The 56,005-nt window shown below is 66.5% G+C and carries 56 protein-coding genes and 1 riboswitch (2 of these 57 only partly in view); of the genes, 21 read left to right on the forward strand and 35 right to left on the reverse strand.

Annotated elements, in window-relative coordinates; genetic code table 11:
• The 5 genes from P7L68_RS16865 to P7L68_RS16885 all read right to left on the reverse strand — a co-directional run.
• A protein-coding gene (locus P7L68_RS16865; RefSeq protein WP_372006772.1) for a beta-ketoacyl-ACP synthase III crosses the window boundary here: on the reverse strand, positions 1 to 584 show its 5' portion. It extends 394 nt beyond the left edge of the window; 584 of the gene's 978 nt are visible here — the first part of the coding sequence; the start codon lies at positions 582 to 584; its stop codon lies beyond the left edge, outside the window.
• Positions 581 to 1,639 carry a phosphate acyltransferase PlsX gene (gene plsX / locus P7L68_RS16870; RefSeq protein WP_372006773.1) on the reverse strand — a complete coding sequence of 353 codons (1,059 nt, stop codon included), beginning with the start codon at positions 1,637 to 1,639 and terminating at the stop codon, positions 581 to 583. The genes P7L68_RS16865 and plsX overlap by 4 nt, the downstream gene beginning before the upstream one ends.
• An 80-nt stretch (positions 1,640 to 1,719) precedes the next feature.
• Positions 1,720 to 1,905 carry a 50S ribosomal protein L32 gene (gene rpmF, locus P7L68_RS16875; RefSeq protein WP_014745329.1) on the reverse strand — a complete coding sequence of 62 codons (186 nt, stop codon included), beginning with the start codon at positions 1,903 to 1,905 and terminating at the stop codon, positions 1,720 to 1,722.
• Between the two features lie 113 nt (positions 1,906 to 2,018).
• Entirely contained in the window at positions 2,019 to 2,636 is a 618-nt protein-coding gene (locus P7L68_RS16880) for a hypothetical protein (protein WP_372006774.1), read from the reverse strand.
• Positions 2,637 to 2,755: 119 nt separating this feature from the next.
• Positions 2,756 to 3,361, reverse strand: coding sequence for a ubiquinol-cytochrome C chaperone family protein (locus tag P7L68_RS16885; protein WP_372006775.1), 606 nt, complete (start codon positions 3,359 to 3,361; stop codon positions 2,756 to 2,758).
• A gap of 171 nt (positions 3,362 to 3,532) precedes the next feature.
• Between P7L68_RS16885 and P7L68_RS16890 the strand changes: the two genes are divergently transcribed.
• Positions 3,533 to 4,144: an outer membrane protein assembly factor BamE gene (locus P7L68_RS16890; protein ID WP_372006776.1), complete on the forward strand. Its 612-nt coding sequence runs from the start codon at positions 3,533 to 3,535 to the stop codon at positions 4,142 to 4,144.
• Positions 4,145 to 4,253: 109 nt separating this feature from the next.
• On the opposite strand, the gene P7L68_RS16895 is transcribed toward P7L68_RS16890, so the two are convergent.
• From P7L68_RS16895 to rpiB, 11 genes are all read right to left on the reverse strand, one after another.
• A complete protein-coding gene (locus tag P7L68_RS16895; RefSeq protein ID WP_372006777.1) occupies positions 4,254 to 4,700 on the reverse strand; it encodes a hypothetical protein in 447 nt (148 codons plus the stop codon).
• A gap of 56 nt (positions 4,701 to 4,756) precedes the next feature.
• Positions 4,757 to 5,326, reverse strand: a complete 570-nt coding sequence (locus P7L68_RS16900; protein WP_372006778.1) for a DUF4865 family protein — start codon at positions 5,324 to 5,326, stop codon at positions 4,757 to 4,759.
• Positions 5,327 to 5,508: 182 nt separating this feature from the next.
• Positions 5,509 to 6,549, reverse strand: coding sequence for a thiamine-phosphate kinase (thiL, locus tag P7L68_RS16905; RefSeq protein ID WP_372006779.1), 1,041 nt, complete (start codon positions 6,547 to 6,549; stop codon positions 5,509 to 5,511).
• A complete protein-coding gene (nusB, locus tag P7L68_RS16910) occupies positions 6,546 to 7,022 on the reverse strand; it encodes a transcription antitermination factor NusB (RefSeq protein ID WP_372006866.1) in 477 nt (158 codons plus the stop codon). Before nusB ends, thiL begins: the two co-directional genes overlap by 4 nt.
• Before the next feature lie 136 nt (positions 7,023 to 7,158).
• Complete coding sequence (locus P7L68_RS16915; protein ID WP_014745337.1) at positions 7,159 to 7,608, reverse strand: 6,7-dimethyl-8-ribityllumazine synthase; 450 nt, start codon at positions 7,606 to 7,608, stop codon at positions 7,159 to 7,161.
• Between the two features lie 7 nt (positions 7,609 to 7,615).
• Entirely contained in the window at positions 7,616 to 8,767 is a 1,152-nt protein-coding gene (ribB, locus tag P7L68_RS16920; protein ID WP_372006780.1) for a 3,4-dihydroxy-2-butanone-4-phosphate synthase, read from the reverse strand.
• Positions 8,768 to 8,815: 48 nt separating this feature from the next.
• Entirely contained in the window at positions 8,816 to 9,448 is a 633-nt protein-coding gene (locus tag P7L68_RS16925) for a riboflavin synthase (protein WP_372006781.1), read from the reverse strand.
• A gap of 67 nt (positions 9,449 to 9,515) precedes the next feature.
• Positions 9,516 to 10,667 (reverse strand): bifunctional diaminohydroxyphosphoribosylaminopyrimidine deaminase/5-amino-6-(5-phosphoribosylamino)uracil reductase RibD, encoded by a 1,152-nt coding sequence (gene ribD / locus P7L68_RS16930; RefSeq protein ID WP_372006782.1) that lies wholly within the window; start codon positions 10,665 to 10,667, stop codon positions 9,516 to 9,518.
• Positions 10,660 to 11,136 (reverse strand): transcriptional regulator NrdR, encoded by a 477-nt coding sequence (gene nrdR / locus P7L68_RS16935; protein ID WP_372006783.1) that lies wholly within the window; start codon positions 11,134 to 11,136, stop codon positions 10,660 to 10,662. Before nrdR ends, ribD begins: the two co-directional genes overlap by 8 nt.
• A 92-nt stretch (positions 11,137 to 11,228) precedes the next feature.
• A complete protein-coding gene (gene glyA, locus P7L68_RS16940; RefSeq protein WP_372006784.1) occupies positions 11,229 to 12,527 on the reverse strand; it encodes a serine hydroxymethyltransferase in 1,299 nt (432 codons plus the stop codon).
• A 153-nt stretch (positions 12,528 to 12,680) separates the two neighbouring features.
• A complete protein-coding gene (gene rpiB, locus P7L68_RS16945; protein WP_372006785.1) occupies positions 12,681 to 13,124 on the reverse strand; it encodes a ribose 5-phosphate isomerase B in 444 nt (147 codons plus the stop codon).
• A 495-nt stretch (positions 13,125 to 13,619) separates the two neighbouring features.
• Here rpiB and P7L68_RS16950 point away from each other — a divergent pair, with 495 nt between their 5' ends.
• Complete coding sequence (locus P7L68_RS16950) at positions 13,620 to 14,093, forward strand: MucR family transcriptional regulator (RefSeq protein ID WP_062765152.1); 474 nt, start codon at positions 13,620 to 13,622, stop codon at positions 14,091 to 14,093.
• Between the two features lie 131 nt (positions 14,094 to 14,224).
• On the opposite strand, the gene P7L68_RS16955 is transcribed toward P7L68_RS16950, so the two are convergent.
• The 5 genes from P7L68_RS16955 to aspS form a co-directional block, all read right to left on the reverse strand.
• Entirely contained in the window at positions 14,225 to 14,884 is a 660-nt protein-coding gene (locus tag P7L68_RS16955) for a hypothetical protein (protein WP_372006786.1), read from the reverse strand.
• 455 nt (positions 14,885 to 15,339) lie between these two features.
• Complete coding sequence (locus P7L68_RS16960; protein WP_372006787.1) at positions 15,340 to 16,278, reverse strand: hypothetical protein; 939 nt, start codon at positions 16,276 to 16,278, stop codon at positions 15,340 to 15,342.
• A 3-nt stretch (positions 16,279 to 16,281) separates the two neighbouring features.
• A complete protein-coding gene (locus P7L68_RS16965) occupies positions 16,282 to 16,575 on the reverse strand; it encodes a hypothetical protein (RefSeq protein ID WP_372006788.1) in 294 nt (97 codons plus the stop codon).
• Positions 16,576 to 16,621: 46 nt separating this feature from the next.
• Complete coding sequence (locus P7L68_RS16970; RefSeq protein WP_372006789.1) at positions 16,622 to 16,894, reverse strand: NHLP leader peptide family RiPP precursor; 273 nt, start codon at positions 16,892 to 16,894, stop codon at positions 16,622 to 16,624.
• 227 nt (positions 16,895 to 17,121) lie between these two features.
• Positions 17,122 to 18,948, reverse strand: coding sequence for an aspartate--tRNA ligase (aspS, locus tag P7L68_RS16975; protein ID WP_372006790.1), 1,827 nt, complete (start codon positions 18,946 to 18,948; stop codon positions 17,122 to 17,124).
• Between the two features lie 257 nt (positions 18,949 to 19,205).
• Here aspS and rnd point away from each other — a divergent pair, with 257 nt between their 5' ends.
• Entirely contained in the window at positions 19,206 to 20,474 is a 1,269-nt protein-coding gene (gene rnd / locus P7L68_RS16980) for a ribonuclease D (protein ID WP_372000097.1), read from the forward strand.
• Here the strand turns inward: rnd and P7L68_RS16985 are convergent, their stop codons facing one another.
• The 5 genes from P7L68_RS16985 to P7L68_RS17005 are packed head-to-tail and all read right to left on the reverse strand — an operon-like array spanning position 20,475 to position 25,021.
• A complete protein-coding gene (locus tag P7L68_RS16985; RefSeq protein ID WP_372000098.1) occupies positions 20,475 to 21,239 on the reverse strand; it encodes a VOC family protein in 765 nt (254 codons plus the stop codon). It abuts the gene before it with no gap.
• Positions 21,236 to 21,964 carry a DNA replication protein gene (locus P7L68_RS16990; RefSeq protein WP_372000100.1) on the reverse strand — a complete coding sequence of 243 codons (729 nt, stop codon included), beginning with the start codon at positions 21,962 to 21,964 and terminating at the stop codon, positions 21,236 to 21,238. Before P7L68_RS16990 ends, P7L68_RS16985 begins: the two co-directional genes overlap by 4 nt.
• Entirely contained in the window at positions 21,961 to 23,100 is a 1,140-nt protein-coding gene (locus P7L68_RS16995) for an AI-2E family transporter (protein ID WP_372000101.1), read from the reverse strand. The genes P7L68_RS16990 and P7L68_RS16995 overlap by 4 nt, the downstream gene beginning before the upstream one ends.
• A gap of 19 nt (positions 23,101 to 23,119) precedes the next feature.
• Positions 23,120 to 23,737 (reverse strand): CDP-alcohol phosphatidyltransferase family protein, encoded by a 618-nt coding sequence (locus P7L68_RS17000; protein ID WP_372000103.1) that lies wholly within the window; start codon positions 23,735 to 23,737, stop codon positions 23,120 to 23,122.
• Positions 23,738 to 23,743: 6 nt separating this feature from the next.
• Positions 23,744 to 25,021, reverse strand: coding sequence for a DUF2066 domain-containing protein (locus tag P7L68_RS17005; RefSeq protein ID WP_372000105.1), 1,278 nt, complete (start codon positions 25,019 to 25,021; stop codon positions 23,744 to 23,746).
• A 275-nt stretch (positions 25,022 to 25,296) separates the two neighbouring features.
• Here P7L68_RS17005 and purM point away from each other — a divergent pair, with 275 nt between their 5' ends.
• Positions 25,297 to 26,421 carry a phosphoribosylformylglycinamidine cyclo-ligase gene (purM, locus tag P7L68_RS17010; RefSeq protein ID WP_372000107.1) on the forward strand — a complete coding sequence of 375 codons (1,125 nt, stop codon included), beginning with the start codon at positions 25,297 to 25,299 and terminating at the stop codon, positions 26,419 to 26,421.
• Positions 26,394 to 27,059: a phosphoribosylglycinamide formyltransferase gene (purN, locus tag P7L68_RS17015; protein WP_372000109.1), complete on the forward strand. Its 666-nt coding sequence runs from the start codon at positions 26,394 to 26,396 to the stop codon at positions 27,057 to 27,059. Before purM ends, purN begins: the two co-directional genes overlap by 28 nt.
• A 79-nt stretch (positions 27,060 to 27,138) precedes the next feature.
• Here the strand turns inward: purN and ndk are convergent, their stop codons facing one another.
• On the reverse strand, positions 27,139 to 27,561 hold the full coding sequence (gene ndk, locus P7L68_RS17020; RefSeq protein WP_014745359.1) for a nucleoside-diphosphate kinase: 423 nt from the start codon (positions 27,559 to 27,561) through the stop codon (positions 27,139 to 27,141).
• A gap of 243 nt (positions 27,562 to 27,804) precedes the next feature.
• Here ndk and P7L68_RS17025 point away from each other — a divergent pair, with 243 nt between their 5' ends.
• From P7L68_RS17025 to P7L68_RS17035, 3 genes are all read left to right on the forward strand, one after another.
• Entirely contained in the window at positions 27,805 to 29,718 is a 1,914-nt protein-coding gene (locus P7L68_RS17025) for an ABC-F family ATP-binding cassette domain-containing protein (protein ID WP_372000111.1), read from the forward strand.
• Between the two features lie 420 nt (positions 29,719 to 30,138).
• A complete protein-coding gene (locus tag P7L68_RS17030; RefSeq protein WP_372000113.1) occupies positions 30,139 to 30,402 on the forward strand; it encodes an usg protein in 264 nt (87 codons plus the stop codon).
• 39 nt (positions 30,403 to 30,441) lie between these two features.
• Positions 30,442 to 32,673 carry a PAS domain S-box protein gene (locus P7L68_RS17035; protein WP_372000114.1) on the forward strand — a complete coding sequence of 744 codons (2,232 nt, stop codon included), beginning with the start codon at positions 30,442 to 30,444 and terminating at the stop codon, positions 32,671 to 32,673.
• A 10-nt stretch (positions 32,674 to 32,683) separates the two neighbouring features.
• Here the strand turns inward: P7L68_RS17035 and P7L68_RS17040 are convergent, their stop codons facing one another.
• Together P7L68_RS17040 and P7L68_RS17045 are read right to left on the reverse strand one after the other, a co-directional pair.
• Positions 32,684 to 33,166, reverse strand: a complete 483-nt coding sequence (locus P7L68_RS17040) for a DNA polymerase III subunit chi (RefSeq protein ID WP_372000116.1) — start codon at positions 33,164 to 33,166, stop codon at positions 32,684 to 32,686.
• Positions 33,167 to 33,183: 17 nt separating this feature from the next.
• Positions 33,184 to 34,668: a leucyl aminopeptidase gene (locus P7L68_RS17045; protein ID WP_372000118.1), complete on the reverse strand. Its 1,485-nt coding sequence runs from the start codon at positions 34,666 to 34,668 to the stop codon at positions 33,184 to 33,186.
• Between the two features lie 320 nt (positions 34,669 to 34,988).
• Here P7L68_RS17045 and lptF point away from each other — a divergent pair, with 320 nt between their 5' ends.
• The 7 genes from lptF (at position 34,989) to P7L68_RS17080 (ending at position 43,822) form a co-directional block, all read left to right on the forward strand.
• Positions 34,989 to 36,128, forward strand: a complete 1,140-nt coding sequence (gene lptF / locus P7L68_RS17050) for an LPS export ABC transporter permease LptF (protein WP_372000119.1) — start codon at positions 34,989 to 34,991, stop codon at positions 36,126 to 36,128.
• Positions 36,125 to 37,279, forward strand: coding sequence for an LPS export ABC transporter permease LptG (gene lptG, locus P7L68_RS17055; RefSeq protein ID WP_372000121.1), 1,155 nt, complete (start codon positions 36,125 to 36,127; stop codon positions 37,277 to 37,279). The genes lptF and lptG overlap by 4 nt, the downstream gene beginning before the upstream one ends.
• A gap of 2 nt (positions 37,280 to 37,281) precedes the next feature.
• A complete protein-coding gene (locus P7L68_RS17060) occupies positions 37,282 to 39,477 on the forward strand; it encodes an LPS-assembly protein LptD (protein ID WP_372000123.1) in 2,196 nt (731 codons plus the stop codon).
• Between the two features lie 31 nt (positions 39,478 to 39,508).
• Entirely contained in the window at positions 39,509 to 40,789 is a 1,281-nt protein-coding gene (locus tag P7L68_RS17065; RefSeq protein WP_372000124.1) for a peptidylprolyl isomerase, read from the forward strand.
• Complete coding sequence (gene pdxA, locus P7L68_RS17070; protein WP_372000126.1) at positions 40,776 to 41,810, forward strand: 4-hydroxythreonine-4-phosphate dehydrogenase PdxA; 1,035 nt, start codon at positions 40,776 to 40,778, stop codon at positions 41,808 to 41,810. The genes P7L68_RS17065 and pdxA overlap by 14 nt, the downstream gene beginning before the upstream one ends.
• A gap of 13 nt (positions 41,811 to 41,823) precedes the next feature.
• The gene (rsmA, locus tag P7L68_RS17075) at positions 41,824 to 42,732 is read left to right on the forward strand and encodes a 16S rRNA (adenine(1518)-N(6)/adenine(1519)-N(6))-dimethyltransferase RsmA (RefSeq protein WP_372000128.1); all 909 of its coding nucleotides are present in this window, start codon (positions 41,824 to 41,826) and stop codon (positions 42,730 to 42,732) included.
• A gap of 100 nt (positions 42,733 to 42,832) precedes the next feature.
• Positions 42,833 to 43,822, forward strand: a complete 990-nt coding sequence (locus tag P7L68_RS17080) for a calcium/sodium antiporter (protein ID WP_372000129.1) — start codon at positions 42,833 to 42,835, stop codon at positions 43,820 to 43,822.
• Between the two features lie 27 nt (positions 43,823 to 43,849).
• On the opposite strand, the gene gmk is transcribed toward P7L68_RS17080, so the two are convergent.
• Both gmk and P7L68_RS17090 read right to left on the reverse strand, forming a co-directional pair.
• Entirely contained in the window at positions 43,850 to 44,524 is a 675-nt protein-coding gene (gmk, locus tag P7L68_RS17085; protein ID WP_372000131.1) for a guanylate kinase, read from the reverse strand.
• 28 nt (positions 44,525 to 44,552) lie between these two features.
• Complete coding sequence (locus tag P7L68_RS17090) at positions 44,553 to 45,443, reverse strand: YicC/YloC family endoribonuclease (protein WP_372000133.1); 891 nt, start codon at positions 45,441 to 45,443, stop codon at positions 44,553 to 44,555.
• 159 nt (positions 45,444 to 45,602) lie between these two features.
• Here P7L68_RS17090 and P7L68_RS17095 point away from each other — a divergent pair, with 159 nt between their 5' ends.
• The 6 genes from P7L68_RS17095 to P7L68_RS17120 all read left to right on the forward strand — a co-directional run bounded on the left by P7L68_RS17095 (position 45,603) and on the right by P7L68_RS17120 (position 52,472).
• On the forward strand, positions 45,603 to 46,376 hold the full coding sequence (locus P7L68_RS17095; protein WP_372000135.1) for an SDR family NAD(P)-dependent oxidoreductase: 774 nt from the start codon (positions 45,603 to 45,605) through the stop codon (positions 46,374 to 46,376).
• A 45-nt stretch (positions 46,377 to 46,421) separates the two neighbouring features.
• Positions 46,422 to 46,639, forward strand: a riboswitch (cobalamin riboswitch).
• A gap of 337 nt (positions 46,640 to 46,976) precedes the next feature.
• Positions 46,977 to 48,749, forward strand: coding sequence for a TonB-dependent receptor plug domain-containing protein (locus P7L68_RS17100; RefSeq protein WP_372000137.1), 1,773 nt, complete (start codon positions 46,977 to 46,979; stop codon positions 48,747 to 48,749).
• A 100-nt stretch (positions 48,750 to 48,849) separates the two neighbouring features.
• On the forward strand, positions 48,850 to 49,632 hold the full coding sequence (locus P7L68_RS17105) for an ABC transporter substrate-binding protein (protein ID WP_372000139.1): 783 nt from the start codon (positions 48,850 to 48,852) through the stop codon (positions 49,630 to 49,632).
• The gene (locus P7L68_RS17110; RefSeq protein ID WP_372000140.1) at positions 49,629 to 50,624 is read left to right on the forward strand and encodes a FecCD family ABC transporter permease; all 996 of its coding nucleotides are present in this window, start codon (positions 49,629 to 49,631) and stop codon (positions 50,622 to 50,624) included. Before P7L68_RS17105 ends, P7L68_RS17110 begins: the two co-directional genes overlap by 4 nt.
• A 4-nt stretch (positions 50,625 to 50,628) precedes the next feature.
• Positions 50,629 to 51,438 carry an ABC transporter ATP-binding protein gene (locus tag P7L68_RS17115; protein ID WP_372000141.1) on the forward strand — a complete coding sequence of 270 codons (810 nt, stop codon included), beginning with the start codon at positions 50,629 to 50,631 and terminating at the stop codon, positions 51,436 to 51,438.
• Positions 51,429 to 52,472, forward strand: a complete 1,044-nt coding sequence (locus tag P7L68_RS17120; protein WP_372000142.1) for a hypothetical protein — start codon at positions 51,429 to 51,431, stop codon at positions 52,470 to 52,472. The genes P7L68_RS17115 and P7L68_RS17120 overlap by 10 nt, the downstream gene beginning before the upstream one ends.
• A 4-nt stretch (positions 52,473 to 52,476) precedes the next feature.
• Here P7L68_RS17120 and mltG read toward each other — a convergent pair whose 3' ends face one another.
• The 4 genes from mltG to fabG all read right to left on the reverse strand — a co-directional run.
• Positions 52,477 to 53,499, reverse strand: coding sequence for an endolytic transglycosylase MltG (gene mltG, locus P7L68_RS17125; protein WP_372000144.1), 1,023 nt, complete (start codon positions 53,497 to 53,499; stop codon positions 52,477 to 52,479).
• 50 nt (positions 53,500 to 53,549) lie between these two features.
• A complete protein-coding gene (gene fabF, locus P7L68_RS17130) occupies positions 53,550 to 54,809 on the reverse strand; it encodes a beta-ketoacyl-ACP synthase II (protein ID WP_372000146.1) in 1,260 nt (419 codons plus the stop codon).
• Positions 54,810 to 55,094: 285 nt separating this feature from the next.
• Positions 55,095 to 55,331 carry an acyl carrier protein gene (locus P7L68_RS17135; protein WP_014745381.1) on the reverse strand — a complete coding sequence of 79 codons (237 nt, stop codon included), beginning with the start codon at positions 55,329 to 55,331 and terminating at the stop codon, positions 55,095 to 55,097.
• A gap of 199 nt (positions 55,332 to 55,530) precedes the next feature.
• Positions 55,531 to 56,005, reverse strand: the 3' portion of a protein-coding gene (gene fabG, locus P7L68_RS17140; protein WP_372000148.1) for a 3-oxoacyl-[acyl-carrier-protein] reductase. Its footprint extends 263 nt past the window's final position; only the last 475 of its 738 coding nucleotides appear in the window; its start codon lies beyond the right edge, outside the window; the stop codon is at positions 55,531 to 55,533.

Raw genomic sequence — 56,005 nt, forward strand, 5'->3', positions numbered from 1 at the left:
TGATGCCGGCCGTCGGAGAAGAGATGAGTGGAAAGCACACCGCGGTCATCGCTCGTGCCCTCGCCTTCCGCGGCCTGGAGCACCACTGCGCCTGCGCCGTCGCCGAACAGCACGCAGGTCCCGCGGTCGTTCCAGTCCAGGATGCGCGAGAAGGTCTCGGCACCGATCACCAGCGCGGTACGGAACTGGCCGGCCTTCAGGAAGTTGTCGGCGGTCGACAGCGCGAAGATGAAACCCGCGCAGACGGCCTGGACATCGAAAGCGGCCCCGCGGGTGATGCCCAGTCCGGCCTGGATCTTGGTCGCGGTCGCCGGAAAGGTCTCGTCCGGCGTCGAGGTCGCGACCACGATCAGGTCAACTTCATCGGCGCCGATGCCGGCATTGGCGAGTGCTGCGCGCGCCGCATGCAGGCCCAGGGTCGAGGTCAGCTCCTCCGGCGCCGCGATGCGACGCTCGCGGATGCCCGTCCGCTCCCGGATCCACTCGTCGGAGGTGTCGACCATTTTCGACAGGTCGTCATTGGTCAACACCCGGGCGGGCAGGTAGCCGCCGACGCCGAGCACGCGTGCGCGCAATACCGTCATGCCGTTGCCGCCTTCTGCTGGTCGGGCGCACCGTCGATCCGGTCCACCGCGATCCGTTTGAATTCGCCGATGATACGTTCGTTGAAACCATGAGCCACCAGGTCATAGGCGACACCGATGGCATTGGCAAAACCGAGGGCATCGGTACCGCCATGGCTCTTGACCGCGATACCGCCCAGGCCCAGGAACATAGCGCCGTTGTGGTGACGCGGATCGGTCTGTTTCTGGATCGCCTTCAGACTCGACCGCGCAAAGAGATACCCGATCCGGGCCAGCAACGAGCGGCCGAAAGCGGAGCGGAGATAATGGCTGTAGAGCTTTGCCGTGCCCTCGGCCGTCTTCAACGCGATATTGCCGGTAAATCCGTCGGTCACGACGACGTCGACCGTACCCTTGGCGATATCGTCACCTTCGACGAAGCCATGGAAGCGGATGCTCTCGGCTGCCTTAAGCCTCGCCGCCGCCTCTCGAACGGTCTCCAGACCCTTGACCTCTTCCTCACCGACGTTGAGCAGGCCCACCGAGGGGTTCTGATACCCCAGCACGATGCGCGCAAACAGCTCCCCCATCACGGCAAACTGGATGAGGTTGCTCACGTCACATTCGGTATTCGCGCCGAGATCGAGCACGACGCTCTCGCCACGCAATGTCGGCATGGTTGCCGCGATCGCCGGACGATCGATGCCCGGGAGCATGCCGAGCATCATCCGCGCCATCGCCATCAGCGCACCGGTATTCCCGGCCGAGACGGCAGCGCTGGCACGGTTTTCCCGCACCGCCCGAAGGGCCAGGCCCATGCTCGACTTGCGCCCCTGCCTGAGCGCGACCGAGGGGCGCATGGTGCCCGGAACCACTTCGTCGGTGTGCAGGAATTCGGTCGCGGCGAGCAGCTTTTTGCGTCGCTTCATCAGCGCCCGCAGCCGCGGCTCGTCACCGACCATCAGGAACCGGAGGCCCGGATGTCGCTTGAGTGCGATGGCGGCACCCTTGACCACCATCTTGGGAGCCTGATCGCCGCCCATCGCATCGAGTGCGATGGTAACTTCACCGGACAAGGCCACCTCACCTCCGCGCCCTTCGTCGGGCCAGGCAGGCCCGACGTCTTCCTCCGATCACCTGGAGCCGGCAGGCCGGATCAACCGGCCGCCGCCTCGGTCGCGACGTCACGGCCGTCATAGAAGCCGCACGAGCCGCAGACATGGTGCGAGAGCTTCAGCTCACCGCAGTTCGGGCACTCCTGCGCGTTGGTCGCGGTCAGAGCGTGATGGGCACGACGCATGTCGCGCCGCGACTTGGAGACCTTTTTCTTAGGGACGGCCATAGTCTTCGCCTTTCGGGATGGTAACGGTCACGAGCCGAATAGCGCGCTTAGTTAGCGAAAAACCGGCTCGATGGCAAGGCTTCTCCCGGATCTCATATCCGGTGTCATGCCGGTCAGGATGCGTCACCCCCTTCGGGCGTGTCCGTATCCATGCGCTGCTTCAAGGCCGCAAGCTTCGCGAAGGGATGTTCGCGGCCCTTTCCCTCAGGGGCGCTGCCCCCCCTGAGCATGAAGACTTCACGCTCGACCGGCTCCGCTGGCGCCTCAGGGCTCCGCGGATAGGGGTCGATCGCGAGAGAAAAATACTCCGTCGCAAGTTCGCCGACATCCACCCTGCCGTCGATCAGCTGTTCAGGCGGTTCCTGGTCGTCCTCGGGCTCCGCCGCATCGAGGGTTGCCAGCCGCCGGCCGTATTCCGGTTCGGCAAGCGCATCCACGTCGATGGTTTCGGACACCGAGGCTTCAAACCTTAGATTGGTAACGACGCAGGTCTGAATCAACCGTCCCGAGAGATCGAACACCAGATGGGCACCGCCGCGGATCCGTGTCACCGTGACACCGGCCTCCAGGGACAGGATCTGCTCCTGGCCGAGACGTCGGGCAAGTGCGGCGCACTCAGCAGGCGTTGCCGTATAGGAAAAGGTACGCGGCTCCCCAGGCTCGATCGCCTCGATCTCGATGATGCGCGAGAATTCGGGGGTCGGAGCGCTGGTGGTATCGGTGCCGGTCATGAGCGTCGGTCGTCCTTGGAACACGAAGTGCCGGGCCCAGCCGGGCCTGTGGCGGCGCACCCTACTCCATTGGCCGGGGTTTCGCCAGCCCCGGCAATGTGTTGGGTCATGTGCAGGGATCAATCCCCTCCGGCGCCGGACGCATCGTCAGGCTCGACAGACAGTGCGGGCAGTGCCGCATAGACGGCGCGGCCGTCCAGAAGATCCGCGGCCGGCTCACCATCCAGCGCCCGGATACTGGCAAGCACGTAAGACGCCAGCGCGCCGAGCACCGCATCGGACGGCCGCGCGGCGCCTTCGCCATCCACACCGAACACATTGCGGGCAATGGCATCCGCAAGCTCCACGCCACCATCCGCCGACGACGCATCGACGGCGGCATCATAGCTTTTGACCCGGCCATAGAAGGCTTCGCCCATGCGCTTGACATGCTTGCCGACACTCAGATCGCCGACGCCCATCTCGCGCAGCGACCGGTCCATGTCATCGAACATGCGGTCGAACAGAGCCTGCCCGGTCCGCCGGCCGGCCTCCCCCTCGCGCTTCAGACGATGCAGGATCATGAAGACATGCAGCACCAGCATGTCGAACCGGCCGTCCACCGTATCCGGCACACCGAAGTCACGATAAAAGGTGACCGACCGCGCCTGGGCCACCGCCGTATCATAAAGCGCTTCGGCTGCAGCACGCGACCCCGTGCGACCGAACAACCTGTCGAGAAACATCGGGCCTGGACCTCCTCTTTCGACCATCTGCTGGCCGGTTGCACCTGACCGGCCGCCCGTCCGATTGACACCCCGCATCGCTGGATGCAATCTTGGGCCGCCCGCCAGCAGACGGGCCGTCGCATCCCCGCCGCCCTGTACTTTCCGATACCCTGCACTCTCCGACGCCCGATGACAGGCGTCCTGCTGCGCAGATGCCGGTTCGTGCAGGTGGTTATGGAGGCGACGCCCCACAGCGTCAACGGTGACATCGCCAAGATGATCCGGTCAGCGCCCCGGCGCCGCCCCATTTTCCCGTCCGTCACCCGCACCGCGCCCATGGTCGCGGTGGTTCTTGCCGGCCTCGCCCTCGGCGCCTGCCAGCCGGTGATCCGCACCCACGGCTTCATGCCGTCGAAGGACGAGATCGCCCAGCTGCAGCCCGGCGTTCAGACCCGCGAGGATGTCCGCGCCATTCTGGGTGCGCCGGCCACGACGGGCACGTTTGAAACCGATACCTGGTACTACATCCAGCGTCGGACCAGTACCGTCGCCTTCTATTCGGCCGATGTTACGGAACAGGACGTCCTGGGCCTGCGTTTCGGCACGGATGGCCGGCTGGCCGATGTGCTGCGCTTCGGCCTGGATGACGCACGCCAGGTGAGCTATGTCGACCGGATCACGCCGACCTCCGGCAACGAGTTGACCGTGCTGGAGCAGTTCATCGGCAATATCGGTCGGTTCAATTCGGACCCATCGGCCACCAACCCGGGCAACCCTTCGGGTATGGGCCGGCCGCGCTGACGCGCCCCTACAGCGCATTGCAGACAAAAAGAACGGGGTCGATCGCTCGACCCCTTCTTCATGTCCAGCCGGCGCCTGCCCGTCGGATCCGCAATTCCCTGGCCAGCCGTCAATTGATCTTCTGTGCCGCCACGTCGCTGGTCCGTTGGATCAGGACGTCTGCGACGATCTCCCGTCTGAACCAGTCATTGGCCGCATCGGCAAGGCCGATTTTGATCTCGTCCAGGGTCGGCTCACGACCAAGACGATCTGCCGTGGTTGAAATCTGCTGTGCGGCACCGGTCAGTACCGGGCGCAGGCGCTCGATGCCGGCCGACACTTCGTCCTCGTCCGCACCGGGTACGAGTTCGAGCACCAGGTCCAGCATGAGATAGCGATAGACCACACCGTGCCGGATCATGGGCACGCCCACACCGGTGAGGCCGACAAATATCGGCACCGGCGTCGTGGCCGATCCCCGCAGATGGCGATCAAAAATGCCGAACGGGTCCCCCCTGTAAATCAACCATCCACCACCGCCCGCAACCACGAGCAGTACAGAGACGATGAAGATCAACAGGACTCTCATCTGGCGTACCGTCCGGATGGGGCGCGATGGCGCCGGGCGTCCGGTCAGCCACGACCCCCCGGCTCTGAGAAGTGCAGCACTTCGTAGGTATTCACGCAATCGGATTGCGCACCCACTGCCGCATTCCGCGAGGCGGCCTCGTCACACCACAGGCTGTAGCGGACAAGTTCCCATCGATCCGCGTCGAGGGCGATCGAATGGGCATAGAGTCCAGGCTTGGTCAGCATCTGCGCTTGCAACGCCGCCTCGCGCTCGCGCACGGCTTCAAGCGGCGTCTCGGGTGCGATGACATCTACTTCACGCACGGCAAAGCGCGGCTGATCGGTGCACGCGCCATGGCCGAAACCGAGCACGAACCACGTCCGCACCCGCGGCCGGCCAAAAGCCTGGGCGAGATTGGCAAACAGGTCCCCGAAGACGAACTGCTTCCAGTCCTCTTCAGAGCGCCAGATATAGAACGGTGCGTAGGCCTGATCCTCCTCATTCAGGAGGAAGGACTTCATCACCAGTCCCGGGTGATGGTCGTAGAGCGATCCGCGTTCGGCCACGCGGCGGCGGATCATATCCGCGTCCACGTCGGCCTTCAGACGGACTGTGTATTGCAGCGCCAGCATCGTCTGCGTTCGTCCCCCCGCGATCGATGGGCCCCCGCCGTCGCGCAGATGCACGCGATTGACGGGTCAGATATCTCCGGGCGCACGCGGCCCTGCGTGCTTCGAAGGTGTATCCGCGGACGTTACGCCATCGTTGCCGTCGCGAGAACGGTCATTCACGCATGACGCCCATGCAAGCTGCGTCAGAAATGCACATGTCCGGGCCTGTCGGCCGCAATGATACGCCCGTCTGCGTTGATCAGCACCGTCCGACCCCTGTCTCCGGCCCTCGGAACAATCCGGCCGACACGGCTGACATGAATGCCTTCGCGTGCGGACAGTGCCTTGATCGCATGGGCCGCGGCAGATGGTGCCGTAAAGACCAGTTCATAATCGTCGCCGCCCGTCCAGACGATCGGCGCAAGATCAGGACGGGCTGCCACGACACGGGCGGCCGCAGCCGAGCGGGGCACCAGATCGATTCTGAGTTCGGCATCGACACCGGACGTCTCGGCGATATGACCGAGATCAGCTGGCAAACCGTCGGAGACGTCCGCACAGGCCGTGGCCAGCCCGACCAGGATCCGCCCCAGCGCCAGTCGCGGCTCCGGCAGCTGCCGGCGCAGCTCCAGCCCGGCGGTTTCTCCGGCAGTGAGGCCGATGGCTGCCGGGTCGAAACGGCCATACCCCGCCTCGACCGAGAGCGCCGCATCGCCGATGGTACCTGAAACCCAGACATCGTCTCCCGGCCGGGCACCGCCACGGGTGAGCAGTGCCGATGGCGATGCGGCATGACCGAGCAGCGTCAGGCTGGCCATGGCGGGACCATCGGTGCCCACAGTATCGCCCCCCAGAACCGCCACGCCGTAGCGCCCCTGATCGGCCGCAAGCCCCTGGGTGAAGCGCCGGATCCAGGCCCCGGCATCGGCGCCCGGAACCGCCAGTGCCAGAAGATAGGCGACCGGCGTTGCACCCATCGCCGCCAGATCCGAGAGGTTCACCCGCAGCAGCTTGCGTGCCACAATCTCGGGCGGCTCACCCGGAAACCAATGCCGTCCTTCAACCATCGCATCCTTGGCGGCAACCAGGATGCGCCCTGGCGGCAGGGCGAGCCAGCCGGCATCATCGGTCAGGTCCATCGCGCCGGGCAGCGGCCGGGCCAGCGGACGCAGCCAGCGTTCGATGGCGCCGAACTCTCCGAGCGGCACCTCTGTGGCGGCGTCGTCCGGCGCCTGCCCGGTCACTTGCGGGCAGCCCCGCCTGCCGGCTTGCCGCCACGATGATCGGCGCGCAGATGCCCGGCCAGCCGGTCCAGAATACCGTTCACGAAACCCGGCTCCGAGCCGGAGAAGAAGGCATGGGCGACATTGACGTATTCGTTGATGATCACCGCCGTCGGCACGTCGGTGCGCGCGGTCAGCTCATAGGCGCCCGCACGCAGAATGGCCCGGAGAGTCTGCTCCACCCGTTCCAGTCGCCAGCCTTCGGCCAGCGAGGATTCCAGCATCGGGTCGATCTCGGCCTGCGCCGCGGCGACACCGGTCACGATGTCGCGGAAATGGTCGCGGTCGGCATCCAGCTCCAGCCCGTCGTCGATCACCTTGCCGATGCGGTGGTTCAGGAATTCGGCAATGACCGCCTCGGCCCGGGCGGCATTGAAGTCGATCTGATAGAGCGCCTGGACGGCAGCAAGGCGCGCCGCCGTCCGGCGGGCCATGCCGGCCTCGCGGCCGGGGCGCGGGGCGCCGCTGCGCTTGCCCGCCCGTGCAGCAGCGGGTTTCGCATCCGTCTTGGCACCCGGTTTCACCGGGGCGGCGTCACGCGGCTTATCGGTCATGGCGATTCCTGGTCCTTCAGCCCTGCTGGAACTGGCGCTTGATCTCGATCATGCGCAGGCAGGCGTTGGCCACGTCGGCGCCCTTATTGGCCCGGTCAGCGCGGGCGCGGGCCCAGGCCTGCTCGCGGTTCTCGACGGTCAGGATGCCATAGCCGATGCAAGCCTTGCGATCGATCGCAAGCTGGTTGAGCCCGCGGGCGCTTTCGCCGCAGACGTAATCGTAATGGGTGGTGTCGCCGCGGATCACGCAGCCCAGCGCCACGAAGCCGTCATAACGGCCGCTGTCGAGCGCGAAGCGGATCGCCGCAGGAATCTCGAAGGCACCCGGCACGGCCAGGCGCTCGACCTGGGCGCCGGCGGCTTCCAGCACGCCCATGGCGCCATCGACAAGCGCATCGGCGATGTCCTCGTAGAAGCGCGCCTCGACGATCAGGATACGCAGATCGGAAGTGGTGACCGTGGCCATGGGTGTCTCAGACCTTCTCGATGATCAGCGGGGCATGCCCGGTGATGTGCAGGCCGTAGCCGTCCAGCCCCACCACCGTCTGCCGCGAATTGCTCAGCAGGATCATGTTGCGCACGCCCAGGTCCAGCAGGATCTGGGCGCCGGTGCCGTAGTCGCGCAGGGTCGATGCGGCCTGCGGGCTTTCAAGCCGGGCCCGTGCCAGATCCGAAAGACCCGTGGGCCGCGGCTCGCGCAACAGGACCAGTACGCCGCGACCGGCCCGGTCGATCTGCTCCATGGCGGCGCGCACCGCACCGGCACGGCCGCTGCTGCGGTCGCCCAGAAGATCGTCGAAGGCGTTGACCACATGCATGCGCACCAACACCGACTGGTCGCCGACAGCCGCCAGATCGCCCTTCACCAGCGCCATATGCTCGGAACCGTCGATCTTGCTGGCATAGACGATCATCCGCCACTCGCCGCCAAAATGGCTGCGGAACAGGCCGTCGGTCAGACGCTCGACCAGTTTCTCGGTGCGCCGGCGATAGGCGATCAGATCGGCGATCGTGCCGATCTTCAGCCCGTGCAGCTGGGCGAAGGGCACCAGATCGGGCATGCGGGCCATGGTGCCGTCGTCGTTCATGATCTCGCAGATCACGCCCGACGGGTTCATGCCGGCCAGCCGTGCGATGTCCACCGCCGCCTCGGTGTGCCCGGCACGGACCAGCACGCCGCCGTCACGGGCACGAAGCGGAAAGATGTGGCCCGGAGTCACCACGTCGCGGGCGCCTTTGGCCGGATCGATCGCGACCTGCACGGTATGGGCGCGGTCGGCGGCCGAGATCCCGGTGGTCACACCATCCCGGGCCTCGATCGAGAGGGTGAAGTTGGTGTGATGGCGCGAGGCGTTGCGCTGGGTCATCAGCGGCAGGTTCAATTCCTCGACCCGTTCGCCGGTCAGGGTCAGGCAGATCAACCCGCGGCCATATTTGGCCATGAAGTTGATCACCTCGGGCGTCACCATTTCGGCCGGGATGACCAGGTCGCCTTCGTTCTCGCGATCCTCGTCATCGACCAGCACCACCATGCGGCCGTTGCGGGCGTCCTCGATCACCTCTTCGATGCTCGAGATATAGCCACGGACGTCGTCGGCGCCGCCCTCGTCCTTGATCACCGTCATGGTCTTCCTCTCCTCTGGGCCGCCTTCGATCGGACGGCCTCCCGCTGCTCAGCCGCGGATGCCCGCCTGCCACTCGTTCAACCGCGCCACATAGCGCGCAAGCACGTCGATCTCAAGGTTAATCGCATCGCCAGGCTTGCGGTCGCACAGCGTGGTGTGGATCCAGGTGTGGGGGATGATGTTGACGCCAAACCGGGTGCCGTCGACCTCGTTCACCGTCAGCGAAATGCCGTCGATGGTGACCGAGCCCTTGGGTGCAATGAAGCCGGCAAGCTCTGCCGGCGCCTCGAACACTAGGCGGTGGGAGCCGCCTTCAGGCGTGATCGATACCAGGCGGCCCAGCCCGTCGACATGGCCGAGGACGACATGACCGCCCAGCTCGTCGCCGACCTTCGCCGCCCGCTCAAGATTGATCCGCCGGCCGGCATCCCAGCTGCCGAGCGTGGTCCGGGAGAGCGTTTCGCCCGAGGCCTCGACCAGGAACCAGCCCTGCCCTGCCCCGTCGCGGCCGCGCTCGATCACCGTCAGACAGCAGCCCGAACAGGCGATGGAGGCACCGATATCGATACCGTCGGGGTCATAGGACGTCCGGATCGTCAGTCGGCGGTCCTCCGCCGCCCCGGCTTCCGGGGCCTGAACGGAGACGATCTCGCCGATGTCGGTGATGATGCCGGTGAACATGGGACACGACCTTCTGCCGGGGGAGCGCGGCCGGAACACGCGCGGGGAATTCGGGAGGATGAAAGGCTCAGCCGCCGGGCGTGACCACGGCGGTACCCGCATAGACCTCATAAAGGTCGGGGCCGAGCTGCCGGCTGTCCAGCCGGACAAAGGCCGCCATGTCCACCAGCTCGCGCACGCCGTAAGATCGCGCAGCCGGTACACCGTCGCCACCCATCACCGCCGGCGCCCGGAACCAGTGGATACGATCGACCAGCCGGTCGCGTAGCAGCGAGGCGGCCAGTTCTCCACCCCCCTCGACCAGCACCCGCGTGATGCCGCGATCGCCCAGCGCCTCGGTCAGCCGCAACGGATCGGGCCGGCCATCGACGCCATGGGGCACCTCGATCACGGTGATGCCGGCTGCGACCAGTGCATCGTGGCGACTGCGCTCGCAGTCGGCGCGGGTGATGACCCAGACGGGCGGATGACCACCCTCGCACGCCTCGCGCACCAGGGTGTGCGTCAGCGGCAGCCGCAGGCGGCTGTCGATCACCACCCTGACGGGGGAGCGTTCCTCAAGCCCGGGTATCCTCACATTGAGGCGCGGATTGTCGGCAAGGGCCGTGCCGACGCCGACCATGATCGCGTCATGGTTCGCCCGCAACATATGGCCCATCGCCCGAGCCTCGGGCCCGGTGATCCACTGGCTCTCACCCGCTGCGGTCGCAATCCTGCCGTCGAGCGTCGTCGCAACCTTCCAGGCGACCAGCGGTCGCCCCTTCAGGATCCGGGAGAAGAAGCCGGCATTGAGTGCACCCGCCTCGGCCGCCATCAGCCCCAGATCGACCGTCATGCCCGCTGCTGCCATCCGGTCCAGCCCCCGGCCACTGACCCGCGGATCGGGATCGCCGGTCGCCACCACCGCCCGGGCCACGCCGGCCGCAACCAGTGCATCGGCACAGGGTGGCGTCTTGCCCCAATGGGCGCAGGGCTCCAGGCTGACATAGGCCGTAGCCCCGCGAGCGGCCGCGCCTGCCTCTGCAAGAGCCATGGCCTCGCCATGAGGCCGGCCACCGGGCTGGGTCCAGCCACGGCCGACGACCCGGCCATCGACCGACACCAGAACACAGCCCACGGCGGGGTTCGGCCAGACCCGACCCAGGCCGCGCCGGGCCAGGGTCAAGGCGTGAGCCATATGGTGGCGGTCGGCCTCGCTCCAGATCACCGGCTCAGCCATCGCCGCCCCGCCCCGGATCACCGCCGCCAAGGCTGCCGATCAACGCCTGGAAGTCGTCGACCTCGCGGAAATCCTTGTAGACCGAGGCAAAGCGGACATAGGCGATCTTGTCGACGCCGATCAGCGCCTCCATCACCGCCTCGCCGATCCGGCCGGTCTCGATCTCGGTCTCACCCAGCCCTTCAAGCCGCCGGTGAATGGCGCTCACCATCCGCTCGACCTGCTCGGCCTCCACCGGGCGCTTGCGCACCGCGATGCGGATCGAACGGGCAAGCTTCTCACGGTCGAAGGGTTCGCGCGTGCCGTCCTTCTTGACCACCACCAGTTCGCGGAGCTGGACGCGCTCGAAGGTGGTGAAGCGGGCGCCACAGGCAGCACAATGCCGGCGCCGCCGGATGGCAGAGCCTTCCTCCGCCGGCCGGCTGTCCTTCACCTGGGTCTCTTCGTTGCCACAGAACGGGCAGCGCATTTCACCTCCGCAAACCGGGCGTCATGAAGATCAGGCGCCATGAACCGGGGGGCGCAGGCCCGCCCCCCGGTCTTGGGAGGCGGGCCTGCGGATCAAAGAGCCGGATAGATCGGGAAGCGGTCGCAGAGCGCCTTGACCTCGGCGCGAACCGCAGCCTCCACCTCGGCATCACCTTCAGGCTTCGCCGCCAGCGCATCAAGCACGCGCACGATCATCTCGCCCACCTGGCGGAATTCGGCCTCGCCGAAGCCGCGGGTGGTGGCCGCCGGGGTCCCGAGACGGATGCCCGAGGTCACCATCGGCTTTTCAGGGTCGAAGGGGATCGCGTTCTTGTTGCAGGTCATGCCCGTGCGCTCAAGCGCATGCTCGGTGGCATTTCCCTTCAGGCCCTTGGGCCGAAGGTCGACCAGCATCAGATGGTTGTCGGTGCCGCCGGTGACGATATCAAGACCGCCGGCCACCAGCGTCTCGGCCAGGACCTGGGCATTGGCCACCACCTGGCGGGCATAGGCCTTGAATTCGGGCCGCAGCGCCTCCCCGAAGGCCACCGCCTTGCCGGCGATGACATGCATCAGCGGGCCGCCCTGCAGGCCGGGGAACACGGCCGAGTTGATCTTCTTGGCAATCGCTTCGTCATTCGTCAGCACCATGCCGCCACGCGGACCGCGCAGGGTCTTATGGGTGGTGGTGGTGACCACATGGGCATGCGGCAGCGGCGACGGATGGGCGCCGGCAGCCACCAGGCCGGCGAAGTGGGCCATATCGACCATCAGATACGCACCGACCTCGTCCGCGATCGCACGGAAGCGGGCAAAGTCGAAGACGCGGCTATAGGCCGAACCACCGGCAATGATCAGCTTCGGCTTGCTCTCCTTCGCCAGCCGCTCGACCTCGTCCATGTCGATCCGGCCGTCTTCCGGACGGACGCCGTACTGGACGGCGTGGAACCACTTACCCGACTGGTTCGGTGCCGCACCGTGGGTCAGATGGCCGCCGGCCGCCAGCGACAGGCCCAGAATGGTGTCGCCCGGCTGCAACAGTGCCTGGAACACCGCCTGATTGGCCTGGGCGCCGGAATGGGGCTGGACGTTGGCAAAGGCGCAGCCGAACAGGGCGCAGGCCCTCTCGATCGCCAGCTTCTCGGCGACGTCGACATACTCGCAGCCGCCGTAATAGCGCTTGCCCGGATAGCCCTCGGCATACTTGTTGGTCAGCACCGTGCCCTGGGCGGCGATCACCGCCGGGCTTGCGATGTTTTCGGAAGCGATCAGCTCAATCTGGTCACGCTGCCGGACAAGTTCGTCGTTGATCGAGCGCATCAGCTCGGTGTCATCGGCGAGAGCGGCGCGGAAGAAGGCCGCGGCACTGTAGCTGGGGGTCTGATCGGTCATCGGTCGGCACTTTCTGACGGGGTCGCGCTCATGCGGGACAAGACGCTGGGACCGGGACGGCCCTAAGGACCGGTGCGGTCGGATACTGGAACGGCGGCGGCGGCACCCCGCACACACCGGAGCACCGCCGCCGTCACGAACGGATCTGTGCGGTCAGCCGAGCTTGTCGACCCGCCGCTGATGACGACCGCCTTCGAAGGGCGTATCCAGGAACACCCGGAGCGCATCCCGCGCGGTCTCGACACCGGTCACGCGCGCCCCGAAGGCCACGACATTGGCGTCGTTATGCTCGCGGCAGAGCCGGGCGGTGAGCGCATCATGGACCAGAGCGGCCCGGATATGGGGATGACGGTTGGCGGCGATCGAGATGCCGATGCCGGATCCGCAGATCAGCACGCCGCGCGCCGCACGACCCTCGGCCAGGGCGGCAGCCAGCGCATTGGCGAAATCGGGATAGTCCACCGAAGCGGAACCGTCGGTCCCGAGGTCCAGGACATCCAGACCTCGCGCGGCGAGGTCTTCCTTCAGGACCGTTTTGAGGTCGACGCCGCCGTGATCACAGGCGATCGCCACGATACGGGTGCTGTCCTCGGACATTCCGGCCCCTTCCATCGCATCGAGACCCAGGCGACCGGCCCGATGGCCAGGGTTCCGATGCCGGTTGTCCGGCGTCGGAGCCCGGTTCGGGAAGCCCGGTCGCGGCGCCCCTCTCCCTTAACACAACCCGTCTGCCGCGCCAACTGCGGTACACACATGCCCCGTCGCCGGCGCATGCATGGTCACCGGCCGCCGCCGACCGACGTACCGGTAGCACCCTCATTCTCCCAAATCCATCGCGGTCGATTCTGGCCCAATACTGATAAAGCCATCACCTCCTGCCATATTTCTGTTGTGATATCTGTGGGTGCAAGTCATCATGCGGCGAGTGATATTTGCAGGACGCCTGTGCACCGGAACCAGACCAAGTTCCGGACGTGGTTCAAAGCCGAGCGACGCCGGTTCGATATGATCTGGAAGACGTGCGGACTGTCCTGCGGCAACACATTGTGCGGCGACTACAACGGCTGCCAGCCATCGGAAAGCGAGCGCTCCATGTCGGATAGTTCCGAGAACCCCACCATCGCCCATGACAAGCTGCTGAGCATGGCCGCGCAGATCGTCGCGGCCTATGTCAGCCACAACAGCCTGCCGGCCCAGCAACTCCCCGAGATCATCCAGACGGTCTACGGCGCGCTGAACGACCAGCAGAACGGTACGGCGACCGCACAGGAAGTCGTGCGCGAAGAAGCGCAGAAGCCTGCGGTCCCGGTCCGGAAGTCGATCACGCCGGACTACATCGTCTGCCTGGAAGACGGTAAGAAACTGAAGATGCTGAAGCGGCATCTGCGCGCCAACTATGGCATGACCCCCGAGGAATACCGTGCCAAATGGGGCCTGGCGCCGGACTATCCGATGGTGGCACCGAATTATGCACGCCAGCGGTCGGACTTCGCCAAGAAGATCGGCCTGGGTCGTGCGACCAATGCACCGCGGGCGCGTGGCGGCCGGCGGGCAGCGCAGGCCTGAAAGCCAGCCCCGCATTCGCGCAGGACGGCCTCGAAGGTCGCCAGACGGGCTGAACCGAATGGGGCGCCGCAAGATCTGCGGCGCCCCATTCGTATTTGCGGGCAAGTTTTCACAAATTTAAATAAAATGCATTATTTAGCGTCGTCGTCCCTGCCGGCCGCAATGCCGTGCCACAGCCGGGCCCCGAGATAGATCTTGGCTGCAGGGCCCGCCGCCGTCGGCAGCAGCTTGGCATGGCTGATCCCGACCAGAAGCGCCGCAGCAGGGATTCGGGCAAAGAGACGATGGCGCCCCACGGCCCGCAACACCCGCTCAATCAGTTGCGGATGGGCCGCCTGCGCTTCGCACATCACCCCGAGCAACCGCGGCCAATTGCCCGGGCGCCCCATATGGAAGCGGGTATCCCCGTTGATCTCGATCCCGACCCGCGGTGATATCCCCATCGCCGTCAGATCGATCGACAGCGCCAGCTCTCCCCCTGCGACCCGAAGCTGGCCCGCGAGCGGCAGGATGGACACGAGCGCCCCATCCAGCGCCTCCGGCTCCATCTCCCCGGCGAGCAAGGACGGGATCGCTTCGGGCCTGAGACGACGGATCACAACCCGCAAGGCTTCAGTGCCGCCGGCCCTGCCAATCATGCGACCGGCCTGAAAAACCTCGGCCCAAGGAGGCAACCGGTCCAGCAGGCGTCGGAAGGTTGCGCGGATGCCGGGCCCGATATCTCCCGACAGGCTGCACAGCGGGGCAAAGCCGACAGACGGGTCGGCATGAAAGCGGTTGGTCGGCGACATTTCGGGGATCTCATCCGCAAGATCGACAGGGGCCGTGAACACCCCCGCATCTCTGGCATCCGGTGTGCCGGTATCGAATTCCAGAAGCAGATCCCGCAGCTGGGGCAGCGCGCCCGTCCGCCAGTCCTCGATCGTCCGAATCACCCGATCCCAGGCATCATCGGACCAAAGCCCCCGCCAGGCGCCGTCGGGGGCGACACAGGCAGGGTCCCCCGCCTCCTGACGGGTCATCGCAACACAAAGATCGACAGGCCCGCCGTCGGGCACGTCAGCGCGCAGTTCGAAACCGAAAGAGTTGCGCGCCAGGGCAGCCGGCACCGCGGCAGCGACCTCCATGATCCGTCGGCGATCCGCCACAGGGACCAGATCCCGGCCCGTCACACCAAGCAGTGCCTGTATGGCCGGCGCCATTCCCCGGCCATGACGCAGATGAGTTTCCCCCTGATCGCAGGCCATCATATGCCATCCCCGCACCCGCATGCGCGCGCCAGGGCCGCCAATGTCAGCGCCGTTGCAAGCGCATCTGAATGATAGCGACAACCCGGTGGCGCTGGTGGCGTTATGCCCAGATAGATGGTGTCTGAACGAGAGCGGCCATGTTCCATAACCTCCCGGACCAGGCGCGCAACAGCCTGATCCCTGAGCGCGAACGGCACGGTGCCGAGGCTGTCGGCAACCTCAAGAGCCTGCGCCAGACGGAAGGGCGTCGCTGCCGCATCTTCCAGCACCTCAGTCGCGATCCGGGAGACGCCCGACAACGCCGGCCGCAGCACCTCTGCGCCCCGGCGGACGGCACGGGCGACGGCCTGGGCCAGATCGACCGGATGGTCATAGAATATCAGCGCCGCCGATGCGGGCCCGGAACAGGCTGCGATCACGAAATCGGCAGCGCCCCTGCAATCGGTATGCTCGCCAAGCCAGGCGATCATGTTGGCATTGACCACGGCATCAATATCCAGATCGGCTCTCGGCCCCGCCATCCAGGTCCGGAAGCGGCCATCCGGCACTCGTGCCGCGAGCCCCAGGCCACGATTACGCCCGAATGCAATCCAGGGATGGGCGCCCGACAGCGCCATCGAAGCACAGGCGGTGTCGTCACAATCCGGCACAAATCCGTCGAGATAGGCCCAGATCCCGGGAGACCGCATGGTGCGCACAAGAAAACCGCGCGAACGGTCGATCAGCATCGCGAGTTCGGGGCTGTCCGGCCTCGAAATCCCCTCCAGCGCAAGAAGGCCGACCGCCGCCACAAAGGGCGTGCGTTCCTCGATCGCAGGGCCGGGCGACTCATCGGCCAGGACCGGCACACGCTGCGAGGGCCAGCAACCATCGGGCCCGACAACGTTGCCCAGCCAGTCGCAGGCCATGGTGAGGGCCAGGTCGATCTCGCCCATTCGTCACCGCATATTGCCGGGAATCGGAGACTGCGGTGCGTTGAGCCAAGGCGTCAGATCGAGATTGGACCGCGACGCAATGACCTGCGCAAGGAGCTGCTGGATCTCTGCATCCGTGAACCCACCCGTCCCACCAGCGACGCCGTCCAGAGCCTCATCCTCCAATGCACCATCCCCCGCAGAATACTGCGCCCTGAAGATCTGCATCACCGCAGACTTCGGATCACTCTCCAGAAGAGCTGCCAGTTCCGGCTTTTCCCGTACTGCCGCCGCAATACGGGTCATGATCTCGTCCATGCTCAGCAACATATCTCTGCCCCGGTCCGTCGCCTGCGAACCGGCCTTACATCGGGAAATGGAGGTTGTTCCAGTCGACATTACCGCCTGAAACCGCTTCCAGCGACGCATCGTCCAGCGCATCGCCCGCCGGCGGCAGCACGATATGCAGGCGGGACGGCGTCTCCTCATGCACCACCACGTCCAGAGCTGCGGGCAGTTCAATGCCAAGCAGCATCGAAATCGCGGCCTTGGGGTCGCGGAGCATGGTCGCGCGAAACTCGGGATCGGCATCCACGCGTTCCAGGATGCGGGTCAGGGCGTCATCACGAGAGAGCATGCGGTCTTGCCTTTCAGGGATCATGCACGGCAACGATCCGCCCCGGGGCGGTCTTTTCGCTACGGCGATCATCCGTCGCCGCGTCCGCTCGGGCAATCTGCACCTGCGGACATGTCAACCGGCATTGAACCATGTCCCGCTATGGCGCCCGAAATGAAAAGGCCGGCCCTACCCGATGGTTATCGGGCGGGGCCGGCCTTGTTCCGGCGTGGTCGATGGTGCTTCGCTCAGGCCTCGGCAGCCGGTGCGGCATCGCCGGCAGGCTTTTCGGCCTTCACCACCTTGGGCGGCAGCACCACACGCAGGTGCAGCTCTTTCAACTGCTCCGGCGTCGCCTCGTGCGGCGCGTTCATCATCGGATCCTGGGCCTGCTGGTTCATCGGGAAGGCCACCACCTCGCGGATATTCGGCTGATCGGCCAGCAGCATCACGATACGGTCGACACCCGGAGCAATGCCACCATGCGGCGGGGCGCCGAAGCGGAAGGCGTTCAGCATGCCGCCGAACTTGTCCTCAACCACTTCGGGTCCATAGCCGGCGATCTCGAAGGCGCGGTACATGATCTCGGGCTTGTGGTTACGAATCGCCCCCGACGAGAGTTCAACGCCATTACAGACGATGTCGTACTGATAGGCGTTGATCTCAAGCGGATCCTTGGTGTTGAGCGCGTCAAGCCCACCCTGCGGCATCGAGAACGGGTTGTGGCTGAACACGATCTGGTTCAGCTTCTCGTCGAACTCGTACATCGGGAAATCGACGATCCAGCACAGCCGGAAGACGTCAGGCTCGATCAGGTCGAGTTCCGCGCCCAGCTTGAGACGGGCGGCACCGGCAAGCTTCGCAGCCTTCTCGGCCACATCAGTGGCGAAGAACACGCCGTCGCCATCGCCCAGGCCCAACTGCGCCTTCATTTCGGCCAGACGCTCATCGCCAAGATTCTTGGCGATCGGCCCCTTGCCGCCGCCATTCTCGAAAGCGATCCAGCCCATCCCCGGAGCCCCCTGCTCGCGGGCCCAGTCGTTCATCTTGTCGAAGAAGCTGCGCGGCCGGTCGGCAACGTTCTTCACCGGCACCGCACGCACCACCTTTCCGGCCTCGACCGCTTTGGCGAAAACGCCGAAGCCCGAACCGCGGAAGATATCCGACACATCCGCAATCTCGATCGGGATGCGCAGATCCGGCTTGTCGGAGCCGTATTTCAGCATGGCCTCGGCGAAGGGAATACGCGGGAACGGTCCGGCTGGCACATGGCGGCTGCCGCCGAATTCCTCAAACACCCCACGCAGCACCGGCTCGATCGCCTGGAAGACGTCTTCCTGGGTCACGAACGACATCTCAATATCGAGCTGATAGAATTCACCGGGGCTACGATCGGCGCGGGCATCCTCGTCGCGGAAGCAGGGAGCGATCTGGAAGTAGCGATCGAAACCGGCCACCATCAGCAGCTGCTTGAACTGCTGCGGTGCCTGCGGCAGGGCGTAGAACTTGCCCGGATGGATGCGGCTCGGCACCAGGAAGTCGCGCGCGCCCTCGGGGCTCGACGCGGTCAGGATCGGGGTCTGGAATTCCATGAAGCCCTGATCAGTCATCCGCCGGCGCAGCGACGAGATCACCTGTGAGCGCAACACGATGTTCTTGTGCACATGCTCGCGGCGCAGGTCCAGATAGCGATAGCGCAGCCGGGTGTCTTCCGGATAGTCACGGTCGCTGTTGACCTGGAGCGGCAGCGGGTCGGCCGCCGACTGCAGCGAAAGCTCCTCGACCCGGACTTCGATCTCGCCGGTAGACATGCCGGCGTTCACCGTCTCGGGGCTGCGGGCCACGACCCGGCCGGTGGCGGTGATCACGCTCTCGTTCTTCAGCTCTTCCGCCAGCTTGAAGGCGGCGCTGTCGACGTCGACCACGATCTGGGTCAGGCCGTAATGGTCGCGCAGGTCGATGAACAGCAGATTGCCGTGATCGCGCTTGCGATGCACCCAGCCCGAAAGCCGGACGGTCTGGCCCTCATGGGCGAGCGTCAGTTCATTGCAGGTATGCGAGCGATAGGCATGCATCGGTTCGGGCCTGTTCGTCAGCGGGCGGGTCGAGAGTGGGTGCGGCAACCGGATGCGGCAGCGCACGCGAAGGCCCCGCGACGAAAGACTTTCCGCGCGGGACCGGTTCGGAACAACGCACGGATGCCGCCGGATTGTCAAGCCATGCCGCCGTGCATCCCTCGCGCGGGCGCCATGAGTGTCCCGGAAGGTGACGTGACGTGCGTCGCCCGTGGCGGCGGGGCGGGCAATCATGCTATAGACGGAACATGACAGAGATGATCACCGATACCCAGTCGCTGCGGCAGTTGGTCGACGAATTGAAGGCGGAGCCCTTCGTCACCGTCGACACCGAGTTCATGCGCGAAAAGACCTACTGGCCCAAGCTGTGCCTTGTCCAGCTGGCCGGTTCGAAGCGGGCCGCGGCTGTCGATCCGCTGGCGGACGGTATCGATCTCGCGCCGCTCGGTGAACTGCTCGCCGATCCGTCGGTCCTGAAGGTGTTTCACGCCGCCCGACAGGATGTCGAAATCTTTCTGCTGTTGTTCGGCAGCGTACCGCGGCCGATGTTCGATACTCAGGTCGCGGCCATGGTCTGCGGCTTCGGGGAAAGTGTCGGCTACGAGACGCTGGTCAACAAGCTGGCCAAGGCCTCGATCGACAAGTCGTCACGCTTCACCGACTGGTCTCGCCGGCCGCTGACGCCCAAGCAGGTCGCCTATGCTCTGGCCGACGTCACCCATCTGCGCACCGTCTATCTGAAACTTGCAAAGCTGCTGGAAGACAGCGGCCGCGAGGAGTGGCTGGACGAGGAAATGGCGACGCTCAACGCGCCCGAGACCTATGAAAACCGGCCCGAGGCAGCCTGGGAGCGGATCCGCACCCGAAGCCTGGACCGCCGTTTCCTTGGGCTGGTGCGCGAGCTTGCCGCCTGGCGCGAGCGTCAGGCCCAGTCCCGCAATGTGCCGCGGACCTTCATCTCCAAGGACGAAACCCTGCTGGAAATGGCATCCAGCCAGCCCCGCAACGCCGAGGATCTGAAGCGGGTTCGCGGCCTGCCCAAATGGGCGACCGAGGGGGCCGGGGGTGACGAGGTTCTGGCCGCCATCGAGCGGGCGCTGGCCGAGAACCGCAACGCCCTGCCCGACCGTGAGCCACCGCGCGAGCTGCCGCGCGGCCTGGGCCCGCTGATCGAGCTGCTCAAGGTCCTGCTCAAGATGAAGAGCGAGGAACACGGCGTCGCCCGGACCCTCATTGCCTCGCAGGAGGATCTGGAGACCCTGGCGCTTGATGGTGCCTCGGCGCAGATCGCTGCCCTGAAAGGGTGGCGACGCGAGGTTTTCGGTGAAGACGCCCTGCGTCTTCTGGCAGGTGACGTCGCTCTTGGTGCCCGCGGCCGCTCCATCGCCGTGCTGTCCCTCTCTGGCGACGAAACGGTATTGCAGGCAACCCGCCGCAAGCGGCGCAAGCGCAAGACCCGCAAGGATGAAGAGCCAGCCGGCGCGGATGATGCCCCCGCAACGCCGGACGCCGTCACGGCCGATTGATCAACGCTCGGCCTGAAGCATCAGCGTCGGCACCCCTGCCGGCGGCTCCACCAGGGTGAAAACCCGGGTTCCGGGCCGGCGACCGGTCCGGATTGCGGTCACGGCGATGCCTGCCGCGCCCAGGCGCCGATGTGCAGCCTCGATATCAGCCACCCGCCAGCACACCCCCCACAACCGGTCCGGTGCAGGCGGATGTGGCATGTCGGATGTTTCGTGAACCACCTCGACCACCGCGTCGCCGCAGCGGAAGAACAGCATCCGCGCACCCCAGCCCGGGTTGGCGCGATCCAGCCTGAGATCCAGACCCAGCCTTCCGCCGAGCATCGCCAGGGACCGCTCAGGGTCATCACTCGCCACGACCAGATGATCGAGACCGGTAACACTGCCCGTCGCCACCGGCCGCGCAATATCCGGTTCGGCCAGAAGCCAGAGCGCAGGGTCCATACCGCTGCGCAGCACCGCGACCGGGCGGCCATCCACGGCATCGGTACCGTGATCGACGACAAGCCCGCGTCGGGCAGCGAGGCGGGCGGCACGCTCCAGATTTCCGACCGACAGACCGGCATGGGCCAGGCCTTCCGCCACGGCCCCCTCCCCGACGCCGGTCTCGGATCGCACCAGCCGCAGCTCCAGTCCGCCGATCCGGAACCGGGCGACCTTGTCGTCCGCTGCCACGGGGCTGCAATCCAGAATGCAACTGTAGAGCCGGGTGGCGGCATCGATAGCAGGCACCCGGATCATGAGATGGTCGAGCCCGAGAATCATCCGTCGCCTGCCACCTGACTGCGGCCACGAACCCGTGGCACCGGAATGCCGAGCACGCCGCGCGCCAGCGCCACCGTGATCCCGCGGCGTTCGGCCAGCGCCACGGCATCGAGCTGATCCACCAGCCGGCGGGCGGCATCGAAGGACCGTTCCATATGCAGCGTCAGCCAGCGCACCACCTCGCCACTGACCCTGAGCTGACGGTCGGCGAACAGCTTGACCAGCACGGCGCTCAGAAGCGCATCATCAGGCGGTCCCACCCTGACCGCAGGGGCCGCGCGCAGCCTTGAGGCAAGATCCGGCAGGGCCAGCGCCCAGCGGGCCGGCGGCTCGGCACCGGTCAGCAGCAGCGTGCCACCGGCGGCAGCCAGGTGGTTGTAGAGGTGGAACAGGGCCGCCTCGTCGGCGCCGGCGGCAATCGCCTCGCCCACATCCTCCACCAGCACCGCCCGCGCACCACCGGACAACTCAGCCGGTGCCGCATCCGCGGCCAGCCGCTCGGGTGACACCTCCACCGCGCCGCTCATCGCCTGCCACACCCGGGCCAGATGGGTCTTGCCGCAGCCGGCCGGTCCGTGAATGGCAAGCGCCGGCCCCGGCCAGTCGGGCCAGCGATCGAGCCAGGCCACCGCCTCTGCGTTGGATGGCGCGACGAGGAAATCCTCCCGCCCGAGTGCCGGGCGAAGCGCAAGGTCCAACGGCAGTTGAGCGGGGCGTCGTGTCAACGACCAGCCTCCGGAGCATCGGTGGAGCAGGCATCCGGCGCCCCGGTCGCATCGATGACGGTGGCATCGACTGCCGGGCGCGGATCATAGAGCGCACTGGCAAGATAGCGCTCCAGCGCATAGCGCACCACAACCGCAACGCAGACCGCCGCCGGCAGGGCCACCAGCACGCCCACCAGCCCGAACAGCGCGCCGCCGACCATCAGGGCGAAGATGATCCAGACCGGGTGCAGCCCCACGCGATTGCCGACCAGCGGCGGCTGCAGCAGGGTCTCGATCCCCTGCCCGGCCAGGAAGATCGCGCCCGCCGCGATCACATGCCAGTCGGTGCCGAACTGAAGCAGCGAAAAGCCGACCGACAGAGCGAAGCCGCTGATGAAGCCGACAAACGGCACAAAGGACAGGATACCCGCCGCCATGCCGACCGGTACCGCCAGATCCAGCCCGATGGTCACCAGACCCAGCGAATACCAGGTACCGAGGATCAGGCAGAGCAGTGTCTGGCCGCGGACCAGGCCGGCGATGCCGCGATCCATGTCGCGGGCCAGCCGTCGCACCACATCGCGACCGGTCACCGGCACCCAGCCATCGATCCGTGCCATCATCGCGTCCCAGTCGCGCAGCAGATAGAAGCTGACCACCGGGGTGATCAGGATCAGCGAGACCAGATTCGCGATCGACATCACCGAATTCATCACGCCCTTGAGCACGTCGGCGATCATGCCGGCCGCACGGGACCCCTCCCCCTCGGCCGAGGTGAACATCGCCTGGATGCGATCCGCCACTTCGGGCGGCAGTCGACGCCAGAGCAGATCCAGCTGCGGCAGAACCTCTTCACGTACTGCCTTGATGTAGTCCGGCAGCTTGTCGATGAAGGTACTGATCCGGGTCTGGATATAGGGGGCGAGCACGGCAATCCCGATCACGATCACGCCGAAGAACATGATCGTCACCAGCCAGGTGGATGCCATGCGCCCCAGGCCGGCACGTTCGATGCGATCGACCACGGGGTCGAGGAAATAGGCAACCAGAAGCCCCGCCACGAAGGGCAGAAGTACGCCCCCCAGCAGCCACAGGCTGCCGATCAGCACCACGATGAAGGCGGCCCAGAACAGGGTGCGTGCACTACGGCTCATCCGGTCTCCCTTCGGATCGTCAGGACGGCGGTCGGCCGTCGGCGTCATCGCGAGGCTCGTGATCATGCGTGCGGGCATGGGACAGCCAGCGCCCCAGATAGCCCGCCCCGGATGTCAGGGTGGTGGCTGCCACCACCAGCATCAGCAATTCCGTCACCGTCCGCCAGTGACGTTCATCGGTCGGACCGTGACCGGGCAGGATCATCGCCGTCATGGCCATGACCATGAGCGCGAGCCCGATCTGGGCTGCGGTATTGATCTTGCTGGCCCGCGAGGGGGCGATGGCGAAGGGCTGGCCCATGGTCTGGCCCAGCATCACCGCCCCCATGATCAACACATCGCGCGAGGCCACCAGCATCACCAGCCAGGCCGGCACCAGATTCTGCCAGCCGAGGGCGATGAACGTTCCGGCGATCAGCAACTTATCGGCAATCGGGTCCAGCCAGGCGCCCAGCTCGGTCTTGGCATCGAAGCGCTTGGCGATCCAACCGTCCAGCCCGTCGGAAAATCCGGCAAGGAGGAAAATCCAGAAGGCCTCCGCCACCATGCCCTTCAGGATCAGCCAGATCACCACCGGCACCATCAGGATGCGGGCGGTGGTGATCAGGTTGGGCAGCTGGCGCAGGTCCGGGGCCATGACGGATCAGCCGCCGGTCCCCACCGTGCGCGGCGGCACGCCGCCGCCCGGCCCGGCCGCGCCCGGTATACTGCCACCTGTGGCCGGCGCACCGCCGGTGGTCGCCGCCCCGCCTGCCGCCGGCGAGGTGGACGTGGTGGCCGGCGCCACGCCGCCATAGGGAGCAAGACCGGAGTTCTGAGGCGGCACAGGCTGCATGCCGGCATCGGGATTGCGGATGCGATCGACCAGTTCCCAATCCACACCCAGGGGTACCAGCGCCAGATTCTGGCGGGTCAAGGCCGCCTGCAGCCCGTCACGATCGCCGTAATAGCGGATCGTGATCTCGGCACCGACATTGGACAGGAGCGTCTCCTCGACCTTCTCGATCATGGCGAGCGCCGTCAGCCGGCGACGGATCTCGGCCCAGACCGACAGATTGGCGAAACGCACCACCGCATCCAGGCGCTCTCGCCGGCTGTAGTCGACGATGTTGGTCGCACGCCAGCCGCTACGCGCCTGATCCAACAACTGGGCAACCACCGCCTCGGCTGCCGTCGTGACACCGTTGTCGCCGGCAATCTGGCCGTTGGCTGTATAAACGCTGCCATCGGCAGCCGTCATCCGGCCCTGAAGCTGGCTGCCGGTCACCTGAGCCTCGGCAACCCAGACACCCTCGGCATCGTAACGCTTCGCCAGCTCGCCCTTGGCCACATCATCGGCGAGCGAGGCACCATCGGCCGGCAGGGCCTGACGGTCGGCAAGATCGCCGAGCGGCACCAGCATGGGGATCAGCCCGCCCCGGCCCACGGCCTGTTCCCAGGCGGCACGCCACCAGCCGTCATCCCAGTAGATACCGTCATCGGTACGGATCACCGGGACCACCAGCGACAGGCCCTGATCGGCAGCAGCGAAGGCGATCCCGGCATTGCGCAGCAGGCCGCGCACGCCCTCGGCATCGAAGCGCACGGTCAGGGTGGCACGATAGCGCTGCGGCGCCACCGCTTCGTTCGAAACGTCGATCGAGCGGACCAGCCGGAGCAGCTGATCGTCGGGGGGCTGCGGCAGGCGGCCGTGATCGCGCGGATCGGTCATGCCGCGCAGCAGCATGTCCAGCGCCTTGCGCTGACCAACGGCAAGCGCCTTTTCGCGTGCCGCATTGGCATTACCCGCGGCTTCATCGACCGCGACACCGTCCTGGGTGTAGACCTGAGCGCGGCTTTGCGCCAGAGCCGCACCGGACGCGGCCAGACAGAGCACCGCCACGGCAAGGGCGGCGAGTACCGGCACGAGGAGCCGGAGCATGGGTCGGACGCCACTGAAGGCGGAAAGGCCGGGTACAGCGTGGCCTGGCTGCATTGCTAGCATTGCAAACGCCGATCGTTGCAGTATGTTCACCGCGCCGGACCGCCCGCCGGGCCGCCCGCCGTTCTTGTTCGACGGCAACTCTAGTCGAGAGCCGGCGCGCTGAAAACCATCTCGCCCGGAAATCAGCTTCACGACACGGGATTGCCGCAGCACGCGGTACCGGACGCGTGATGGCTGCCCCCGGACCACGACACTCAGAGGCGATGCCTTCGATGAGCGACGACCGCACCGCACAGACCCCCGCCGCCCCCGCCGGGGCACGTGACCGCTATCGCGATGCGGGCGTCGACATCGACGCCGGCAATGCCCTGGTCGACCGGATCAAGCCTGCCGCCGCCCGCACGAAGCGGTCAGGCGTTGCCGGCGGCATCGGCGGCTTCGGCGCGCTGTTCGACCTGAAGGCGGCGGGTTTCAAGGATCCGATCCTGGTCTCGTCCACCGATGGCGTCGGCACCAAGCTCAAGATCGCCGAGGCTGTCGGCCGTCACGACACCATCGGCATCGATCTGGTCGCCATGTGCGTGAACGACCTGGTGGTCCAGGGCGCCGAGCCGCTGTTCTTCCTGGACTATTTCGCCACCGGCAAGCTCTCGGTGCCGCTTGCGGCCGACGTGATCGAGGGCATCGCCGAAGGCTGCGACCAGGCGGGCTGCGCGCTGGTCGGCGGCGAGACCGCCGAGATGCCCGGCCTCTATTCCGGGTCGGATTACGATCTTGCCGGCTTCTCGGTGGGTGCCGCCGAACGTGGCACCCTGTTGCCGCGCGAAGATGTCGGCGCCGGCGACGTAGTGATCGGGCTCGCCTCTTCCGGCGTGCATTCGAACGGCTATTCGCTGGTCCGCAAGCTGGTCGCCGATGGCGGCTTCGATTATGCCGCACCGGCCCCGTTCGAAACCACGGCGGGCAGCCTGGGCGAAGCCCTGCTCACCCCCACCCGGATCTATGTCAAGGCATTGATGCCCGAGATTCGCGCCGGCCGGGTGAAGGCGCTGGCCCATATCACTGGCGGTGGACTGCTCGAAAACATCCCGCGGGTGCTGCCCGAAGGCGTCGGTGCCGATCTGGATGCCGCCCTCTGGACCCTGCCGCCGGTGTTCCGCTGGATGGCCCGGGCGGGTGAGCTGTCGGGCCACGAACTGGCCCGGACTTTCAATTGCGGCATCGGCATGGTGGTGGTGGTGGCCGAGGCAGAGGCAGAGGCCGTGGTCGCAGCCCTCGGCGCCGCCGGCGAGGATGCCCGGGTGATCGGTCGCTTGGTGCCGCGTGCAGCGGGCGAGGCCCTGGTTGCGATCGAGAACATGGAGGCCGCATGGCCAAGCGTGACGTCGCCGTCCTGATCTCCGGATCGGGCAGCAACCTTCAGGCATTGATCGATGCGGTCGCCGCCGATCCGGACCATCCGGCCCGGATCCGGCTGGTGATTTCAAACAGGCCCGGGGTCTACGGGCTGGAGCGGGCTGCCGCGGCCGGTATCGAGGCGGTGGTCATCGATCACAGGACCTTTCCCGACCGGGCTGCCTTTGATGCCGCTCTTCACGCCGAGCTTGAGGCGCGCGGGATCGAACTGGTCTGTCTTGCCGGCTTCATGCGCATCCTGACCGCCCCCTTTGTCGAGGCCTGGACCGGGCGGATGCTGAACATCCACCCCTCAATCCTGCCGGCCTTCAAGGGGGCGCGCGCGATCGACGATGCCCTGGCGGCCGGCGTGCGGATCACCGGCGTCACCGTGCATTACGTGGTTCCGGAAATGGATGCCGGGCCGATCGTGGTTCAGGCCGCGGTACCGGTGCTGCCGGGTGACGATCATGATGCGCTGGCGAAGCGCATCCACGCCGCCGAACACCGGATCTACCCCGCCGCCCTGCGCTGGGTTGCCGCCGGCGACGTGCGGTTGGCAGAGTCGGGCCATGTCGAACACCTGACCGATCCGGTGGCGATCAACTCGGTGCTGATCTCGCCACCCGCCCTCGGCTGACGCCGGGCTGTCATTGATATGAAAAAGGGCCGCGCGGCTTGTGCCACGCGGCCCTTTTCTTCGTCCCGAAGGCGTCGGATCAGCCGACGATCTCGGTCTGGGCGAAGAAGTAGGCGATCTCGATCGCCGCGTTCTCGGCCGAATCCGAACCATGAACCGAGTTGGCTTCGATCGACTCAGCGAAATCCTTGCGGATGGTGCCCTCGGCGGCATTGGCCGGGTTGGTGGCGCCCATGATCTCGCGGTTGGCGGCAACCGCATTCTCACCCTCAAGCACCTGGACCACGACCGGGCCCGAGATCATGAAAGCGACGAGGTCGTTGAAGAAGGGGCGCTCGCTGTGCACCGCGTAAAAGCCCTCGGCCTGGGCCTTGGTCAGCTGCAGGCGCTTCTGGGCAACGATACGCAGACCCTTCGCCTCGAAACGGGCATTGATCTGGCCGGTCAGGTTGCGGCGGGTGGCGTCGGGCTTGATGATCGACAGGGTGCGCTCGGTGGCCATGTCTCGAACTCGTCTCTCGGAAGCAGAAGGAAGCGGTGCCGCAGGGACATCCCCGGCACCGACGGGTCTCCGCGGCCACCCCGACCGGCCCGTTGCCGGGCGCTTGTCGACATGCCGCGATCGAGCCGGCTTATAACGGTTTCCCGGGGCCGGGGCAACCGCCGCTCCATGACGGTAAAGCGCAGACGTCCCCTCATCCGGGAGCGGATGACAGCCCTCGCGGCTCATGCTATGTGATCGCCCATGCTGCACATCAACGATCTCGTCTATCGCATCGAAGGTCGGCCGCTGTTCGACGGCGCGACCATCGCCATCTCCGAAGGCCAGAAGGTTGGCCTTGTCGGGCCGAACGGCGCCGGCAAGTCGACGCTGTTGCGCCTCATCCGTGGCGAGATCTCCCCCGATGCCGGATCGGTGGAGCTGCGACCCGGTGCGCGCATGGCCTCGGTCGCTCAGGAGGCGCCGGGCGGCGAGGAAAGCGCGGTCGAGCATGTGCTGGGTGCCGATGCGGAGCGGGCGCGCCTGCTTGCGCGGCTGGCCGAGGCAGAGGCCACCCATGACGGCATGGCCCAGGCAGAGATCCACGCCCGCCTGGCGGAGATCGGCGCCCATGCCGCTCCGGCGCGTGCAGCACGTATTCTGTCCGGCCTCGGTTTCGACGAGGCCATGCAGAATGCCGCCTGTTCAAGCTTCTCGGGCGGCTGGCGGATGCGCATTGCGCTTGCCCGCACGCTCTTCGCCGATGCCGACATCCTGCTGCTCGACGAGCCGACCAATCACCTTGATCTGGAAGCCACGATCTGGCTTGAGAGCCATCTCGCCTCGTGGCCGGGCACGCTTGTGGTGGTCAGCCATGATCGCGATCTGCTGAATGCCGTGACCGATCGCATCGCCCATGTCGAGGGCGGGCGGCTGATGGCCTATCGCGGCAATTTCGACCAGTTCCTGCGCCAGCGCGCCGAACGGCGCGAGCACGCGGCAAAATCTGCCCAGCGCGTGGAAGCTGAGCGGAAAAAACTGCAGGCCTTCATCGACCGTTTCCGCGCCAAAGCGACCAAAGCTGCCCAGGCACAGAGCCGGGTGAAGGCGCTGGAACGCCTCGGCTCGGCCGACGCGCCGCCACCTGCCTATGAAGTCGCCTTCTCTTTCCCCTCGCCCGAGACCCTGGCGCCACCGCTCATCGCCATCGACGATGTGACGCTCGGCTATGGCGATGCGCCACCGGTGCTGAAAGGCATCAATCTGCGCATCGATCAGGACGACCGGATCGCCCTGCTCGGCGCCAACGGTAACGGCAAGTCGACGCTGATGAAGCTGCTTGCCGGCCGGCTGGAGCCGCGGTCAGGCCGGATGGTGCGCCCGTCGAAGCTCAGGATCGGCTATTTCGCGCAGCATCAGGCCGACGAACTGATCCCGGGCGAAACAGCCTTCCAGCATATGCGCCGGGTAATGGCAGACCAGCATGAAAGCAAGGTGCGCGCCCATCTGGGTCGCTTCGGCCTGACACAGGCGCGGGGTGATACGCCCGTGGAACAGCTGTCGGGCGGTGAGAAGGCCCGGCTGCTCTTCGCGCTCGTAACCCGTGACGCCCCGCATCTGCTGCTGCTGGACGAGCCCACCAACCATCTCGACATCGAGGCGCGTGATGCGCTGATCGAGGCGGTGAACGAGTATTCCGGCGCCGTGGTCTTCATCGCCCATGACCGGCGCATGGTGGAGCTTGCCGCAGAACGGCTGTGGCTGGTCGCCGATGGCCGCTGCCGGCCCTATGAGGGCGATCTCGACGATTACCGGCGCCTGCTGCTGGAAACCGCCCGCGCTACCCCCGACCGGGGCGGCGTTGCCGGTGATGCCGATGCACGTACCACCCGTCGCGACCAGCGCCGGGCCGCCGCCGAACGGCGCGAAAAATTAAAGCCTCTCAAGGATATGGTTCGAAAAGCTGAGGCGGAAGTTGAGAAACTGACCCGGGAGCGCGACCGCCTTGCCGCCATCCTGGCCGACCCCAAGCTCTATGACGGACCGCAGGCCAAGGTTGCCGAAGCGACCCGGGCAAAGGGCAAGGTCGATGCCGATCTCGAGGCGGCCGAAGAGCGCTGGCTTGCAGCCGCGGAGGCCTACGAGACGGCGGAAGCCGAGGCGTTGGCCGACGCCTGAGGACTTCGCGACACCGCCAGGGCGGGCGGTGCCGGCTGCTCCCCTTATCCGATTGCGATCATCACGCGCCTGCCGGCTGATGCTGCGGGCGGCGTCTGATCCTGCATGCCCGTCATTCGGGTGACAGTTGGCTCTGACGATCATCGGCGTGAAGCCCGCGTCGCAGACTGCGACTGAGACGCACCCCCAGGCGCCGCAGAATGCATCGCGTTTTGCATCAAGGTGGCGTGACTGTTTCCTGCCCATTCTCGTCGGTCCCTGCTTGTCAGCAGCGGCCTTGGTTGAGTGCCAATAATCAACAGATATCGCGTACAGATTCCTGCTCGATGTTTTTGGTCTTGAATATTTCGGCAGCCGACTCTTAGATAATATCTGTGCTCCCCGCTCAATCTGCATGTATCTATCGCAAGGAGTGCAGTCATGAACGAAATCGAGGCCATCCTACGCGACAATCGCATCACCACGGCAGAAATTCTTTACCATATGCCCGATCATCCAACGGTTTTGCAGAGCTTCATCTGGCAGTTTCTGGATATTGCCCCCCGCTTTCCGAAATTGCGATCATTCCTGGATTTTTGGACCCGCGAGATTGACGGCCGTATTCACTCGGTGACCGTCGCAAATTCAGCACTCGCGGCACCTGCGCGCTGGCGGCATCTCGACGGGGTCTGGCGTCTGCAATAAGGGGCGGCCCGCGCCATAATCGCTACAGCCCGGGCGATCATGGCGCGGGATTTGCTTCTCCTATCGGTCATCACAACCGATCCCCACCACGGCGCATGCCGGCAGCCGCCTGCATGTGACCGCGGACGGAAAGCTGTCATGACCGAAGACCGGCCGGGCGCAGTGACGCGCCCCGCACCCGATCACCGAAGCGCCGGAAGACGATCGATGATCACCGCGGATGCGGTGATTGCGTGGCTGAAGCCTGTCGCGATCATGCTCATGCTCGCAGCCCTTCTGCTTTTCGCGATCGGGCTGGTGCGCAGCAATGACATGGTTCGGGGCGTCATCACCGCAGCAGCGGGCGATCTCCCGCGGGCAGCGATCGCCCTTCGCGATCTCGAGCGCACGGTCCTGGCCGTGGTCGCAGAGCTTCCCTCTGCGGAACGTACCGTCCCCGACGAGCCCGACATAACACGCATTCGCCTGGATCACCTGCGAGAGCTGACCGCCGCCATCGACGGCACCGGCATGGGTGCCATCGTCCGCTCCCTGCCGGAAGGGGGGCTGGTTCTGGACGCTTTGCGCACCGCGCTCCGCCGGATCGACGAGACGGCAGATACTGGCGAGGCCGTGCGTGAACTGCGACCGATTGCCGCCCGACTTGCCACCGTGCTCCCCAGGATCGAGGAACGGACGGCAGAAGCCCGCATGGCAGCACGTGTCGAACTCAGAACACTGCAGACCATGAGCATGCTCTCGGCGACCGGTGTCGTGGCATCCGTTGCCGGCCTCGCCCTGTTGTCGGTGATCATGCAGCTCCGGCTCAGAGCAAGCCGCGGCAGGTTGCGCGATGCTATCGAGGCGATGTCCGATGGATTTCTGCACATTGATCGCAATGGCCGGGTGACGGTGGCGAATGAACGCCTGCGCAGCCATCTCCCGCGCGCAATGGCGGCAATTCATCGCGGCCAGCCGGTGGGTTTGCTTGCGGCTGGCCTGGCGGCGAATGCGGCTGACCCGGAGACAATGCGCCGGCGGCTGCTACATGTTCTGAACGGCAACCCTGATCCCGGAAACACTCTGCTTCCGGTCCTTGACGTCAGGCTGGCTGACGAACGCTGGCTGCGCCTCAGGGTTCGGGTCGGCAGGGATGGCGGGCGCGCGGTAACCATCGCCGATGTCACCGACCTCATCACCGCAGAACATGTGCGACATCGTCAGGCGCTGGTCTTCAAGCACCTCACCGATGGCGTGGTGCTGGCCGATGCCGACGGCAGGATCATCGATGTCAGCCCGGCAGCGGAGCAGCTTTACGGCGTGTCTGCGGCTGCCATAGAGGGGCAACCGATCGGCCTGCTGCTTCGACCATCCGACGCGCATCAGATGACCAGGGCCCTGCTCGACGAACTGTCCGGCTGCGAAACTGCGGGGCGTGCATTCCCGATCGCCCACCCTGATCCCGACGGCAGCTTCAGCCCGACCGGCCGCGATGGTGAGGCGACCTTCGTTGCCCTCAGAGAGACATCGGCCGGTTTCAGCGGCGTGATCGCCCTGATCCGGGATGTCAGCGAGATCCACCGCGTCCACAAGTTGAAGGCGGCCTTCATCGCTGCGGCAGCCCATGAACTGCGCACGCCGACGACGGCGCTGGTCGGCGCGTTGCGTCTGGCGAACCATGGTCTGGGCGGCGACGTCCCCCCACGCCTGGCCGCCCTGCTCGACATGGCCTCGCGCAATGCCGATCGCCTGACCTCGGTCATCAACGGCCTGGTGGATGTGGAGCGTCTGGAAAGCGGGAGCTTCACCCTGGCGCGCCAGCCGGTGAAGCTGGTGGATCTGCTGGCGACCATCGCTGCTCGCGCAAACGATCTTCCCCATATCGGGCTGACGGTCAGCGGCCCCGCGGATCAGGCGGGCTCGGAAGAGGCCACCATGGTGATGATGGATCCGGAACGCCTCGCCCAGGCGCTGCTCGGCGTCGTCGATCAGGTGGCCGGTCCGCAGCCGCGCGTCGGGAGCCGCACCGCCGTCAGGCTGGCCTGGGGTCTGAACGACCATCGCGTCCGGATGTCGGTGGAAGAACAATCCGACACGGCCGCCACCGCGACCGAGGCGATGCCCCGCCTGTCTCAGAGCCGGTCGGCACCGCCACGCCGACCGGGCGATATCGGTTTCGGCCTGGCGGTTACCCGGGCGGTAGTCGAGCGCCATGGCGGTCTGATATGGTGGGAAACCACTGACGCGGGCAGCCGGTTCAGGATCGATCTGCCACTGTACCAGACAGGTTGAAGCCCGGCTTTCAGGCCGCCCGTTCCCAGCGGCCGTCCGGTCGCTGGCGCCAGTAGGTCAGGGCGAAACCGCGAGCCTTCCGCACCCGCCAGCGGTCGCGTGCGGCAGAGACCGCCAGATCGTCGCGCCCGTCAAACAGATCGAGCACCCGGACGAAGCCCGACGGATCGGGATGATCCATCCCGTCGACCAGCACGAGGACCTGTGGGTCATTGGGCATGTCGTCCCCTGCCGTCAGCCAGACGGGCTGACGCTCGGGCAGCGGATCCCCCTGGCTGCCATGCGGCAGGAAGCTGTCCGGATCGTAGGTCCAGAGCAGGCTGTCCAGTGCTTTCACCCGTTCAGCCGACCCGGCCCGCAGCACCGCCCGCCAGTCGTGGGCGAGAACCCGCTCCAGCAGGGCGGGGAGCGCCTGCTCAAGCGGAGTCACGGTCAGATGATAGAAGGCGATTTCCACCCCGGGGGGCTGCCCCCCGGCCGTATCGGCGGACATGACCTCTCCGCCGCCGTTCACGCGCCGGCTTCGAAACGATCGGCGACCAGCCGGTCAAGCAGGCGCACGCCGTAGCCGGTCGCCCCCTTGGGGCCCAGATCGGTGTCACCCTTGCCCCAGACCACACCCGCCACATCGAGATGCGCCCAGGGGGTATCGCCCACGAAACGCTTCAGGAACTGGGCGGCGGTAATGCTGCCGCCATCCCGCCCCTTGCCGACATTCTTCATGTCGGCGATGTCGGAATTGATGTCCTTGTCGTAGGCATCCGACAGCGGCAGGCGCCACAGCCCCTCTCCGGTCGCGGCCGAGGCCGAGAGCAGTGCATTCGCCAGACCGTCGTCATTGGCGAACAGGCCGGCGTTGTAGGTCCCCAGCGCCACGATGATTGCGCCGGTCAAGGTCGCCAGATCGATGATGGCCGACGGCTTGAAGCGATCCCGGGTATAGGTCAGCGCATCGGCCAGGACCAGCCGGCCCTCCGCATCGGTGTTGATGACCTCGATGGTCTGGCCGGAGAGCGAGGTGACCACATCGCCCGGCCGCTGCGCGGTTCCGGAGGGCATGTTCTCAACCAGACCTACCACGCCGACCACGTTCACCCGCGCCTTGCGCTGGGCGAGCGTGCGAAGCAGGCCGGCGACGATGCCGGCGCCGCCCATATCCCACTTCATCTCTTCCATGCCGCCTGCGGGCTTGATCGAAATGCCGCCGCTGTCGAAGCACACGCCCTTGCCGACGAACGCCACCGGATCGCTATCGTTCTCGCAGCCGGTCCAGCGCATGATGACCAGATAGGGCTCGTTGACGCTGCCCTGCGCCACGCCCAGCAGGGCGTTCATGCCCAAAGCCGCCATGCGGTCGCGGTCCAGGACTTCGACATCGATGCCGAGCCGGGCAAGATCCTTCAGCCGCTCCATGAAATTGCGGGGCGTGAGAACGTTGGCCGGTTCCGAGATCAGTTCGCGGGTAAAATCGACACCGTCACCTGCCGCATGACGGGCCTCGAAGGCGACGGCCGCATCGGTACCGGCCCCGCTCATCACGGTGACGGCCGGGTCGACCGGGGCATCGTCGCCCTCCTTCTTGCTGCGATAGCGATCGAACCGCCAGGCGCGCAGCCGCGCGCCGAGGGCGACCTCGGCCGCGAGCGCAGCCTGATCCCCGTCGAGCCCGGAAATGTCGACGGCAATCGCCGCAGCACCGGCTGCCGAGCGCACTGCCCGGCCGCCGAACTTCAGCGCCTTCAGGGCATCAAACTCTCCGGCCTTGCCGATGCCGAGCAGAACGACCCGATCGAGCCCCACCCCGTGCGGCGCCAGAACGACGGCCTGCTGCTCGGCCTTGCCTTCGAAACGGGTGGCCGCCATGGCCCGGCCCAGCGCGCCGCCGGTCGCCTCGTCGACCGCCTGTCCGGCGGGCGTCAGCGCCCGACCTTCGGACACGGGAAGAACGAGGGTGCCGCCGGCTGGAATCGACGACGTCGCGAAGCTGATGGTCATGCCTGCCTCTCCGGGTTTCTGTGCATGGCTCGGACATGCCGGGCGGTGATCCTGGAACGGGCCACTCGCCGGCGCGTGTCTCCGGGCAATATAGGCGGTGTGCCCCTCCGGCAGAAGACCGGTGACGCATATCCGACACAGCCCTCCCCGAAGGCGGGCACTGGACCCTGGGCGTCGGCCAAGATAAGTTGCGGCCGGCGGGGGGTGTCCCTGCATCCCGTTGCAGGACACGCCGCAACCCGCCCGTTCCGCATGCCTCGCCGCGCCCGGTCCGTCGTCCGGGTATGAACGGTGAAGCCGATTCCCAGCCCAGGGGTTCCATGCCGGGTTCCATGCCGCTTGCCACCCGCTATCTGTTCAGACAGCTGCTGCTGCCGGCGCTCGCCATCACCGCCGGCCTTGCCGCCGTGGTCTGGCTGACGCAGTCCGTGCGGTTCCTGGACCTGATCGTCAATCGCGGCCTCTCGGCACTGGTCTTCGTTCAGCTCACCATCCTGCTGCTGCCCACCTTCCTGACCATCATCATGCCGATCGCATTGTTCTGTGCGGTGGTGACGGTCTATTCCCGGCTGATTTCGGACCGGGAGCTGGTGGTTCTGCGCGCCGCCGGTCTGGGGCCATGGGCGCTGATCCGGCCGGCGATGATGCTGGCCGGCGTTTTCGCGCTGATTGGCTATCTGCTGTCGCTTTATATCGTCCCGACCTTCACGCGGGACTTCCGCGAACTGCAGATCTCCATCCGCAGCGATGTGGCCGCCGTGTTGCTCCAGGAAGGGCGGTTCAACTCGCCCGTGCCGGGGCTGACGGTCTTTGTGCGCGAGCGTCTGCCTTCAGGGGAACTGGCCGGCATCCTGGTCCAGGATGAGCGCAACAAGGCGATACCTGTAACGATGATGGCGGCAAGAGGCGGCCTGGTCGCCACCGACACCGGCCAACGGATCGTGCTGGTCGATGGCAACCGGCAGGAGCGCAGCCCCGACGGACGGGTGAGCTTCCTCTATTTCGACCGCTACACCGTGGATCTGGCGCTGGTTGCGGGCGACGTATCGCCCGGCACGCGGGACAGGCGCGAACGCTATCTGTCGCAGCTTCTGAACCCCGAGGCCGGCATTTCAGAGAGGTTTCGCGGCGAATTGCGCAGCGAGCTGCATCAGCGTCTGGCCTGGCCGCTCTACAATCTCGCCTTCACCCTGATTGCACTCGGCCCACTGCTTGCCGGCGAATTCTCCCGCCGCAGTCGCTGGACCAGGGTGGCGGTGGCGGCGGCCGCGATGATCGCCGTGCAACTTGCAGGCATCATGTTGACCTCGGCGCTCGTTACGGCGCCCATCGCCGCGGTCCCGCTCTATCTTTCGATTCTCGGCGCCGCAGCCACTGCCCTCTGGCTCATGCTGGGCCGCCGGCCGCAGCGGATTCCACCCCGAGCCCCCGATAGGGCGACGGAGAAGGCCCAGGCATGACGCAACCCTCATCCAATAGCGGCCGTGTGCGGGCGGGCCGGGCACCGTCAACCCCGCGCCGGCATGCGTCGGCCACGCTCAGTCTCTACCTCGCCCGTCATATGTTGAGTTCGGTGGGGTTGGTGCTGGCCGTGGTGATGGGGCTGGTGCTTGTCGTCGATCTGATCGAACTGCTGCGCCGTGCCGCCGGTGATGATGTGCCGGTCACGACGCTGATCGGCATGGCGATCCTCAAGAACCCGTTCCAATTGCAGAGGATCGCCCCCTTTGCGGTCCTGATCGGCGGGATGATAACCTTCTCGCGCCTCACCCGCACCAATGAGCTGGTGGTGGCACGGGCGGCGGGCGTATCCGTCTGGCAGTTCATGGCACCGCCGGTCGGCGTGGCACTGCTGCTGGGCGCGTTCTTGGTTGCCGTCTTCAACCCGCTCGCCGCCATGATGACATCCAGGTACGAATCGCTCGACGCCCGCTATATCGGCGGCCGCAGCAGTCTTCTGTCGGTCGGCCCCGGCGGTCTGTGGCTGCGCGAGCGGCTGGACGGCGCGCCGGTGGTGATCCATGCCACCCGCATGGCCGCGGCGGGCACCGACCTCGGCAATGTCACGATCTTCCGCTACGGGCCGGACGAGACCTTCCGCGACCGTATCGATGCTGCGCGCGCGACGCTGGGCAATCAGGTCTGGCATATCGAGAACGCCGTCGTCTCAGCGCCCGACCGGATGCCGGAACGCGCAGAGACCCTGGAACAGGCGACTCAGATGACGCGCGAGCAGATTCTGGACAGTTTCGCCAATCCTGAGACCATGTCGTTCTGGGCGCTGCCGGGTTTCATCGCGCAGCTCAGGGATGCAGGCTTTAGTGCGCTGCAGCATCGGCTCTACTGGCACTCCGTCCTCGCCCTGCCATTGCTGATGATGGCCATGGTCATCATCTCCGCAACTTTCGGCCTGCGCTTCACCCGCAGGGGCGGTGCCGGCATCACCATTGCCGGAGGTGTCTTCACCGGCTTCCTGCTGTATTTCCTTACGGGCGTGGTCTATGCTCTCGGCCAATCCGGAGGCCTGCCGGTGGTGCTGGCCGCCTGGACTCCGGCCGGCGTTGCGGCGCTGTTCGGCATAGCGACCCTGTTGCATCTGGAGGACGGCTAGCCTTGGTCGCCGGACCTGCTTCCACCCGCCGCCGCCGCTCCACGCTCGATCGCTTGCGCGCCGATCTCCTGGCCGCAGCCGCCATCGTCGTGTTGAGCGCCCTGCCTGATCCGGCACGTGCCCAGGCCCTGCCCTCTCTTGCGTCCGACGAGCCGATCCTGCTTCAGGCGGACGAGGTCGAGTATGCGCGCGAGCTGGAGCTCGTGATCGCACGCGGCAATGTCGAAGTCGCCCAGGGCGACCGGATCGTCAGAGCCGACAGCCTGACCTATAACCGGCGCGACGGCATCGTTACCGCACAGGGCAATGTGGCCATGGTCGAGCCCGACGGTTCGGTCATGTTCGCGAGCTACGCCCAGCTGGACGAAGGCTTTGCGAAAGGCATCGCCCGCGACCTCAAGGCCCGACTGGCGGACCAGACGCTTCTGGTCGCGGCCGGCAGCACCCGCGAAGGCCGCTTCACACAGATGGACAAAGCGGCCTACACCGCCTGCGAACTCTGCGAGGACAAGCCTGACCGGCCGGCGCTCTGGCAGATCAAGGCCGATAAGGTCACCCATGACGAGCAGACCCGCGACATCGTCTATCGTGATGCGACGCTGGAATTGCTGGGCGTACCGATCGCCTATACGCCCTATTTCAGCCATCCGGATCCCACGGTCGATCGCCGGAGCGGTATGCTGGCGCCAACCTATCGCTCCAACAGCACACTCGGCAGCCGGATCGACATCCCTTACCATATTGTGATCGATCCCACGACCGATGCCACGATCACGCCGATGTGGACGACCGACCAAGGATCAGGCCTCAGCGCGGAATACCGCCGGGCCCTGGATAACGGCGCCTACTCGCTGGAAGGCATGATCGCGGATGCAACGGATGATGTCGCCCGCGACAATGTCCGTGGCTATATCGCCGGTCGTGGACGCTTCGACCTGAACGATACCTGGCGCTGGGGATTTGACGGCATCTGGGCCGGGGACGACACGGTGCTGCGCGTCTACGACATCACCAACCGCGAAACCCTGACCTCGACGCTCTACGCCGAAGAGCTGAACGGCCGGGACTACGCCCAGATTGCCGGCTACTGGTTCCAGGGGCTCCGCAATACGCAGAGACAATCCGAACTGCCGACGGCCCTGCCGATGGCGCAGTGGAGCCGGCTGGGTGCCCCCGGTACAGCCCCTCTCGGCGGTCAGTGGCGGATGGAGTCCAGCTTCGCCGGTCTGTCGCGCCAGGATGGGACCGACAGCTACCGCGCCACGGTGGGCGGCGGATGGAATCGCAGCTATATCGGCGGCGAAGGTGGCATCTATACGCTGACCGCCAATCTGCGCGGCGACGGCTATGTCGTCGACGATCTGACTGAGGACGGCCGCAGCTTCAATGGCACAGCCGGCCGCATTCTGCCAGAGATCGCGCTGGACTGGCGCCTGCCCATGGTTCGCTCCGACGGCGAAACCCGTCAGATGATCGAGCCGATCGTCATGGGTGTGATCAGCCCCTATGGCGGCAATTCGTGGAAGATCCCGAACGAGGACAGCCGCGATTTCGAGTTCGACGAGACCAACCTGTTCTCCACCCAGCGTTTCTCGGGCTATGACCGGGTCGAAGGTGGGCCGCGGGTGAGCTACGGGCTGCGGGTCGGCCACTATACCGGGGATGGCGGACAGATTACCGGCCTTGTGGGTCAGTCTCTCAGGGCCAGAGCCGACGACACCTTCGCGCCCGGCAGCGGACTTGAAGACAAGGTCTCGGATTATGTCGGCCGGGTGGTCGTGACCCCTGGTCCGAACCTCGATCTCTATTATCGTTTCCGCTTCGACAAGGATACGCTGGAGCCCCGCCGCACCGATCTGGGCGCTGCCTGGATCGTCGATCGGGCAAGCTTCGATCTGTCGTACACGCTTCTCAGAGCTGACGAGCGGGAAGTCACCGACGATTACACCGACCGCGAAGAGGTGTATTTCAGCGCCGGCTACGACATCACCGATGATTACAAGATCTTCGGCAGCCTGCGCCGCGATCTGGAGAATGACCGCTCGATCAGTCACGGGGCGGGCTTCGCCGTCGATCTAGAAAACTGCCTCTACATCGTTTCCGAAGTCCGGCGCAGCTTCTCGCGCGACCGCGACATCCAGCCGTCGACCGACGTGCTGGTCCGCGTGGTGCTGCGCACCTTGGGCGGAACCTACTGACATGCACACGAACGAGCACAGAGGACGTTCGATGAAGCCCTTGCGCATTCTGCTCCTGGCCGCCTTCGCCGGTACCACCGCATTGGGCGGGGTGGCGGCGACAGGGCCCGGCACGGCGCTCGCGCAGACGGCGGGCCGGGTCGCGGCCGTCGTCAATGACGATATCGTCTCGGTGTTCGATCTGACCGCCCGCATGGACATGGTCATCAGGACCTCTCAGCTGCCGGACGATCAGCAGACCCGTCAGCGCCTCGCGCCGCAGATCCTGCGCCAGCTGATCGACGAGCGTCTTCAGCTTCAGGCGGCACGCCGCCTGGGCCTGAATGTGAGCGCCGACGAGCTGTCGCGCGCCGAGGCGCAGATCGAAACCCGCAACAACTTCGCGCCCGGGACCCTGGAACAGGGGCTGCGGGCTCAGGGCATCGTGCCCTCGACGGTGATCGACCGTCTGCGGTCGGAGATCGCCTGGGAAAAAGTGGTCGCGCGTGAGGTGCGGCCGCGGATCGTGGTCGGCGAGGACGAGATCAACGCGGTGCTCGATCGCATCCGCGCCAATGCCGGCCAGACCGAGTATCGCGTGCTCGAAATCGTGCTGAGCGTGCCCGACCCGCAGCGCGAGGCCGAGGTGCGCCAGAATGCCGAACGGTTGCTTGAACAGCTGAAGGCAGGCGCCCCCTTTACAGCGCTGGCCCGCGAGTTCTCTGATGGCGTCACCGCCCAGCAGTCTGGCGATGTCGGCTGGGTTCTGCCCGGTCAGCTGGCGCCGGAGATCGACGCCTTCCTTGCCAATGCGCAGGCCGGCACCGTATCAATGCCGATTCGCACGCCCGAGGGCTATCACATCGTGGCGGTCGCCGACACTCGCAAGGTCACTGGCGGTGATGCATCCCAGATCGAGATGGCGCTGAAGCAGATCGCACTCGAGACGGGCGATGATCCGGCCGCGCAACGGGCCGCCAGCGAAAGGCTGCAGGCGGCTACGGCCGATCTGTCATCCTGCGAGGCCGTTGAGGGGATTGCCACGGAACTGGGCGCCGATCCCACCACCGATCTCGGCCGGCTGAAGGTCGGTGATCTGGCGCCGGCTCTGCGTCAGGCGGTGATCAATCTTGGTTCGGGTGAAGTCTCGGCGCCGATCACCGGCGGTGGCATGGTGCGCGTGCTGGTGGTCTGCGACCGCAGCGGCGACATCGCCGGGCTTCCAGACCGGGATACCATTCGCGAGGCGCTGATCCGCCAGCGGCTCGACACGATGGCCCAGCGCCATCTGCACGATCTTCGCCGCCAGGCCTTCATTGATGTCCGTGTCTGACGACGCAGCACGGCGGCCGCTGGCCGTCACCATGGGAGAGCCCGCAGGCATCGGCGGCGAGCTGACCCTCGCCGCCTGGCTGCGCAGGGCGGATCTCGGTCTGCCGGTCTTCCTGGCCCTGGACGATCCCGACCGGCTGACCGGGATCGCGCGCCGGTTGGGCTGGCAGGTACCGATCCGCGAGATCGCGTCGGTTGATGATGCTTCTGACGCGTTCGACGACGCCCTGCCCGTCCTGAAGGTCCGACTGCCGTCACCCGCCATGCCGGGCCGGCCGGACCCTGCCCATGCAAGTGCGGTGGTCGAAGCGCTCGACCGTGCAGTCGACCTTGCCATGGCAGGTGCGATCGATGGCGTGGTGACCAATCCGATCCAGAAGAAGACCCTCTACGACGCCGGATTCCCCTATCCCGGCCATACGGAATACCTCGCCGCCCGCTGCGGCGGCGGCATGCGGCCAGTGATGATGATCGCAAGCCCGGCCATCCGGGTCGTGCCTGTGACCATCCACGAGGCGCTGGTCAGGGCGGTGGCCCTGCTGACGCCTGAATTGATCGTGGAGACGGCCACCATCACGGCCGAGGCGCTGCGGCGGGATTTCGGCGTAGCCCGGCCACGGCTGGCGCTTGCCGGGGTGAACCCCCATGCGGGTGAAGACGGCACGCTCGGCCAGGAGGATATCGAGATCATCGCCCCGGCCATCGACCGGCTGAAAGCCGCCGGCATTGATGCCCGGGGGCCGCTGCCGGCCGATACCCTCTTCCACGAGGAAGCGCGGGCAGGTTACGACGCCGTGCTCGGCATGTACCACGATCAGGTGCTGATCCCGGCCAAGACTCTGGATTTCCATGGCGGCGTCAATGTGACACTGGGCCTGCCGATCGTGAGGACATCTCCCGATCACGGCACGGCGCTCGATCTGGCAGGACGCGGCATCGCCCGCGTCGACAGTCTCGCCGCCGCAATCCGCCTGGCCGGCACCATGGCCGCCGCCCGGCGCCGTCTTCCCCTTTCTGCCTGAACATCGAGCCCCCATGACCTCCACGCCCCCGGCCGGTACCCCTGCGGTGCACGATACGATATCGGCCCTTGATGCCCTGCCTCCTCTCCGGGACGTGATCGCGGCCGCGGGCCTTGATGCACGCAAATCGCTGGGCCAGCATTTCCTTCTCGACCTCAATCTCACCCGCCGGATCGCGAAGCTCGCGGAAGGTCGGGACGGCGTTGCCGGTCGAACCGTCATCGAGGTCGGCCCCGGGCCGGGTGGGCTGACCCGGGGCCTGCTTGCCGGCCCCGCCGCACGCGTGATCGCGATCGAGCGCGACAGCCGGGCCGTTCAGGCCCTGCAGCCGCTGATCGATGCCTGTCCGGGCCGGTTCTCGATCATCGAGGCGGATGCCCTGACGGTGGATCCGGGGGCTCTGCTCGACGAGATCGGCGATAGCGGGCGCTGCTGGATCGCCTCCAACCTGCCCTACAACATCTCCACGCAGCTGACCGTTCAGTGGGCCGAGCGTCCGGAACGCATCGCCGGGATGGTGCTCATGTACCAGAAGGAGGTCGCCGACCGGCTGACCGCACCTCCGGGCGGCAAGGATTACGGTCGGCTGTCGGTCTTGGCCCAGTGGCGCTTCAGCATCACCAAAGGGTTCGACATCGGCCCGCGCGCCTTCACGCCTCCGCCCAAAGTGACCTCGACCGTGCTGATCTTCGAGACCCGCCCCGAGCCGCTCGCCCCTGCGGAACTGAAGGCCCTGTCCACCGTCACCGCGGCCGCCTTCGGGCAGCGTCGCAAGATGCTGCGCCAGAGCCTGAAATCCCTGGGCGACGCAGAAGGTCTTCTCGCCGCCGCCGGTATCGATCCGACCCGACGGGCCGAAACCGTGCCTGTCGAAGGGTTCTGTGCCCTGGCCCGGGCCCTTACGGCACGCGACAGACTCTGACGGCATGATCGATTTGCGCCGTCGGCGACCTTGAACGGTTCGCAGCGGCGCCCGACATTCGCAGCGGCCAAGATCGGCCTCCCTCTCGACCGGAGACCGCATGACCTATCTACTGCTCGCCGCCGGCCTGGGGCTTCTGTTCCTGGGCGGTGAACTTCTGGTGCGTGGTGCCGTGGGCACGGCCACCCGCCTCGGTGTTTCTCCGATGGTGATCGGCCTCACGCTGGTCGGCTTCGGCACTTCCACACCCGAACTGGTCGCCAGCCTCCAGGCGGCTCTCGCCGGTGCGCCGGGAATTGCCGTCGGCAATATCGTCGGCAGCAACATCGCCAATATCCTGCTGATTCTCGGCGTCTCGGGCCTGATCCTGCCGGTGATCGTCAATCCGGCGGCCTTTCGCCGCGACGGCACGGCACTCGCCCTTGCCACCATTGCCTTCATCGTCGCCTGCCTTGGCGGCGAGCTCGGCCGGATTGCCGGTGTAGTGTTCCTGGTCGGCCTCCTCGGCTACACCCTGTACAGCTACATCTCCGATCGCAGGACAAATGATGCGGCGGCGCAGATGCATGCCGCTGAAGCCGAGTTTGTGTCCGGGCAGCCTGAGGTAAAGGGCATGAGCCTGCCCAAGGGTCTGCTCATCACCGCAACAGGCATTGCGGGCGTGATGCTGGGCGCCGATTTCCTGGTCGGATCGGCCGTGGAGATCGCCCGCGAGTTCGGCATGTCCGAGGCCGTGATCGGCCTGACCCTGGTCGCCGTCGGGACATCGCTGCCCGAGCTGGTGACCTCGGTGATGGCTGCGATCCGTCGCCACGGGGATGTTGCCTTCGGCAACGTCATCGGCAGCAACATCTTCAACATCCTGGGCATCGCAGGCGTAACCGCGCTGGTCAAGCCGATCCCGATTCCGGCCGAGGTGCTGGTACTGGATCTTTGGGCGATGGCCGCTGCGACTGCCCTGCTGCTCTTCTTCTCACGGACCGGCTGGCGCATCGGGCGCCGGGAATCCGGCATCTTCCTTGCGGCCTATCTGATTTATCTGGCGGCCCAGCTTTCACCCGGCATCCGCGGAGCGCTGGGGCTCGCCTGATGTCCGGCGGGGCGCCGGATCGCTCGCTCAGCGACCGGCCCCCTCACGCATCGCATTCACAAAGCCGCTGAGGCCGATCCGCCGCCGGCGACGCAGACGCTCTGCCCGCAGGATCGCCTCCAGATCCGCCAGCGTGCGATCGACATCCTCGTTCACCAGCACATAGTCGTATTCGGCGTAATGGCTCATTTCATCCGCCGCCTTGGCCATGCGCTTGGCCACCACCTCGGCGCTGTCCTGGGCGCGGGTGGTCAGCCGGCGCTCCAGCTCTGCGATCGAGGGCGGCAGGATGAAGACGGTCACAAGGTCGTCGCGCGCCCGGTCGGCCAGCTGCTGGGTGCCCTGCCAGTCGATGTCGAACAGCACGTCGCGGCCATCGGCCAGCGTGGCCTCCACCGCCGCGCGCGGGGTGCCGTAGCTGTTTTCAAACACGGTCGCATGTTCAAGCAATGCTTCTTCCGCGACCATACGATCGAAGGTCGGGCGATCGATGAAGTGGTAGTCGACGCCATCGACCTCACCGGGCCGCATCGGCCGCGTGGTCACCGAAACCGACAACGTGATGTCGTCATCCTGCGACAGCAGGCGGCGCGACAATGTGGTCTTGCCGGCGCCGGAAGGCGAAGAGAGCACCAGCATCAAGCCACGCCGGCGGTCATGGAGGGCGCGACGTGCGGTGGTGGTGTCGGTCATCGGCGGCATGGTCCCTGAAAGGCGGTGGGGTCGAAGCTCATTCGACGTTCTGGATCTGCTCGCGGAGCTGGTCGATCCGGGTCTTGAGGGCAAGGCCGATCCGGGTCAGCGCCGTGTCGGATGATTTCGAGCACAGCGTATTGGCCTCGCGATTGAATTCCTGCGCCAGGAAGTCGAGCTGACGCCCGACCGGTTCGTCGGCAGCCATCAGCTCCCGCGCCTGGGCGACATGGGCGACCAGCCGGTCCAGTTCTTCGCGGATATCGGCCTTGGCAGCCAGCATGGCGGCTTCCTGGATGATCCGGTCTTCGGCCGCGCCGGCACGATCCTGCAGCAGGCTGCGAAGCTGTTCCTCCAGCCGGGCCCGGATGGTCGCCGGCTGAGTGGCAGCCAGACCGGCAGCCTCGGTCACCAGCCCCTCGATCGCATCGACATGCTCGGTCAGCAACCGGGTCAGGGCGGCGCCTTCCTGAGCGCGGGCAATGACCAGGCGATCAAAGGCAGCAATCAGGCTCTCGGTCATCGCGTGCTCGCGGGCGGCGCGCACGGCCTCACTTTCCTCCTGCTCCACCATCTGCAGCAGGCCGGGCACCCGCAGCAGACCGTCGAGCCGCGGCACCTTTGCCTTGGGAAAGCGTCGCTGAAGCTCGGTCAGGACATCACCCAGCCCGTCGGCGACCTCCGGATCGATGCGAAGACGCGCGCCCCGGGCATGGGTCACCAGGCCCAGCTGCACGCTGACATGGCCACGCCGGATCCGGTCCTGGGCGACCTTGCGCACCACCGGCTCCAGCTGGTCAAAGCCGGGGGCCAGACGGATTCGCAGATCCAGGGAGCGGCCGTTGACGCTCTTGACTTCCCAGTTCCAGCCGTAGCGGGCATCGCCTGCATCGGCGCGGGCGAATCCTGTCATGCTGGCGAGGGCCATGGCCAATCTCCCGAGGATGAGCGATGATCAGGGCGGATCGAACCGGCGGACTATACGAACCCGCCTCTCCCCCGCCAAGCCTCGGATGTCATCCGGGTCTGATCACGTCACAGTCTCCGACGCCGCTCGTCGGATGTCCACCAGGACCGGCCGCGTCCCATGAGCGCATCCCCCGCCCCACGCCATATTGCCATCACCGGCGCCTCCAGCGGCCTGGGCGCTGCCCTGGCGATGGAATATGCCGGGCCGGGCATCCGCCTCTCGCTCCATGGCCGCGATACCGGCCGGCTGGAGACGACGGCGACGGCGGCACGCAGCCGCGGTGCCATTGTCGATGTGGCGCAGTTCGACGTCACCGATGCCGCCGCAACGGCAGCCTGGGTGACGGCGGCCGAGGCGCGCGCGCCCATCGACCTGGTCATCGCCAACGCCGGCATCTCGGGTAACGAAACCGGTAGCGGCGGCGCCGTCTCGGCCGGGGTCACGCGGGCGATCTTTGCGGTCAATGTCGACGGCGTGGTGAACACGGTCCTGCCCGCAGCCGATGCCATGCTCGGCCGTGGCCGGGGCGCCATCGCGATCGTGGCCAGCCTCGCCGGTTATCGCGGCCAGCCGGGCGCCCCGGCCTATGCCGCCTCCAAGGCCGCCGTGAAGGCCTGGGGTGAAGGGCTGCGCCCGCGCCTGGCCCATGGCGGGCTCAGAATTTCAGTCGTTTGCCCGGGATTCGTGCGCACACCGATGACTGAGCGCAACCGCTTCCCGATGCCTTTCCTGATGGATGCGGATACCGCCGCACGACTCATCCGCCGCGGGCTCGACCGCAACCGGGCGCGCATCGCTTTTCCCTGGCAGCTGGCCGCACTCTGCTGGCTGCTTGCCGCCCTGCCCGCGGCCTGGGGGGATCGTCTGCTCGGCCGTCTGCCCGGCAAATGACACGATGGTGTCACATGGGCCTTGCCAGAAAGGCGATCTCCGCGGCAGGATGTCGCCACTGACGGTGTCCTGCGGTCGTTCCGCGGGATGAAAAGGGAATGCGGTGCGCCGGTAGCATAGTCCGGCAATTCCGCAGCTGCCCCCGCAACTGTGAGCGGAGAGTGCCCCGTCTCGAAAACCACTGGCTCCGACGGGGGCCGGGAAGGTGACGGTGGTGCGACGACCCGTGAGCCAGGAGACCTGCCGTCATTCGCGGTCACGGGCGAGCACGTCGGGCGGGGTGTACCGATGGGTTCTGCAAGCGGTGGCGGCGCGGCATGAAGACCCCATAGCCCCTCAAGGCTATCCCCCTTCCCGCCCTGACCAGCCGCCCCTGCCGGCCTCGTTCGCAGTGACCGCATGATGCAGTCGAACGAGGTCGAGTATTCCGTGTCCACCAATCGCCCGCCTGCCCGCAACCGGTCACGCCGTCTGCTTCGTGCCGGCCTGACCCTGCCGCTGATCGTCCTTTCCCCTCTGGCCGTCGCCTCGGCCGAAGAAACGGACAGCGAAGACGTCACCCGCCTCGCCCCGCTCTCGGTTTCCGCTGCCCGCAGCCCGGTGCCGATCGAAACCGTCGGCAGCGCCGTTACCGTCATCACGGCCGACCAGATCGAGGCGTTGCAGATACGCCAGGTCGATGATGCCCTGCGCCTGGTACCGGGCCTCGCGGTCAGCCGCACCGGATCGGTCGGTGGCTTGTCGCAGATCCGCATCCGCGGTTCGGAAGGCAACCAGACGCTGGTGCGCATCGACGGCATCGAAGTCTCCGATCCCTCGGGCGGCTCGGACTTCGATTTCGGCCATCTGCTCGCCTACGAGATCGAGCGGATCGAGGTGCTGCGCGGACCACAGAGTGCGCTTTACGGGTCGGATGCCGTGGGTGGCGTCATCGACATCACGACGAAGCGCGGGGACGGCCCGCTCTCGGGCAGCCTGCGCACCGAGGCCGGCAGTTTCGACACCCGGGAGGCGGTTGGTACCGTTTCCTATGGCGACCGGAGCTTCGACGCCCTGGTCTCGGCCCAGAGCTTTCGCACCGACGGGATCTCATCCGCCGACGAAGGCGCCGGTAACCCGGAGAAGGACGGTTATCGCAACCGTTCGGCCTTTGCCAAATTTGGCTGGCGGCCGGCGGAGGATCTGGAGTTCGCGCTGGTTGGCAGGACCGTGCGGTATCGCACCGACACCGATGCCTATAACACCCTGCCACAGGATGATACCGACGACCTGACCACCGGCACTCAGACCTTCCTGCGTGGTGAGGCGCGCTACGCCCTGGCGGATGGCCGATGGCGGCACAAGATCGGCCTCGCCAGTACCGAACACGACCGCGACTACCGCGACGGCGACCGCATAACCAGCACCTATCTGGGCCGGAGGCTGAAGGCAGATTATCAGACCGATTATGGCTTCGAGACCGGCGCCATCCGCCACGACCTGAGCGCCGGTCTGGATCATGAGCGCGAAAACGCCCGAACCTGGAGCTCCTGGGCACCGGGCTCGATCGTCAAACACGACTACGAATCCACCGGATTCGCCGGCGAATACCGCCTCGGCCTGTACGACCAGCTCTTCCTGTCCGCCGCCGGCCGTTACGATCGGAACGGCCTGTTCGACGACCAGCACAGCTGGCGGGTGACCGCGGCTTGGCTGATCCCTGGAACCGACACGAAGCTCCGCACCTCCTACGGCACCGGCATCAAGAACCCGACCCTGTTCGAACTCTATGGTTATACAAATACTTATAGAGGGAATCCCGATCTCAAGCCTGAAGAGGCGACAGGCTGGGATGCCGGTATCGAACACAGCTTCCTCGACGGCAGGCTGGTGGTCGATCTGGGATGGTTCCGACAGGATATCGAAAACCTGATCCAGGGCAGCGGCAGCTCGTCGATCAATCTGCCCGGCACGTCACGCATCAACGGCGTGGAGGCCTCGATGACCATCCGCCCGCTTAGCTGGATGGATCTGCGGCTGACCTACACCTATACCGACGGCGAGGATTCCAAAGGCGAGGAGCTGGTTCGCCGCGCACCGCATATTGCCAGCGCCGATCTGACGACGCGTTTCCTCGACGACCGTGCCCGAGCGGGCATCGCGGTGATCTACAATGGAGAGCAAAAGGACTGGGCCTACGACACCAACTACGTGCCGCACCCGGTCACGCTGGATGAATATACCCTCGTCAATCTGACGGCGGCCTACGATCTTACCGACACCGTCGAAGTGTTCGGCCGGATCGACAATCTTTTTGACGAGGAATATCAAGAAGTTCTTGGATACGGCTCACGCGGACGTGCGGCATATGCCGGCCTGCGCATGCGGTTCTGAGCTTATGCAAAAACGGCGCCTCGCATTCTGCCTGGCCGGCCTGTTCCTGGCAGCACCGTCCCCGGCATCCGCCGGGGACGGGCCACAACGCATCGTGTCGATGAACCTCTGCGCCGACGAGCTGCTGCTGCGTCTCGCCCCGGCCGGACGGCTGGTCTCTGTCACATGGCTGGCCGCAGGGCCGGCAGCACTCGATCCGGCAGCGGCCGGCGGGCTGGTGCTCAATCACGGACGGGCAGAAGAGATTGCCCGGCTCGCCCCCGACCTCGTCGTTGCCGGCCGCTACACGACGCTGACCACCACCCAGATGTTGCAACGGGCCGGCATTCCGGTGCTGCTGCTCGACGAAGCAACCAGCCTCGCCGGCATCCGCTCCCAGGTCACCAGCCTCGCGGCGGCCGTGGGCAATCCGGCCGCAGGCCAGGCGATGCTGACGACCATGGATCGCATGCTTGCCGAGGCCGCCCATGATGCGGGCAATGATGATGCGAGGAATGGCCGGCAGCCGGGGGTGGTGGTATTGAGGCCCGGCGGTGGCGTCGCCGGAGCGGGAACCCTGCAGGACGAGATCCTGGCGGCAGCCGGTCTGCGCAACCTCGCCCCCGGCGCGCCCGTCGACGGTGACGGCCGGATCGGTCTGGAACGGCTGTTGCGCCTGAAACCCGATCTGCTGGTTCTTGATTCAGACGGCGATGCGCCGCCGGCACTGGCCCGCGAGGTCCTCGATCATCCGGCCTTCCGGGCCAGGGCGGCCGGCGTCACCATTGCAAGCCTGCCAGCCGCCCTCTGGGTCTGCCCGGGCCCTTGGGTTGCGGAGGCGGTGGCCCGGCTTTCAGCCGCCCGTCGTTCCGTTCTGAACCGCCCCCAAGGATCACAGCCATGAGCCTGACCGCAGGGCGGCTTTCGGCGGCGCTCGTCGTACTTACCATCATCCTTTCGGCGGCCTCCGTAGCGGCAGGGCCGGACGGGCTCGATCTCGGCCGGGCCGTCGCAGATCTCGTCCACGGCCACGACACGCTGGACGCCCTGATCCTGGTCCAGCTGCGCCTGCCCCGTGCGATCCTCGCCATCGTACTGGGGGCCGGGCTTGCCATGTCCGGGGCTGCGCTGCAGGGGTTGCTGCGCAACCCGCTGGCCGACCCCGGAGTGGTTGGGGTTTCGGCTTCGGCCGGGCTCGGCGCAGTGGCGGCCTTCTACAGTGGTGCGGCTGCTGCCTGGTCGCTGGCGCTCCCTCTCGGCGGCATCGCCGGGGCTCTCGCCGCCACACTGATTCTGGCCGTCATCGCTGCGCGGGGGGCCGGCACCACTGCACTCATCCTCACCGGTGTCGCCATCGGCAGCTTTGCCGCAGCACTGACCGCCCTCGCCCTCAACCTCGCCCCATCACCCTATGCCGCGCTTGAAATCGTCTTTTGGTTGATGGGATCGCTCAGTGATCGCAGTATGAATCATGTCTGGCTGGCAGTGCCACCGGTGGCAGTCGGTCTGGTGATTCTTGCCCGGCTGGGACGGGCGCTCGATGCCATGACGCTGGGCGAGGATACCGCCGCAAGCCTCGGTTTCGACGTAACCCGCACCCGGCTGGCCGCCATTCTCGGCACGGCGCTTGCCGTCGGGCCGGGTGTTGCGGTGGCAGGAGCGGTGGGCTTCGTCGGCCTGATCGTGCCGCATCTGCTGCGACCACTGGTCGGCCATCGCCCCGGCGCCCTGCTGCTGGCCGCAGCTCCGGCAGGCGCCGCCTTCACTCTCGCAGCCGACATCGCAGTCCGCCTGCTGCCGACGCGTCCCGAACTCAAGCTGGGGGTGATGATGGCGCTGATCGGCGCGCCCTTTCTTGCGTCCCTGATCCTGAAGACCGCGCGAAAGGATGGCTGAGCCCATGGATATCGCCAGCCTTGAGGCACGACATCTGACTGTTGCGGGCCAGGATCGTCCCCGGCTCGACGATCTGTCCCTGTCCCTCGGGCCGGGACAGCTGGTGGGGTTGATCGGCCCCAACGGCGCGGGCAAGACCACGCTGCTGCGCCTGCTCGCCGGCCTTCGACCGCCGCAGAACGGCGACGTGTCGGTCGGCGGGCAATCGCTGCATCTTTTATCCGCAGCCGCGCGGGCGCGGCAGATTTCCTACCTGGCCCAGGGCGCCGATGTGCATTGGCCGCTTCCGGCGGATGCGGTGGTTGCACTGGGCCGCCTGCCCCATGGCGACGGACGCTCCGCCGCGGACCGCCATGCGGTTGCCCGGGCCATGGCGATCACGGGGACCAACGGTTTCATCGGGCGCCGGGTCGACCGGCTTTCGGGCGGTGAGCGGCTGAAGGTGCTGCTGGCCCGGGCTCTGGCGGTCGAGGCACCGATCCTGCTTGCGGATGAACCGGTCGCAGCCCTCGACCCGGCCCATCAGCTCGATGTGATGGGACTACTGAGGGGACTTGCGCATGAGGGCCGGCTGATCGTGGCGGTGCTCCATGATCTGGGCCTCGCCGCCCGGTTCTGCGACCGGCTGGTGCTGCTGGCCGAAGGACGCCTGATCGCTGACGGCCCTCCCGAAACCGTGCTCACCCCCGACAGGCTTGCCCGGGCCTATGGCATTCGTGCGCTGCACGGCCAGGCCGAAGGCCTTCTTCTGGTCGTCCCCTGGGCACGGACCCAGACATCAGAACATCCAAGGGAGGCTATGACATGTCGCTGACATCCACATCCGGATCCGAGGATGCCGGCGCCTTGATCGGCCGGCTTCTGGCCGATCCTGCCCAGGCCTGGAGTACGGGCAGCTTCGGGGCCATCGCCGAATTCATGCGCGACGCGGACGAGCCGCTCCTGGTCGACGCCTCGAACAGCCCCGCAAGGCGGCAGCTGGCCACCGCACGGGGGGCCATTGCCGTTGCCCGCCGGAACGATGTGCAGATCCTCGCCTACGAAACTCCCTCTGCCGACGGCATCGGCTGGTCATCGGCCATCGCCTTCTGCCTCCCGGATGCGGCCGCCGCCGGGCCGGCGCGAACCGTGGTCACCGAACTCGGCCCGGATGCAGATGCCGTACGCCCTGAGGATCGGGAGGGCATCCTGTTCGATCTGGGGCTTGGCATTCCCCATGCCGAGGCCTGTGTACGGGCCTCCACACCCGACGCACTGGCTGTCCTGCGTGCCCTGTCGGGGCAACCTCTGCTAAGCGAAGACCCGGGGCCAAGACGCGCCGTGGCAGGTACAGGCGCCCATCGGGTCTTCACGACCCGGCTGGCCAGAATCGAAGTCTTTCAGGCTGTTCCAAAAGCGGGGGAAACGTCTCCCGAAGGACCCCATACCCATCTTCTGCCCAGACTTCTGGCTTCGGGCCGGGCAGCCTCTGCCAATACGCCGATCCCGGACGGCATGGTTGCCGGGCTGACGCTGCACGCCTGCAACCCTTTGCGCGATGCCCTGGGGCGGCCTCGGGCCTTTGATGCAGCCGCCCATCAGGCCTTTCAGCAGCTGATGTCGCGCCACGGTGAACCGCGGGTGGTGGCCCTGCGCGAGCAGTTCCTGACTGCCCTGCATGACGGCATAGCACCCGTTGCGCTGGTCGATGACAATGGCGAGGATGCCCGGCATCTGCGCGCGGCACTCCGGGTTGCCCTGCGTCAGGCCCGGCAGACGGCAGCCGTTCCGCCGGCGGTTCTCGATGCCTGGAGCGATGCCATTGACCCCGCTGCCCGTGGGCGAAGCCCGGAGGCAACCTGCGGGTAAGCGCTCAGTCGCCGGCTGCCGCCTCGGCGGCACGGCGGCGTTCGCGTTCGATCCGGCGCCACTTGGCGACATTCGCGTTGTGCTCGGCGAGCGTGCGTGCAAAGACATGGCCGCCGGTACCATCGGCCACGAAATAGAGTGCATCCGTCTCGGCCGGCTGCGCCACGGCCATCAGTGCAGCCCGGCCCGGCAATGCGATCGGCGTCTTCGGCAGGCCGTCGATCTCATAGGTGTTCCAGTCATGGGCATTGCCCAGATCCGATCGGGTGATGCCCCGGTCGATCCGGCCGGTGCCTTCACTGAGGCCGTAGATGACGGTTGGATCAGACTGCAGGCGCATGCCGCGCTTCAGGCGGTTCACGAATACCCCGGCCACCAGCGGCCGTTCCTCGGGAATGCCGGTCTCCCGCTCCACGATCGAAGCCAGGATCAGCATCTCCTCGGGTGAAGACAGCGGCAGATCCGCTTGCCGTGCCGTCCAGGCCTCGTCCAGCGCCTTGTCCATCGCTGCCTTCATCCGTCGGATCAAGGCGCCGCGATCGTCGCCACGGGTGTAGGTATAGGTCTCGGGCAGCAGTGCACCTTCCGCGAAGCCGTCCATCGGCGGCATGTCGCCGCTGAGCAGGTCATCGCCTGCCACCGCTTCCCAGGCGGCCCGAAGCGTGATGCCTTCGGGCAGGGTCAGGCGGTGCAGCACGACCCTGCCTTCGACCAGCATGTCGATGATGTCCGACGGGCTCTGCCCCGGCTCGACACGATATTCGCCGGCCTTGAGCCGGGTCTGCACATCCAGCAGCACCACTGCCGCCCGGAAGGCGGCCGGCTGGTCGATCGCACCGGCATCGGCAAGCGCGCGGGTGATTCCGGCGACGCCGGTACCCCGCTGTAGAAGCACGGTCCGGGGCTCGGTAAGCGGTCCGGGTGTCTCCAGCCAGACGGAGCCCCACCACAACAACGCCCCCGCCCCCGCGACGATCAGGGTCATCAGGGAGACGAGGGCGATGAGGAGATGCTTCAGGAAGCGCACGGCAGATCCCGCAGACCCCGGATCATACTGCCGGTATCACTCGGTGCGGCTCATTCAGGCCGGCCGAAGATCACCGAGGCGTTGGTGCCACCGAAGCCGAACGAGTTGGAGAGGGCATAGCGCACCTCGCGCTCCTTGGGCTGATGAGGCACCAGATCGATGTCGCAGCCCTCGTCCGGATCGTCCAGATTGAGGGTCGGCGGAACGACGCCGTCGCGGATCGAGAGGATCGAGAAGATCGCCTCGACGGCGCCGGCAGCACCCAGCAGATGACCGATCGACGACTTGGTCGACGACATCGACAGCTTGTAGGCCGCCTCGCCGAACAGCCGCTTCACCGCGGTCAGCTCGATCACGTCACCGCGCGGCGTCGAGGTGCCATGGGCGTTGACGTAATCGATCTGGTCGGGGTTGAGGCCTGCCCGCTTCATCGCCGCCTGCATGGCGCGGAAGCCACCATTGCCGTCTTCCGACGGCGCGGTGATGTGATAGGCGTCGCCCGACATGCCGTAGCCGACGACCTCGGCATAGATCTTCGCACCACGAGCCTTGGCGTGCTCAAGCTCTTCGAGCACGACGACGCCCGCACCCTCGCCCATCACGAAGCCGTCACGACCCTTGTCCCACGGGCGAGAGGCCCGCTCGGGGGTGTCGTTATAGCCGGAGGACAGGGCTTTGGCTGCCGCGAAACCGGCAATGCCCATGCGGCAGACCGCGGCTTCAGAACCGCCGGCCACCATCACATCGGCATCGCCCCACATGATCAGCCGCGCGGCATCGCCGATGGCATGCGCACCGGTGGAGCAGGCGGTAACGACCGCGTGGTTCGGGCCGCGGAAACCGTATTTGATCGAGACCTGGCCCGAGGCCAGATTGATCAGCGCGGCCGGGATGAAGAACGGAGACACGCGGCGCGGACCGCGCTGTTCCATGGTGACCGCGCCCTCGGCGATGGTCGGCAGACCGCCGATACCAGAGCCGATCATGACACCGGTGCGATCGAGTTCTTCCTCGGCCTCCGGAGCCCATCCCGCGTCGCGGATCGCCTCGTCGGCGGCCCCGAGCGCGTAGTGGATGAACTCGTCCATCTTCTTCACGTCCTTTGCGGGAACATAGTCCTCAGGACGGAAGGCATCCTCGCCGGCACCCTTGGGCACCATGGCGGCGATGCGGACGGAAAGGTCGGACACATCGAAGGTGTCGATGTGACGGATTCCGGACTTGCTGGCGAGCAGACGCTCCCAGCTCGCCTTCACCCCGACCGCGAGCGGAGTGACAAGACCCAGCCCGGTGACGACGACACGTCTCATCTCGGTCAGCGCGTCCTTTCTGCCTGAATTGGGTCGCGTGCCGGCAGCGCGAAACCTGCCGGAACGGCAGAAGCGGGCGTTGCAGCCAATCCCGTTCCGGACCGGCCGACCACGCCCGTTTCATAGCGGATCTCCGCGGCCCGTTCAGGGCGGCGCGGCAGAACCGGCTGCGGGGACGCCTGATCGGCATCGCCGCACCGGCTCCGGAGGATCAGCTCACCCGCATGGAAGCGGGCGCGGCCGCACCGGCCCGATGGCCGGCACGTCGCCCGGAGACCGGTCCGATCAGGACTGGTTCTCCTGGATGAACTTGATGGCGTCCTGAACGGTCAGGATCTTCTCCGCGGCGTCGTCAGGGATCTCGATCCCGAACTCTTCCTCGAAGGCCATCACGAGTTCGACGGTATCGAGGCTGTCGGCACCGAGGTCGTCGATGAAGCTGGCCGTCTCGGTGACCTTCTCTTCGTCGACACCGAGATGTTCGACCACGATCTTCTTCACGCGCTCAGCAATGTCGCTCATCAGTCGTCGTCCCTCAAGCTCACTGGCAAGTGGCGTTCGTTCGGGCGTAGCGCCGTACTGCCGTTTGTCTCGTGCCTGGCAGCCCCGCCGAAATCGAACAGGGCTGTAGCACACTTTCCGCACCTTGGCCAGCCGCGGCGGACATGCCGCGGAAACGAAGGATGCGGGGCTGGTCCGGTTCGCGTCCCCGGCCCGGCGGTCAGATCATGACCATGCCGCCGTTGACGTGGAGCGTCTGACCGGTCACGTAAGCCGCCTCGGCGCTCGCCAGATAGACGATAGCCGCGGCGACGTCTTCCGGCGAGCCGAGACGGCCCACCGGCACCTTATCGAGCAGACCGGTCTTCTGCTCGTCAGTCAGCACGTCGGTCATCGGCGTCGCGATGTAACCGGGTGCAACACAATTGGCAGTAATCCCGCGCGAAGCCACTTCGTGCGCGATCGCCTTGATCATGGCGGTCAGCCCGCCTTTCGAGGCGGCATAGTTCGCCTGCCCCGGATTGCCCATATGCCCCACGACCGAGGTGACGGCAATGATGCGGCCGTAGCGGCGCTTCATCATGCCCTTCATTGCTGCGCGGGCCAGGCGGAAGCCGGCCTTCAGATTGACGTCGATCACCTGATCGAAATCGGCGTCCTTCATCCGCATCAGCAGCGTGTCGCGGGTGAGACCG

This window comes from Tistrella mobilis (assembly GCF_041468085.1).
GTDB lineage: Bacteria > Pseudomonadota > Alphaproteobacteria > Tistrellales > Tistrellaceae > Tistrella > Tistrella mobilis_A.

Excerpts from the sequence above, each read along its gene's own strand:
- P7L68_RS16985 (WP_372000098.1), bottom strand. The coding sequence starts at position 21,239 with ATGATTCTCGGGCTCGACCATCTCATGATCCGGGTGCCTGCTATCGAT.
- glyA (WP_372006784.1), bottom strand. The coding sequence starts at position 12,527 with ATGACCGATCAGACCCCCAGCTACAGTGCCGCGGCCTTCTTCCGCGCC.
- P7L68_RS16880 (WP_372006774.1), bottom strand. The coding sequence starts at position 2,636 with ATGACCGGCACCGATACCACCAGCGCTCCGACCCCCGAATTCTCGCGC.
- lptF (WP_372000119.1), top strand. The coding sequence starts at position 34,989 with ATGCCGGGTTCCATGCCGCTTGCCACCCGCTATCTGTTCAGACAGCTG.
- P7L68_RS16890 (WP_372006776.1), top strand. The coding sequence starts at position 3,533 with ATGACAGGCGTCCTGCTGCGCAGATGCCGGTTCGTGCAGGTGGTTATG.
- ndk (WP_014745359.1), bottom strand. The coding sequence starts at position 27,561 with ATGGCCACCGAGCGCACCCTGTCGATCATCAAGCCCGACGCCACCCGC.
- P7L68_RS17040 (WP_372000116.1), bottom strand. The coding sequence starts at position 33,166 with ATGTCCGCCGATACGGCCGGGGGGCAGCCCCCCGGGGTGGAAATCGCC.
- nusB (WP_372006866.1), bottom strand. The coding sequence starts at position 7,022 with ATGGCCCGCCGGACGGCGGCGCGCCTTGCTGCCGTCCAGGCGCTCTAT.
- P7L68_RS16965 (WP_372006788.1), bottom strand. The coding sequence starts at position 16,575 with ATGGACGAGATCATGACCCGTATTGCGGCGGCAGTACGGGAAAAGCCG.
- P7L68_RS17135 (WP_014745381.1), bottom strand. The coding sequence starts at position 55,331 with ATGAGCGACATTGCTGAGCGCGTGAAGAAGATCGTGGTCGAACATCTC.
- P7L68_RS17045 (WP_372000118.1), bottom strand. The coding sequence starts at position 34,668 with ATGACCATCAGCTTCGCGACGTCGTCGATTCCAGCCGGCGGCACCCTC.
- lptG (WP_372000121.1), top strand. The coding sequence starts at position 36,125 with ATGACGCAACCCTCATCCAATAGCGGCCGTGTGCGGGCGGGCCGGGCA.
- P7L68_RS16885 (WP_372006775.1), bottom strand. The coding sequence starts at position 3,361 with ATGTTTCTCGACAGGTTGTTCGGTCGCACGGGGTCGCGTGCTGCAGCC.
- rpiB (WP_372006785.1), bottom strand. The coding sequence starts at position 13,124 with ATGTCCGAGGACAGCACCCGTATCGTGGCGATCGCCTGTGATCACGGC.
- rsmA (WP_372000128.1), top strand. The coding sequence starts at position 41,824 with ATGACCTCCACGCCCCCGGCCGGTACCCCTGCGGTGCACGATACGATA.
- P7L68_RS16995 (WP_372000101.1), bottom strand. The coding sequence starts at position 23,100 with ATGAGCCGTAGTGCACGCACCCTGTTCTGGGCCGCCTTCATCGTGGTG.
- gmk (WP_372000131.1), bottom strand. The coding sequence starts at position 44,524 with ATGCCGCCGATGACCGACACCACCACCGCACGTCGCGCCCTCCATGAC.
- P7L68_RS16960 (WP_372006787.1), bottom strand. The coding sequence starts at position 16,278 with ATGGGCGAGATCGACCTGGCCCTCACCATGGCCTGCGACTGGCTGGGC.
- P7L68_RS16955 (WP_372006786.1), bottom strand. The coding sequence starts at position 14,884 with ATGTCGCCGACCAACCGCTTTCATGCCGACCCGTCTGTCGGCTTTGCC.
- P7L68_RS17115 (WP_372000141.1), top strand. The coding sequence starts at position 50,629 with ATGGATATCGCCAGCCTTGAGGCACGACATCTGACTGTTGCGGGCCAG.
- nrdR (WP_372006783.1), bottom strand. The coding sequence starts at position 11,136 with ATGCGCTGCCCGTTCTGTGGCAACGAAGAGACCCAGGTGAAGGACAGC.
- P7L68_RS17095 (WP_372000135.1), top strand. The coding sequence starts at position 45,603 with ATGAGCGCATCCCCCGCCCCACGCCATATTGCCATCACCGGCGCCTCC.
- rpmF (WP_014745329.1), bottom strand. The coding sequence starts at position 1,905 with ATGGCCGTCCCTAAGAAAAAGGTCTCCAAGTCGCGGCGCGACATGCGT.
- purN (WP_372000109.1), top strand. The coding sequence starts at position 26,394 with ATGGCCAAGCGTGACGTCGCCGTCCTGATCTCCGGATCGGGCAGCAAC.
- P7L68_RS16925 (WP_372006781.1), bottom strand. The coding sequence starts at position 9,448 with ATGTTCACCGGCATCATCACCGACATCGGCGAGATCGTCTCCGTTCAG.
- P7L68_RS17025 (WP_372000111.1), top strand. The coding sequence starts at position 27,805 with ATGCTGCACATCAACGATCTCGTCTATCGCATCGAAGGTCGGCCGCTG.
- P7L68_RS17090 (WP_372000133.1), bottom strand. The coding sequence starts at position 45,443 with ATGGCCCTCGCCAGCATGACAGGATTCGCCCGCGCCGATGCAGGCGAT.
- P7L68_RS16970 (WP_372006789.1), bottom strand. The coding sequence starts at position 16,894 with ATGCTCTCTCGTGATGACGCCCTGACCCGCATCCTGGAACGCGTGGAT.
- P7L68_RS16900 (WP_372006778.1), bottom strand. The coding sequence starts at position 5,326 with ATGCTGGCGCTGCAATACACAGTCCGTCTGAAGGCCGACGTGGACGCG.
- purM (WP_372000107.1), top strand. The coding sequence starts at position 25,297 with ATGAGCGACGACCGCACCGCACAGACCCCCGCCGCCCCCGCCGGGGCA.
- P7L68_RS16950 (WP_062765152.1), top strand. The coding sequence starts at position 13,620 with ATGTCGGATAGTTCCGAGAACCCCACCATCGCCCATGACAAGCTGCTG.
- ribD (WP_372006782.1), bottom strand. The coding sequence starts at position 10,667 with ATGGCTGAGCCGGTGATCTGGAGCGAGGCCGACCGCCACCATATGGCT.
- P7L68_RS17005 (WP_372000105.1), bottom strand. The coding sequence starts at position 25,021 with ATGCTCCGGCTCCTCGTGCCGGTACTCGCCGCCCTTGCCGTGGCGGTG.
- rnd (WP_372000097.1), top strand. The coding sequence starts at position 19,206 with ATGATCACCGATACCCAGTCGCTGCGGCAGTTGGTCGACGAATTGAAG.
- P7L68_RS17120 (WP_372000142.1), top strand. The coding sequence starts at position 51,429 with ATGTCGCTGACATCCACATCCGGATCCGAGGATGCCGGCGCCTTGATC.
- pdxA (WP_372000126.1), top strand. The coding sequence starts at position 40,776 with ATGTCCGTGTCTGACGACGCAGCACGGCGGCCGCTGGCCGTCACCATG.
- P7L68_RS17105 (WP_372000139.1), top strand. The coding sequence starts at position 48,850 with ATGAACCTCTGCGCCGACGAGCTGCTGCTGCGTCTCGCCCCGGCCGGA.
- aspS (WP_372006790.1), bottom strand. The coding sequence starts at position 18,948 with ATGCATGCCTATCGCTCGCATACCTGCAATGAACTGACGCTCGCCCAT.
- P7L68_RS17030 (WP_372000113.1), top strand. The coding sequence starts at position 30,139 with ATGAACGAAATCGAGGCCATCCTACGCGACAATCGCATCACCACGGCA.
- P7L68_RS17080 (WP_372000129.1), top strand. The coding sequence starts at position 42,833 with ATGACCTATCTACTGCTCGCCGCCGGCCTGGGGCTTCTGTTCCTGGGC.
- ribB (WP_372006780.1), bottom strand. The coding sequence starts at position 8,767 with ATGACGGTGATCAAGGACGAGGGCGGCGCCGACGACGTCCGTGGCTAT.
- P7L68_RS17110 (WP_372000140.1), top strand. The coding sequence starts at position 49,629 with ATGAGCCTGACCGCAGGGCGGCTTTCGGCGGCGCTCGTCGTACTTACC.
- fabF (WP_372000146.1), bottom strand. The coding sequence starts at position 54,809 with ATGAGACGTGTCGTCGTCACCGGGCTGGGTCTTGTCACTCCGCTCGCG.
- P7L68_RS16915 (WP_014745337.1), bottom strand. The coding sequence starts at position 7,608 with ATGGCCACGGTCACCACTTCCGATCTGCGTATCCTGATCGTCGAGGCG.
- P7L68_RS17000 (WP_372000103.1), bottom strand. The coding sequence starts at position 23,737 with ATGGCCCCGGACCTGCGCCAGCTGCCCAACCTGATCACCACCGCCCGC.
- P7L68_RS17035 (WP_372000114.1), top strand. The coding sequence starts at position 30,442 with ATGGCGCGGGATTTGCTTCTCCTATCGGTCATCACAACCGATCCCCAC.
- P7L68_RS17065 (WP_372000124.1), top strand. The coding sequence starts at position 39,509 with ATGAAGCCCTTGCGCATTCTGCTCCTGGCCGCCTTCGCCGGTACCACC.